Annotated in this window: 59 protein-coding genes (1 of these 59 cut by a window edge); 26 read left to right on the top strand and 33 right to left on the bottom strand. The window is 69.7% G+C overall.

The window, feature by feature from the left end:
* From UC35_RS05965 to UC35_RS05865, 21 genes are all read right to left on the bottom strand, one after another.
* Positions 1–108, bottom strand: partial view of an aerobic carbon-monoxide dehydrogenase large subunit gene (locus UC35_RS05965; protein ID WP_061497139.1) — the beginning only. It extends 2,307 nt beyond the left edge of the window; 108 of the gene's 2,415 nt are visible here — the first part of the coding sequence; its start codon is at positions 106–108; its stop codon lies off the left edge, out of view.
* A 40-nt stretch (positions 109–148) separates the two neighbouring features.
* Positions 149–640 (bottom strand): (2Fe-2S)-binding protein, encoded by a 492-nt coding sequence (locus UC35_RS05960; protein WP_061497138.1) that lies wholly within the window; start codon positions 638–640, stop codon positions 149–151.
* A 21-nt stretch (positions 641–661) separates the two neighbouring features.
* Entirely contained in the window at positions 662–1,528 is an 867-nt protein-coding gene (locus UC35_RS05955; protein WP_061497136.1) for an FAD binding domain-containing protein, read from the bottom strand.
* A 207-nt stretch (positions 1,529–1,735) separates the two neighbouring features.
* Entirely contained in the window at positions 1,736–2,464 is a 729-nt protein-coding gene (locus UC35_RS05950; protein WP_082792722.1) for a Crp/Fnr family transcriptional regulator, read from the bottom strand.
* A 117-nt stretch (positions 2,465–2,581) separates the two neighbouring features.
* Positions 2,582–3,064, bottom strand: coding sequence for a hemerythrin domain-containing protein (locus UC35_RS05945; protein WP_061497134.1), 483 nt, complete (start codon positions 3,062–3,064; stop codon positions 2,582–2,584).
* Between the two features lie 68 nt (positions 3,065–3,132).
* Positions 3,133–4,401, bottom strand: a complete 1,269-nt coding sequence (locus tag UC35_RS05940; RefSeq protein ID WP_145979345.1) for a hypothetical protein — start codon at positions 4,399–4,401, stop codon at positions 3,133–3,135.
* Positions 4,398–4,658, bottom strand: a complete 261-nt coding sequence (locus UC35_RS05935; RefSeq protein ID WP_061497130.1) for a DUF2249 domain-containing protein — start codon at positions 4,656–4,658, stop codon at positions 4,398–4,400. Before UC35_RS05935 ends, UC35_RS05940 begins: the two co-directional genes overlap by 4 nt.
* Positions 4,655–5,320, bottom strand: coding sequence for an AMP-binding protein (locus UC35_RS05930; RefSeq protein WP_061497128.1), 666 nt, complete (start codon positions 5,318–5,320; stop codon positions 4,655–4,657). Before UC35_RS05930 ends, UC35_RS05935 begins: the two co-directional genes overlap by 4 nt.
* Positions 5,317–6,270 (bottom strand): FAD binding domain-containing protein, encoded by a 954-nt coding sequence (locus tag UC35_RS05925; RefSeq protein ID WP_061497126.1) that lies wholly within the window; start codon positions 6,268–6,270, stop codon positions 5,317–5,319. The genes UC35_RS05930 and UC35_RS05925 overlap by 4 nt, the downstream gene beginning before the upstream one ends.
* Positions 6,270–8,621 (bottom strand): 4-hydroxybenzoyl-CoA reductase subunit alpha, encoded by a 2,352-nt coding sequence (hcrA, locus tag UC35_RS05920; RefSeq protein ID WP_061497124.1) that lies wholly within the window; start codon positions 8,619–8,621, stop codon positions 6,270–6,272. Before hcrA ends, UC35_RS05925 begins: the two co-directional genes overlap by 1 nt.
* Complete coding sequence (locus tag UC35_RS05915) at positions 8,618–9,088, bottom strand: (2Fe-2S)-binding protein (RefSeq protein WP_061497122.1); 471 nt, start codon at positions 9,086–9,088, stop codon at positions 8,618–8,620. Before UC35_RS05915 ends, hcrA begins: the two co-directional genes overlap by 4 nt.
* A 1-nt stretch (position 9,089) precedes the next feature.
* Positions 9,090–10,421, bottom strand: a complete 1,332-nt coding sequence (locus tag UC35_RS05910; protein ID WP_061497120.1) for a phenylacetate--CoA ligase family protein — start codon at positions 10,419–10,421, stop codon at positions 9,090–9,092.
* A 29-nt stretch (positions 10,422–10,450) separates the two neighbouring features.
* Positions 10,451–11,302 carry a DmsC/YnfH family molybdoenzyme membrane anchor subunit gene (locus tag UC35_RS05905; RefSeq protein ID WP_061497118.1) on the bottom strand — a complete coding sequence of 284 codons (852 nt, stop codon included), beginning with the start codon at positions 11,300–11,302 and terminating at the stop codon, positions 10,451–10,453.
* On the bottom strand, positions 11,299–11,949 hold the full coding sequence (locus UC35_RS05900; protein ID WP_061497116.1) for a 4Fe-4S dicluster domain-containing protein: 651 nt from the start codon (positions 11,947–11,949) through the stop codon (positions 11,299–11,301). Before UC35_RS05900 ends, UC35_RS05905 begins: the two co-directional genes overlap by 4 nt.
* Positions 11,946–14,678, bottom strand: a complete 2,733-nt coding sequence (locus UC35_RS05895; RefSeq protein ID WP_061497114.1) for a molybdopterin-dependent oxidoreductase — start codon at positions 14,676–14,678, stop codon at positions 11,946–11,948. The genes UC35_RS05900 and UC35_RS05895 overlap by 4 nt, the downstream gene beginning before the upstream one ends.
* Positions 14,675–15,091 carry a thioesterase family protein gene (locus UC35_RS05890; RefSeq protein WP_061497112.1) on the bottom strand — a complete coding sequence of 139 codons (417 nt, stop codon included), beginning with the start codon at positions 15,089–15,091 and terminating at the stop codon, positions 14,675–14,677. Before UC35_RS05890 ends, UC35_RS05895 begins: the two co-directional genes overlap by 4 nt.
* A 10-nt stretch (positions 15,092–15,101) precedes the next feature.
* Positions 15,102–15,797: an ABC transporter ATP-binding protein gene (locus tag UC35_RS05885; protein ID WP_061497110.1), complete on the bottom strand. Its 696-nt coding sequence runs from the start codon at positions 15,795–15,797 to the stop codon at positions 15,102–15,104.
* Complete coding sequence (locus tag UC35_RS05880) at positions 15,790–16,587, bottom strand: ABC transporter ATP-binding protein (protein WP_061497108.1); 798 nt, start codon at positions 16,585–16,587, stop codon at positions 15,790–15,792. Before UC35_RS05880 ends, UC35_RS05885 begins: the two co-directional genes overlap by 8 nt.
* Positions 16,584–17,570 (bottom strand): branched-chain amino acid ABC transporter permease, encoded by a 987-nt coding sequence (locus UC35_RS05875; RefSeq protein WP_227820459.1) that lies wholly within the window; start codon positions 17,568–17,570, stop codon positions 16,584–16,586. Before UC35_RS05875 ends, UC35_RS05880 begins: the two co-directional genes overlap by 4 nt.
* A complete protein-coding gene (locus UC35_RS05870; RefSeq protein ID WP_061497104.1) occupies positions 17,542–18,417 on the bottom strand; it encodes a branched-chain amino acid ABC transporter permease in 876 nt (291 codons plus the stop codon). The genes UC35_RS05875 and UC35_RS05870 overlap by 29 nt, the downstream gene beginning before the upstream one ends.
* 12 nt (positions 18,418–18,429) lie before the next feature.
* Positions 18,430–19,602 (bottom strand): ABC transporter substrate-binding protein, encoded by a 1,173-nt coding sequence (locus tag UC35_RS05865; RefSeq protein ID WP_061497102.1) that lies wholly within the window; start codon positions 19,600–19,602, stop codon positions 18,430–18,432.
* Positions 19,603–19,802: 200 nt separating this feature from the next.
* On the opposite strand from UC35_RS05865, the gene UC35_RS05860 reads away from it, so the two are divergent.
* Positions 19,803–20,249, top strand: a complete 447-nt coding sequence (locus UC35_RS05860) for a GNAT family N-acetyltransferase (protein WP_227820458.1) — start codon at positions 19,803–19,805, stop codon at positions 20,247–20,249.
* Complete coding sequence (locus UC35_RS05855; protein WP_061497098.1) at positions 20,246–20,653, top strand: Rrf2 family transcriptional regulator; 408 nt, start codon at positions 20,246–20,248, stop codon at positions 20,651–20,653. The genes UC35_RS05860 and UC35_RS05855 overlap by 4 nt, the downstream gene beginning before the upstream one ends.
* A gap of 95 nt (positions 20,654–20,748) precedes the next feature.
* On the opposite strand, the gene UC35_RS05850 is transcribed toward UC35_RS05855, so the two are convergent.
* The 10 genes from UC35_RS05850 to UC35_RS05805 all read right to left on the bottom strand — a co-directional run bounded on the left by UC35_RS05850 (position 20,749) and on the right by UC35_RS05805 (position 30,299).
* Entirely contained in the window at positions 20,749–21,639 is an 891-nt protein-coding gene (locus UC35_RS05850) for a thiamine pyrophosphate-dependent enzyme (RefSeq protein WP_061497096.1), read from the bottom strand.
* Between the two features lie 4 nt (positions 21,640–21,643).
* Positions 21,644–22,795 (bottom strand): transketolase C-terminal domain-containing protein, encoded by a 1,152-nt coding sequence (locus UC35_RS05845; RefSeq protein ID WP_061497095.1) that lies wholly within the window; start codon positions 22,793–22,795, stop codon positions 21,644–21,646.
* Positions 22,792–24,438: an NAD(P)-binding protein gene (locus UC35_RS05840; protein WP_061497093.1), complete on the bottom strand. Its 1,647-nt coding sequence runs from the start codon at positions 24,436–24,438 to the stop codon at positions 22,792–22,794. Before UC35_RS05840 ends, UC35_RS05845 begins: the two co-directional genes overlap by 4 nt.
* A complete protein-coding gene (locus UC35_RS05835) occupies positions 24,438–24,992 on the bottom strand; it encodes a 2-oxoacid:acceptor oxidoreductase family protein (protein WP_061497091.1) in 555 nt (184 codons plus the stop codon). Before UC35_RS05835 ends, UC35_RS05840 begins: the two co-directional genes overlap by 1 nt.
* A gap of 273 nt (positions 24,993–25,265) precedes the next feature.
* Complete coding sequence (badI, locus tag UC35_RS05830) at positions 25,266–26,051, bottom strand: 2-ketocyclohexanecarboxyl-CoA hydrolase (RefSeq protein ID WP_061497089.1); 786 nt, start codon at positions 26,049–26,051, stop codon at positions 25,266–25,268.
* 26 nt (positions 26,052–26,077) lie between these two features.
* The gene (locus tag UC35_RS05825) at positions 26,078–26,779 is read right to left on the bottom strand and encodes an ABC transporter ATP-binding protein (protein WP_061497087.1); all 702 of its coding nucleotides are present in this window, start codon (positions 26,777–26,779) and stop codon (positions 26,078–26,080) included.
* Positions 26,770–27,171 (bottom strand): RidA family protein, encoded by a 402-nt coding sequence (locus tag UC35_RS05820; protein ID WP_061497086.1) that lies wholly within the window; start codon positions 27,169–27,171, stop codon positions 26,770–26,772. The genes UC35_RS05825 and UC35_RS05820 overlap by 10 nt, the downstream gene beginning before the upstream one ends.
* A 13-nt stretch (positions 27,172–27,184) precedes the next feature.
* The gene (locus UC35_RS05815) at positions 27,185–27,691 is read right to left on the bottom strand and encodes a ferritin family protein (protein WP_061497084.1); all 507 of its coding nucleotides are present in this window, start codon (positions 27,689–27,691) and stop codon (positions 27,185–27,187) included.
* A complete protein-coding gene (locus tag UC35_RS05810; RefSeq protein WP_227820457.1) occupies positions 27,688–28,539 on the bottom strand; it encodes a 2-oxoacid:ferredoxin oxidoreductase subunit beta in 852 nt (283 codons plus the stop codon). Before UC35_RS05810 ends, UC35_RS05815 begins: the two co-directional genes overlap by 4 nt.
* Positions 28,536–30,299, bottom strand: a complete 1,764-nt coding sequence (locus tag UC35_RS05805; protein ID WP_227820456.1) for a 2-oxoacid:acceptor oxidoreductase subunit alpha — start codon at positions 30,297–30,299, stop codon at positions 28,536–28,538. The genes UC35_RS05810 and UC35_RS05805 overlap by 4 nt, the downstream gene beginning before the upstream one ends.
* A gap of 191 nt (positions 30,300–30,490) precedes the next feature.
* On the opposite strand from UC35_RS05805, the gene had reads away from it, so the two are divergent.
* The 8 genes from had to UC35_RS05765 are packed head-to-tail and all read left to right on the top strand — an operon-like array spanning position 30,491 to position 38,613.
* On the top strand, positions 30,491–31,555 hold the full coding sequence (gene had, locus UC35_RS05800; protein ID WP_061497081.1) for a 6-hydroxycyclohex-1-ene-1-carbonyl-CoA dehydrogenase: 1,065 nt from the start codon (positions 30,491–30,493) through the stop codon (positions 31,553–31,555).
* A 22-nt stretch (positions 31,556–31,577) separates the two neighbouring features.
* On the top strand, positions 31,578–32,699 hold the full coding sequence (gene oah / locus UC35_RS05795) for a 6-oxocyclohex-1-ene-1-carbonyl-CoA hydratase (RefSeq protein WP_061497079.1): 1,122 nt from the start codon (positions 31,578–31,580) through the stop codon (positions 32,697–32,699).
* Positions 32,700–32,757: 58 nt separating this feature from the next.
* Positions 32,758–33,537: a cyclohexa-1,5-dienecarbonyl-CoA hydratase gene (locus tag UC35_RS05790; RefSeq protein ID WP_061497077.1), complete on the top strand. Its 780-nt coding sequence runs from the start codon at positions 32,758–32,760 to the stop codon at positions 33,535–33,537.
* A 10-nt stretch (positions 33,538–33,547) separates the two neighbouring features.
* On the top strand, positions 33,548–34,789 hold the full coding sequence (gene bcrC / locus UC35_RS05785; protein WP_082792718.1) for a benzoyl-CoA reductase subunit C: 1,242 nt from the start codon (positions 33,548–33,550) through the stop codon (positions 34,787–34,789).
* Positions 34,786–36,135 carry a benzoyl-CoA reductase subunit B gene (bcrB, locus tag UC35_RS05780; protein WP_061497076.1) on the top strand — a complete coding sequence of 450 codons (1,350 nt, stop codon included), beginning with the start codon at positions 34,786–34,788 and terminating at the stop codon, positions 36,133–36,135. Before bcrC ends, bcrB begins: the two co-directional genes overlap by 4 nt.
* A 13-nt stretch (positions 36,136–36,148) precedes the next feature.
* Entirely contained in the window at positions 36,149–37,501 is a 1,353-nt protein-coding gene (gene bcrA, locus UC35_RS05775; RefSeq protein WP_061497074.1) for a benzoyl-CoA reductase subunit A, read from the top strand.
* Positions 37,498–38,343 (top strand): benzoyl-CoA reductase subunit D, encoded by an 846-nt coding sequence (bcrD, locus tag UC35_RS05770; protein ID WP_061497072.1) that lies wholly within the window; start codon positions 37,498–37,500, stop codon positions 38,341–38,343. The genes bcrA and bcrD overlap by 4 nt, the downstream gene beginning before the upstream one ends.
* A gap of 24 nt (positions 38,344–38,367) precedes the next feature.
* Positions 38,368–38,613, top strand: a complete 246-nt coding sequence (locus UC35_RS05765; RefSeq protein ID WP_061497070.1) for a YfhL family 4Fe-4S dicluster ferredoxin — start codon at positions 38,368–38,370, stop codon at positions 38,611–38,613.
* A gap of 132 nt (positions 38,614–38,745) precedes the next feature.
* On the opposite strand, the gene UC35_RS05760 is transcribed toward UC35_RS05765, so the two are convergent.
* Positions 38,746–39,591, bottom strand: a complete 846-nt coding sequence (locus tag UC35_RS05760; RefSeq protein WP_061497068.1) for a COX15/CtaA family protein — start codon at positions 39,589–39,591, stop codon at positions 38,746–38,748.
* A gap of 127 nt (positions 39,592–39,718) precedes the next feature.
* Here UC35_RS05760 and UC35_RS24060 point away from each other — a divergent pair, with 127 nt between their 5' ends.
* The 11 genes from UC35_RS24060 to UC35_RS05710 all read left to right on the top strand — a co-directional run bounded on the left by UC35_RS24060 (position 39,719) and on the right by UC35_RS05710 (position 50,546).
* Entirely contained in the window at positions 39,719–39,871 is a 153-nt protein-coding gene (locus tag UC35_RS24060; protein WP_173861250.1) for a hypothetical protein, read from the top strand.
* A gap of 12 nt (positions 39,872–39,883) precedes the next feature.
* Complete coding sequence (locus UC35_RS05755) at positions 39,884–40,423, top strand: cytochrome C oxidase subunit II (RefSeq protein ID WP_061497066.1); 540 nt, start codon at positions 39,884–39,886, stop codon at positions 40,421–40,423.
* A gap of 19 nt (positions 40,424–40,442) precedes the next feature.
* Positions 40,443–42,167, top strand: coding sequence for a cbb3-type cytochrome c oxidase subunit I (locus tag UC35_RS05750; protein WP_061497064.1), 1,725 nt, complete (start codon positions 40,443–40,445; stop codon positions 42,165–42,167).
* A gap of 18 nt (positions 42,168–42,185) precedes the next feature.
* Positions 42,186–43,082 carry a heme o synthase gene (gene cyoE / locus UC35_RS05745; RefSeq protein ID WP_061497062.1) on the top strand — a complete coding sequence of 299 codons (897 nt, stop codon included), beginning with the start codon at positions 42,186–42,188 and terminating at the stop codon, positions 43,080–43,082.
* Between the two features lie 10 nt (positions 43,083–43,092).
* Positions 43,093–43,908 carry an SCO family protein gene (locus tag UC35_RS05740; RefSeq protein WP_061497060.1) on the top strand — a complete coding sequence of 272 codons (816 nt, stop codon included), beginning with the start codon at positions 43,093–43,095 and terminating at the stop codon, positions 43,906–43,908.
* Positions 43,889–44,410: a hypothetical protein gene (locus UC35_RS05735; protein ID WP_061497058.1), complete on the top strand. Its 522-nt coding sequence runs from the start codon at positions 43,889–43,891 to the stop codon at positions 44,408–44,410. Before UC35_RS05740 ends, UC35_RS05735 begins: the two co-directional genes overlap by 20 nt.
* Entirely contained in the window at positions 44,407–45,849 is a 1,443-nt protein-coding gene (locus UC35_RS05730; protein WP_061497056.1) for a cbb3-type cytochrome c oxidase subunit I, read from the top strand. The genes UC35_RS05735 and UC35_RS05730 overlap by 4 nt, the downstream gene beginning before the upstream one ends.
* The gene (locus UC35_RS05725) at positions 45,849–47,780 is read left to right on the top strand and encodes a cytochrome b N-terminal domain-containing protein (RefSeq protein ID WP_227820455.1); all 1,932 of its coding nucleotides are present in this window, start codon (positions 45,849–45,851) and stop codon (positions 47,778–47,780) included. The genes UC35_RS05730 and UC35_RS05725 overlap by 1 nt, the downstream gene beginning before the upstream one ends.
* Before the next feature lie 315 nt (positions 47,781–48,095).
* Positions 48,096–48,800 (top strand): Crp/Fnr family transcriptional regulator, encoded by a 705-nt coding sequence (locus UC35_RS05720; protein ID WP_061497052.1) that lies wholly within the window; start codon positions 48,096–48,098, stop codon positions 48,798–48,800.
* A 63-nt stretch (positions 48,801–48,863) separates the two neighbouring features.
* Positions 48,864–49,844, top strand: a complete 981-nt coding sequence (gene cysK, locus UC35_RS05715) for a cysteine synthase A (RefSeq protein ID WP_061497050.1) — start codon at positions 48,864–48,866, stop codon at positions 49,842–49,844.
* 180 nt (positions 49,845–50,024) lie between these two features.
* The gene (locus UC35_RS05710; protein WP_061497048.1) at positions 50,025–50,546 is read left to right on the top strand and encodes a YidB family protein; all 522 of its coding nucleotides are present in this window, start codon (positions 50,025–50,027) and stop codon (positions 50,544–50,546) included.
* Positions 50,547–50,577: 31 nt separating this feature from the next.
* Here UC35_RS05710 and UC35_RS05705 read toward each other — a convergent pair whose 3' ends face one another.
* Positions 50,578–51,840, bottom strand: coding sequence for a phospholipase D-like domain-containing protein (locus UC35_RS05705; protein ID WP_082792716.1), 1,263 nt, complete (start codon positions 51,838–51,840; stop codon positions 50,578–50,580).
* Between the two features lie 180 nt (positions 51,841–52,020).
* Between UC35_RS05705 and UC35_RS05700 the strand changes: the two genes are divergently transcribed.
* From UC35_RS05700 to UC35_RS05680, 5 genes are all read left to right on the top strand, one after another.
* Entirely contained in the window at positions 52,021–52,215 is a 195-nt protein-coding gene (locus UC35_RS05700; RefSeq protein ID WP_061497044.1) for a 4-oxalocrotonate tautomerase, read from the top strand.
* A gap of 38 nt (positions 52,216–52,253) precedes the next feature.
* Positions 52,254–52,535 carry a hypothetical protein gene (locus UC35_RS05695; RefSeq protein WP_061497041.1) on the top strand — a complete coding sequence of 94 codons (282 nt, stop codon included), beginning with the start codon at positions 52,254–52,256 and terminating at the stop codon, positions 52,533–52,535.
* 45 nt (positions 52,536–52,580) lie between these two features.
* Positions 52,581–53,561, top strand: coding sequence for an NAD(P)H-dependent flavin oxidoreductase (locus UC35_RS05690; protein WP_061503692.1), 981 nt, complete (start codon positions 52,581–52,583; stop codon positions 53,559–53,561).
* A 16-nt stretch (positions 53,562–53,577) separates the two neighbouring features.
* A complete protein-coding gene (locus UC35_RS05685) occupies positions 53,578–54,021 on the top strand; it encodes a pyrimidine dimer DNA glycosylase/endonuclease V (protein ID WP_061497039.1) in 444 nt (147 codons plus the stop codon).
* Positions 54,022–54,135: 114 nt separating this feature from the next.
* Positions 54,136–54,429, top strand: coding sequence for a hypothetical protein (locus UC35_RS05680; protein WP_061497037.1), 294 nt, complete (start codon positions 54,136–54,138; stop codon positions 54,427–54,429).
* The last annotated feature ends 278 nt before the right edge of the window (positions 54,430–54,707 follow it).

Below are 54,707 nucleotides of genomic sequence, written 5' to 3'. Positions count from 1 at the left end.
GTAGCTGCCCTGGCCGCGAATGAAGCGCGCGTCCTCCTTGCGCAGCAGCGAGGCGCCCGTGCCCTGCAGTTTTTCCTCGCGCGCCTTGAGTTCCGACATGTCGCCCATTTGGACTCTCCGGATGGTTCGCTGAAGGTGGGGGCCTGTATCAGGCCGACGCCGGCGTCGATGCCAGCTTCCTGGCGGCGGACTGGACCGCCTTGACGATGTTCTGGTAGCCGGTGCAGCGGCACAGGTTGCCGGCGATGCCGTAGCGGATGTCCTGCTCGGTGGGATTCGGGTTCTCCTTGAGCAGGCGGTAGGCGCGCGTGATCATCCCCGGCGTGCAGTAGCCGCACTGCAATCCGTGCTCCTCGTGGAAGGCCTGCTGCAGCGCGTGCAGCACGCCGCCTTGCTCCAGGCCCTCGACGGTGAGCAGCTCGCTGCCCGCGCACTGCACGGTGAGCACGGTGCAGGACTTGACGGACATGCCGTCCATGTCCACCGTGCAGGCGCCGCAGTGCGAGGTCTCGCAGCCGATGTGCGGGCCGGTATGCGCCAGCTTCTCGCGCAGCGTGTGGATCAGCAGCTCGCGCGGCTCGACCGACACCTCGACGGCCTTGCCGTTCAGCTTGAATGACACCTGGTGCGTGTTCGCCATGTCCGACTCTCCTTCGCCGTCCTAGGACTTCGCGCGGGCATGCGCCGCCTGCAGCGCGCGCCGCGTCATCTCGCCCGTCATGGCCAGCTTGTATTCGGCATCGCCCCGCTGGTCCGGGGTCGGTTCGCAGATGCCCATGGCCAGGCGCGCCGCTTCGCCCAGGCTGGCCTCGTCGATCGGCTTGCCGAGCAGGCTGTCCTCGGCGGCCCGTGCCTTCAGCGCGGTGGGGCCGGCATTGGTCAGTGCGATGTTCACCTTGGCCACCTTGCCGCCGCTCATCTGCAGCAGCACCGCGGTGGCGGCGGTGGCGAAGTCGCCGGTCTTGCGCTTGAGCTTTTGGTAGGACCACCCGCTGCCGGCCGCTGGAATCGGAATTCGGATCTGCGCGAGGATCTCGCCATCCTCCAGTTGCGTCGAATACAGCCCGAGGAAATAGCCGTCGGCCTTGAGGACGCGCTCGCCCTTGGGACCGCGCAGCACGAAGGACGCATCCAGTGCAAGCATCAGTGCGGGATGGTCGTTGCCCGGGTCGCCATGCGAGATGTCGCCGCCGATCGTGCCCTTGTAGCGGACCTGCGGGTCGGCGATCCAGCCCGCGCCATCGACCAGCAGCGGCAGCTTCTCGGCCAGCAGCGCGGAGTGCAGCAGCTCGTGCTCGGTCGTCATCGCGCCGATGTGGATCGCGTCGCCCACCTGCGCAATACCGCGCAGTTCGGCGATCCTGCCCAGGTCGATCAGGTGCGCCGGCTGCGCGAAGCGCAGCTTCATCATCGGCAGCAGGCTGTGGCCACCCGCCAGCAGCCTGGCATCGGGACCGAGGTCGCCGAGCAGCTTGATCGCGTCGGCGACCGAGTTCGGTGCGTGGTAGTCGAATCCGGCTGGGATCATCGTTGTCTCCTACGAGGCCGCCGTCAACGGCACGACGATAGCGACATTGCGCCCTAGCAGGACGGTATCTGCACGAACAGTTACCTCTCACGCGACCTCACGCGCTCGCACCAGCTCAACCGAAAATGAAAGGGCCCGTCGCTGCGACCACCGATGAGTTCGGCGGTGCGTGGGGCAGGCCGGCGCGGCGCCGCCTGCAGCCTCTGACTACGTGCCGGCCAGCTTGCGCAGTTCGGGCACGTCGAGGATCTCGATATAGCGGTTGCTTACGTTGAGCACGTTCAGCCGCTTCAGGCGGGTGAGGGCGCGACTGACGGTTTCGAGCGTCAGGCCGAGCAGGCTGCCCAGTTCCTCCCGGGTCATTCGCAGCAGCAGCTCGTCGCCGGGCAAGCCCAGTCGCCGCAGCCGACCGGTCCAGTCCACGAGGAAGCGCGCCAGCCGGTGGTCGGCGCTCGGAATGGCGCGCAGGTGCAAGGCCGTGCGCTGGTGGCGCGCCACGGCCTGGGCGAGTTGCCGCTGGAATTCGCGCGCGACGCCGCCGGCGTTGCTGCACAGCTCCAGGGCGTCGTTGAATTCGACGACGCAGACCTCCGCATCGCCCAGGGCCACGGCTTCGCAGTGGTGGACGCCGTCGACCACGCCGTCCAGGCCCAGCAGGTCGCCCGCCATCTGGAAGTCGAGCACCTGCGCATGGCCGTGCTCGTCGGACAGGAAAGTCTTGAAGTAGCCCGTTCGCGGCGCGAAGAAGGCCCGGAACGACTGTCCGCGCCGGAACAGCACTTCGCCGCGGCGGACTTTGCGGCGCGTGAGCCGGACGGCGGGTGCGCTTTCACCGGATTGCTCCGGCATGCACAAGGGGCCCAGGGCACAGATGGCGCAGGGCATCCGGACAGCGGCATCGGAGGGTGTGGCGGTGCACATGTCGGCTGGACCCATGTCGTCACCTCGTGGAGGATGTCAAGATGATCCGATGCTAGGCGCGATGCGCGGACGGACCTTGAGGTGAGTCAAGCCTGGGTCGCCGCGCACATCGCGACGAGGCAGTAGTGGCCACTAGGCCGCGGCGGCGTAGTCCAGCGCCAGCTCGCCGTCGGTCGACGGATCCAGCACGTCTTCGAGCAGCGGCAGCAGGGCCATGGTTTCCTTCTGGATGTGCGCGACCTGGCGTTCCACGAGCTCCAGCGTCAGCAGGCGCAGCCGGTCCCAGGACTCTTCGTCCACGATGCCGTCGCAGACCGCCCGCGCGAGCGGCAGCAGTTCCGCGGCGACCTCGCGAATGGATTCGTGCTCTTCGGTCATCAGTGCCGCGATCGCCCCGTCGCCGAATTCGGCGATGCGGGGAAACAGGCAGTGCTCCTCGAAGTCGAAGTGGCGGCTGATGTCCACCTGCATGGCGTGCATGAACTCGGTGAGCAGCGCTTGCAGCGCGGGTGAGGAAGATGCTGCGCCGCCGACGGCGCGCTGGACGCGCTCGAGCAGGGCGAGATTAGCGCGATGCTCCTCGTCCAGCATGCGTCCGACTTGGGTGTTGATCACGAGGAACCTCCTTTGGCTGATGGCCACACCACGATAACGACAGGACGCGGTGAAATCCTTGTCTCACTTCAAGACTGCGGCACGCATGCAGCACGCATGCGGCGCAGCAGTTGCGCAAAGAACAGCGCGAAGGCCATGCTGCCGGCCAGGCCTGCCACGGCGGCGAGCGCCGCCAGCGCGCGGCTGTGCGTGGCGAGCGCTGCCGCCACGGCGCACCACGCGGCCACGTGGCACAGCGCATGCGCGCGCAGCAGCCCCGCATGGCTGAGGGAAGACGCGGTCGGGCCGCGGCGGCGGCCGGCGGCCGCGTGCATCGAGCCGAGGAAGGGCAGGATGCGCTGCAGGAAGCCGGCCAACACGCTGGACAACCAGCACAGCGCGGCGGCGACGAGCCAGCGCGCCTCCACTTCGGCACCGAAGCCGATCGCCAGCGCGATCGCCACGGCCACGCCGAGCGCGCCCCAGCCGAATCGCACCAGCAGGAACGAATGCCCCAGGTCCTTGCGCATCCCGCTGGCGATGGCTGCGCGCATGAGCCACAGGTGCCAGGCGGCGCCGGCCGCGCCGGCGACCGCGGCGGCGGCCAGCAGCGGGCCGCCCAGGTGCCCGGACGCGCAAGCGAGCAGCAGCGCCGCGGCGAAGAAGGCGAGCGCGCCCAACTGCCGGCGTTCCGCGGGTGCGGGCGAGAGCACGAACATGGGCACCAGGATGTACGACAGCCCGGCGGACAGCAGCCCCATGAAGCCGAAGGGCGCAACGACCTGGTGCGCGTGGGTCAGCAGCGGCCGGGGCGGCTGCGCCGCGCCGGACCACCATGCGGTCAGCGCAGTGCCGGTGACAAGCACCAGCGCCAGGCAGGCGAGCGAACCCCAGGCGTGCGCGCGCACGCCGGGCATGCCCCGCGCGCGCGCCAGGTGGCGGGCCATCAGCAGCGCCCAGGCCGCCAGCGGACCGGCCACGGCGGCGGAGCCCAGGAGCAGCGCCGTCGCGGATCCGGTCGCCATCCCCGCCGTGAGTACCGCGACGCCGGGCGTGTAGACCCACCAGATGAAGTCCAGCCAGCGGCCGCTGACGGGCGGCTGCCGCGTGGCCACCGGCATCAGCTGCGCGCCGGCGCCCAGCGCTGCCATGGCCAGCACGCCGAGTGTGAGCAGGTGCAGGGCCGCCAGCGGCAGGCCCAGTCCCCCGGCGAAGTCGATCCAGCCGCCCCAGGTCGCCACCAGCACGCCCCAGGCGGCCACCTGGTAGGCGGCGGCCGCGCCGAAGAAGCGGAAGGGCACGGCAGCGGGCAACAGCCGCCCGCTGGCCCCACCGAGGAATGTCGCGGCGAGCGTCATGGCGCGGCGCGCAGCAGCAGGCGCACCTCGCCCGCCGGTGCCGGGATCTGCTCCGCCTCCCAGCCGATTTCGGCCAGCTCGGGGAACAGCAGCACCGGGACCCGGTTGTGGTGCACGATGAGCGAGTCCCCGGTCCGAAGCTCACGGATCCGCCGGAGAATGGCGACCAGCGGTTCGGGCGGCGGCAGTGAACGCACGTCGATGTGCGCGATGCCATCCTCCAGCCAGGCCGGGGCCAGGGGCGCGGAACTGCTCATGCTGCCTCCAGGACGTTGCAGGGCGCAGCCGAAGCCCGCCGGGCGCCGCGCAGCACCGCCGTGCCGCCACGCCGCAGGACTTTCAGCATGCCCAGGATGGTGGCCGTGTGCGCCACGTCGCTCGAACTCCTGCGCGGTGGGCAGCCGGTCGCAAAGGCATGCGGCAGCGCGCGCGCCCCGGCGCCGTCGCGCGTGCGCGGCTCGGTCCAGCAGGCGCAGGCCTGGGGACGCTGGCGCGCGGGCGACATCGGCCCCGACTCTCCCAGGTAGGCGTGCCACTCGGCCAGCGTCATCACGCTGTCGCGCCAGCGCGTGGCATAGCCCTGGCGCGAGGCGGCCAGGATGAAGCGGCACGGTGCCTGCTGGTCCCAGGGCTGGCCCGTAGCGAAGACGCCTTCGCGCGCCAGCGGCACCGGCACCGCGCCCGCCCAGATCGCGCCGAGGAAAGCCACCGCATGCTCGATGTCCAGCGGCAGGTGAAGCTGCACCACTTCGCCGGGCAGGGCGCCGCAGTCGCGCCACGCCGCGCCCGCACGGGCGACCGCGATGCGCAACTCGGACCAGCTCATGCTCTGCTCCGCGTGCACGATGGCCGTGCGGCTGGGGGCGCCGCGGTCCATCAGCAGGGCGGCGGCGTTGATGGCCGGCGCAGGCGCATTCATGCAGAGCCTTCGGAGGCGCGCGCCTGCGCCAGCAGCTTCAGCGCCAGCGCGGCCGCCGCTTCGCGCCGGTAGGTCGCCGGCGTGCTGGTCGTGCGCATGCAGCTCGCATGCTTGAGCACCGCCGAGCGGACCGCGGCGTCATCGCAGCGGCCTTCGCCGAGTTCGAACACCTGCGGGCAGGACCCGGTCGCGGAGAGCGCGATGCGCACCCCGCCCGGCGCGCTCAGGACGGCCACGCTGGCCAGCGCGAAATCGATGCCGCCGCGCTGGCGCAGCTTGTCGAAGGCGACCGGGCCCGGCACCGGCGGCACCAGCACGCGCGCCACGATCTCCCCGGGTGCCAGCGTCAGGTGCGCGGCCCCGTCGTCGCGGTAGAGCTCGGCCAGCGCCATGGTGCGCGTGCCGCCCGCCCCGGCCACGCGCACCTGGGCGCGCGCGGCGAGCAGCACCGGCGCCAGGTCGGAGCAGAACGCCGCATGGCAGCGCTGTCCCTGCGGGGCGACGTGGCAGCGTTCACCGCGGAACTTCAGGCAGTGATCGTTGGCCGCGCGCCACCATTCGCCCTGGTTGTAGAAGATGCAGCGCGTGTCCTGGCAGAGGTTGCCGCCGAGCGTGCCGGCGGCGCGATGCGCGGGCCCGCCCACCGAGCGCGCGGCCTGGGCGAGCGCGGGCAGGCGCTCGGCCACCACGGGGCTGGCCGCGAGCTCGCCCAGCGTGAGGCCGGTGCCCAGCACCAGCGTGCCGTCTTCCACCACGGCGATGCCGCGCAGTTCCGCCAGCGTGCCGATGTCGATGAGCTGGCCGGTGGGCAGCAGCCCGCGACGCAGGTTGGGCAGCAGGTCGGTGCCGCCGGCCACGAAGCGGCTGCCGGGACCGCCCCGGGCGGCGAGCGCGACGGCGCCGGCCACGTCGGCGGCACGCAGGTAGTCGAGCAGGGGCAGCGATCGCATCAGGGGGTCTCCTTCGGGGCCCGCTGGCTGCGGCGCGCTTCGCGCTGGCGCTCGCGCAGCGCCTGCAGGATCCGGTCAGGCGAAAGCGGCAAGGCGTCCAGGCGCAGGCCGATGGCATCGGCGATGGCGTTGGCGATCGCCGGCGGGCAGCCGTGCAGCGCGCCCTCGCTGCCCTCCTTTGCGCCGAACGGACCCAGCGGATCCATGCTCTCGATCAAGGTCACGTCCACGGGCGGCGACTCGGCGGCCGTCGGGATGCGGTAGTCCAGCAGGTTGCAGGCGATCGGGAGTCCTTCGTGGTAGCGCGTCTCCTCGGACAGCGCCTGTCCCATGCCCATCCACACGGCGCCCTGGACCTGTCCTTCCAGCGCCAGCGGATTGAGTGCGCGGCCGCAGTCCTGCGCGGCCCAGATGTGCTGCACCTCGACTTCGCCGGTGGCGGCATCGACGCGCACCTGCGCCACCTGCGCCGCGTAGCTGAAGCCGGCGGTGGAACCGACCGCCGCGCCGCGGAACTTGCCGCCCTGCGTCTCCGGCGGGGTCGACCAGCTGCCCTTGACGGTGAGGGTGCCTTCCTGCGCGAGTGCGGCCTGCACGCACTGCGCGAAATCGAGCTGCCTGCTGCCGTCCGCCGTCATGCAGGATTCACCCAGCCACTCGAGCGCATCCGGGGAGGTGTCGAGCCGGCGCGCCGCCGCCTCGACCAGCACGCGCCGCAGCGCCTGCGCGGCCCGCAACGCGGCGTTGCCGACCATGAAGGAGACCCGCGAGGAATACGAGCCGTTGTCCTTGGGGGTGAGGGCGCTGTCGGTGCAGACCACGCGGATGCGCGACATCGGCAGCAGCAGCACTTCGGCGACCACCTGCGCCAGCAGCGTGGTCGAACCCTGGCCGATGTCGGCGGCGCCGCTCAGGATGGTGATGCTGCCGTCGAAGTCGAGCTTGAGGTTGACCACCGCATGCGGCTCGCCGGTCCAGTGCACCGGCTTGGCCGAACCGCTCACGTAGTGAGAGCAGGCCATTCCCAGGCCGACCCCGGGCGGCAGCTTGCGGCGCCGCTCGTGCCAGCCGGAGGCGCGCTCTACCGCGTCCAGGCACTCGGGCAGGCCGTAGGAGTTGACTTGAAGCTCGTTCAGGGTGCGGTAGGGCGCCGCGATGAAGTTCGCGCGCCGCAGGGCGAACGCATCCAGCCCGAGCTGGCCCGCGGCCTGGTCCAGCAGCGACTCGATGGCGAAGCGCACATTCACCGCGCCATGGCCGCGCATCGCGCCGCAGGGCGGCAGGTTGGTATAGACGCGGAAGCCGCGATAGCGCACCGCGTCGACCTTGTAGAGCGCATGCAGCAGCGCCCCGGCATACAGGATGGTGACCAGCCCGTAGCCGGCGTAGGCGCCGCCGCGCTGCGTGACTTCGGCGTCGATGGCGGCGATCTTGCCGTTCGCGCGCAAGCCGATGCGCATGCGGATCTCGGAGTGCGGCCGGCCGCGGTGCGTGAGAAACACCTCCTCGCGCGTGAGCTCGAGCTTGACGCGCCCGCCGGCTGCGCGCGCGAGCGCGGCGGTGACCATCTCGAAATTGAGCGACTCGACGCGGTGGCCGAAGCCGCCGCCGACGAAAGGCTTGACCACGCGCACCTGCGACTCGTCCAGCCCCAGCGTCTGCGCCAGCATCAGGTGCAGGTAGTAGGGCACCTGGGTGACCGAATGAACCGTCAATCGCTGGGCCTGCGCGTCCCATTCGGCGTTCGTCGCGTTCAGCTCGATCTGCCCGTGCGCGATCTCGGCGCATTCGAAGCTGCGCTCGACGACCAGGTCGCTGGCGGCGAAGGCCGCGTCCACATCGCCGAAGTCCTGCTCGACGGTCCGCTCGAGGTTGCCGGCCTTGTTGTCGTGCAGCAGCGCCGCGCCGGGGGCGCGCGCTTCGGCGGCGCTGAAGTACGCGGGCAGTTCTTCGAACTCCACCTGCACCGCGGCCAGCGCCGCGCGCGCGGTCTCCAGGTCGTCGGCGGCCACGGCGAACAGGGGCTCGCCGCGGTAGCGCACCTTGCCTTGTGCCAGCGGCCATTCGTTCTGCGCGATCGGGATGACGCCGTAGGGCGCGCTGAAGTCCTGGCCGGTGATGACGGCGCGCACGCCGGGCAGCGCCCGGGCGGCCGAAGTGTCGATCGACACGATGCGCGCGTGCGCGACCGGGCTGCGGGCGATCAGGCCGGTCAGCGCCGGGCCGAGGGGCAGGTCGGCGGTGTAGCGGGCCCGCCCGGTGACTTTCTCGACGCCGTCCACCAGCGGCGTGCGCACGCCCACCGAATGGGTCGGGGGCGCCGGCGGGCGAGCGGCGGAGGGCTGTGTCATGCCGGGTCTCCCGCCGCGGCGCGCACGGACTCGATGATCTTCACGTAGCCGGTGCAGCGGCACAGGTTGCCGGACAGGGCCTCGCGGATGCGTTCCTCGCTGGGGTGCGGGTCGCTGCGCAGCAGCGCCTGCGCGGCCATGATCATCCCCGGCGTGCAGTAGCCGCACTGCGCGCCCAGGTGCTCGTGGAAGGCGCGCTGCAGCGGCGACAGCGCGCCGCCCTGCGACTGCCCCTCGATGGTCTCGATGGCACGACCTTCCACCGACGCCGCCAGCGTGATGCAGGCCAGCCGCGGCTGGCCATCCACCAGCACGGTGCAGGCGCCGCACTCGCCGCCGTCGCAGCCCTGCTTGGTGCCGGTGAGGCCGAGCTGGTCGCGCAGCACCTCGAGCAGCTGCGCGCCGGCAGGCGCGGCGGTCTCGCGCTTGCGGCCGTTGACCTGGAGTGTGAGCAAGCGTGTGGACATGTCAGAGTTCCTTGGGGCGCAGGTCGCGGACGCGCACCGCCTTGCCTTGCGAGCGTGGCACGCCGCCGGGTTCGAGCACGCGGACGGCCGCGCTGATGCCGACGTGGACCTTCACGTGATGCGCCAGCTCGCGCGCCAGCTGCGCGAAGGACTCGCCCGGCACGCCGGGCTGCGCTTCGACCTCGATGGCGACCTCGTCGAGCACGCCTTCGCGCCGGACCACCAGCTGGTAGTGCGGCGCCAGCTGCGGGCGCCCGACCAGCGCCGCCTCGACCTGCGACGGATACACGTTGACCCCACGGATGATCAGCATGTCGTCGTTGCGGCCGGCGATGCGCAGGATGCGCGCATGGGTGCGTCCGCAGGCGCAGGGCGTGGTGTCCATCCGGGTGATGTCGCGCGTGCGGTAGCGCAGCATCGGCAGCGCCTCCTTGGTGAGGGTGGTGATCACCAGCTCGCCGGCATGGCCCGGCGCCACCGGTCTGGCGGTTTCCGGGTCGATGACTTCGAACAGGAAGTGGTCCTCCCAGGCGTGCAGGCCCGACTGGCATTCGCACTCGCAGGCCACGCCCGGGCCCATGATCTCGGAGAGCCCGTAGACGTCGATGGCCCGGAGCCCCAGCCGCGCTTCCAGCTCGAGGCGCATGGCCTGCGACCACGGCTCGGCGCCGAACATGCCCACGCGCAGGCGTCCCGCGCTCAGGTCGACGCCTTGCTGCTGCGCCGCTTCGGCGATGGCCAGCGCGTACGAGGGGGTGGCGCACAGCACGCTCGCGCCGAAGTCCCTGATCAGGTCGACCTGGCGCTCGGTGCCGCCACCCGACACCGGCACCACGGCGCAGCCCAGGCGCTCGGCGCCGTAGTGCGCGCCCAGGCCGCCGGTGAACAGGCCGTAGCCGTAGGCGTTGTGCACGATGTCGCCCGGCCGGGCGCCGGCGGCGAACATCGAACGCGCCATGAGGTCGGCCCAGCGCCCGAGGTCGGTTTCGGTGTAACCCACCACCGTGGGCTTGCCGGTGGTCCCGGAGGAGGCGTGGATGCGTGCCAGCTGCTCGGGCGGCCTGGCAAACAGCCCGAACGGGTAGTGGTCGCGCAGGTCCGACTTGGTGGTGAAGGGAAGCCGCGCCAGGTCGGAGGATGAGCGCACGTCCGCCGGCCGGACGCCGGCCGCCTCGAGGCGCTGGCGCATCGGCGGCACGCGAGCCCAGAGGTTCTCCAGCGTTGCACGCAGCCGCTGCCACTGCAAGGCGGCGAGTTCGTCGCGCGACAGCACCTCGGTGGTGTGCAGGAAGCGGTGGCCGGGGCCGATGTCGACGGCGCTGCCAAGATCCATGCGTTGGTCTCCTGTTTTGTCTTGTCGATTCAGCGGGCCGTCATCCGAGGCACGCCGCGGACGGGCATGCGCGGCAGCGCGTAGCCCTGGTGGTGCGACAGGCGGGTGATCAGCAGGTACTTGAACGCCGCGCCGCTGGCCAGCGCCATCACGCCGGCCAGCGCGAGCAGCGCCGGTCCGGCGGGCGCGCCGCCGAGGCTGGCCAGGGTCAGGGCCAGCGGCAGCGCGGTGGCCGCCCAGCGGGCGACGGGGGCCATGCGCCGGCAGATGCGGTTGGCGACGGGGCCGGCCGTGGCTTCGATGCGCACCCGCCAGGCTTCCCACAGGAGGAGCCGCGCCACCACAAGCGTGGTGAGCGCCAGCGCGGCAGTGGCTTGCGTCCCCGGATGCCAGGCCGCGGCGATCGAGGCCAGCCCGACGCCCTCGGTCAGCGCGGTCGTCGCCAGCAGCGCGGCGGTGGACGGACCGCGCCAGGCGGGAATGCCGCGCGCGGCCGCCAGGATGCGCAGCTGGCAGTAGAGGAAAGCGAGCGCGGCGGCCGCCGTCGGCCAGGCGCGCCAGCGCATGCCCGCGAGCAGCCCCAGGCCCAGCGCGAACAGCACGACCGCGGCGATCGCCTCGCGCGACATCCAGGAGTGGCGCCAGTGCACGAAGACGTTGAGCGCGCGCCAGGGGCGCCCGATCTCCAGCCACACCGAAAAGAGCCCGAGGCCGACCAGCGCCAGCCCCAGCGCGATCAGCGGCAGCGCCAGCGGGCTGTCCGTCGCGTGCAGGCAGGTGAAGGCGAGGAGTCCGGAGCCGGCGCCGCCGCAGATGAAGTTGCCTGCCGCGCGCCAGTCCCAGTGCGTCTGCAGCCGCTGCAGGTGGTTCGAATTGCTCATCGGCGCTTGTCCCACAGGTAGAAGAAGCCGGGGCCGGTGCCCAGCTCCTCGTTGATGCGGAAGTGCTCGTTGTCCGCCAGCAGCTGCGACACCTTGCTGTTGGGGTCCTCGATGTCGCCGAAGGCGAGGGCCTCGGCGATGCACGAGTTCACGCAGGCGGGCGTCGCCTCCGGGTCGACCCCGGGCTTGAGGCCCTGGGCCAGGCCCGAGTCGATGCGCTCGACGCAGAAGGTGCACTTGGTGGCCACCTGGCGCTTGGCCTCGTCGTCGCGCTGCGCCTCGTTCTCGGTCGGCTGCTTGCCGTAGGCGAACTCGCCGATCGGCGTCTTGAAGCGCGCCTGGTAAGGGCAGGCGACGGTGCAGTAGGCGCAGCCGATGCAGCGGTCGTAGTCGATGGTGACGATGCCGTCCTCGCGCTTGCGCGTGGCGGTGGTCGGACACACCGGCACGCAGGCGGGCTCGTCGCAGTGCTGGCAGCCCATCGGCACGAAGGCGCGCTGCACGTCCGGGTAGCTGCCCACCTCGATGTCGAGCACGCGCCGCCACTGCACGCCGGGCGGCGTGGCGTTGGCGTGCTTGCAGGCGGCCGTGCAGGTCTGGCAGCCGACGCAGCGGCGCAGGTCCGCGACCATGGCCCAGCGGGTCATCGCAGGGCCTCCTTCACGCGGTGCAGCGACACGCGCACCAGGTCGGCGCCCGAGCCGGTGGCATCGGTCAGGTCCAGCGACATGCTGGCGAGCGCATTCAGGCTGGGCACGCCGAAGTCGCGCGCCAGCGGCGTGGCCCAGTGGCCGAACTGGCCGATGGCCAGCAGCGTGTCGGGCCGGATGCCCTGCCGCAGCACGGCCTTGCCGCGCACGCGGCGCCCCGGGGTGGCGATCTCCACGTCGTCACCCTCCTCGATGCCCAGTTGCTGGGCGGTGTTGGCGTTGAGGATCACGCCCTTGTGCCCGGCGATGTTCTCGGCCACCTCGCGGATCATCTGCAGGCCGACGTTGCCGCCCCAGGCGTACTGCATGCTGCGCGCGGTGAGCAGCCAGAACGGGTATTCCTCGGGCAGGCCGCCGTCCTTGCGCACGGCGGCGACCCAGGGCTGGGCGAAGTCCTTGCACGCCGGCAGCGCCTGGTACTCCTCGAGCTGGCGGTCCCACCAGTGCATGTCGTTCTCGTGCAGCCGCCGGCCCAGCTCGACGCCGACGCGCATCAGCCGCTCCTGGTAGGGCAGCTCGAAGCGCAGGCCGCGCTCGACCATCGTGGGGTACAGGTACCACTCGCTGCGCGGGAACGGCCGCGTCGCCAGGCCGTTCTGCTTCCACCAGTCCAGGCCGTGCACCTCGCTGCCCTCGCTCAGCTCCGCACTCGCGGCGCGGCAGATCGCATCCCAGATCGTCTCGCGGTCGGGGCTGTGGCCGGTGTCGAGCGAAAAGTCGCCGTGCGGCCCCTTGAGCGGAACGCCGCCCGCGCCCTTGTTGATCGATTTGATGTAGCCGGCCGTCAGGCCGGTGCGCTGCGCCAGCTCGGTCGCGACTTCGGTGAAATCGCGGGCATCGCCTCGCGCGTCGACCACCGGTTGCCGCAGCGCGAAGCCCTGGTGGTCCCAGAACTGCTCGACGTACTTGGTGCCGCCCACGCGGATGAGCTGCAGGCTCTCGAGGTCGGTCGCGTCCGGCAGCAGCACGTCGGCGAAGTGGTTGGTCTCGTCGCGCGTGTAGGCGAAGGCGACCACGAAGGGGAAGCGCGCCATCTTGTCGGCGATGGACGCGGTGTCCCAGAAGGAGATCGCCGGATTGGTGCGGTAGACGAACCAGACCTCCGGCAGCGTCACCCGCGGCAGGCCGGTGGGCGTGGCGTCGAGGAACATCCAGGAGAAGTGGGTCGGTCCCAGCGCCTGGCTCCAGGGGCCGTCGCCGGCCAGCGGCACCATGGTGCGGTAGGCGTTGCGGATGTTCGGCCGCGCCGACCAATGCTCGCGGTCGGTGGGATTGAGCGGGAAGTCCATGAAGCCGTCCGGCCCCGGCTTGGCGCTCTCCAGCCGCTGCGACATCGGGCGCGCCAGCCGCACCGTGGTGCCGATCGTGCCGCCTGGCACCTCGAGCGCGCCCACCAGCGTGGCGAGCACGGTGCGGGCCCAGCAGCACTCGAAGCCGCCCCAGCCGTTGTTCACCGTCTTGCCCAGGCTCACCGCGACCGGGCGGTAGGGCAGGGTCTTGCCGTCGATCTCGATCGTTTCGCCCACGCAGGCGTGGGCCAGGTACTCCATGGCGACCTGGCGGATGGTGGCCGCCGGCACGTCGCAGGCTTTCGCGGCCCACTCCGGCGTGTAGGCGCGCATGTGTTCGGTCAGGCGCGTGAAGGCGGTCGCGCCCTCGAGCACGCCGTCGGCCAGCAGCTCGCCGTCGGCGCCGGTTTCGATCGCATCGACCAGGTAACGGCCTTCGAGCGCTTCCACGGTGTCGGCCGTGTCGTGCGGGACGGCGATGCTGCGCGCGGCGTCCCACACCAGCGGCTGGCGGGTGGCGCGATCACGCAGGAAGTAGCCGTTCGGCCCGACGAGGTAGGGCGAGCCGGTGCGCTGCCGCAGGAATTCCAGGTCCAGCTGGTGGCGCGGCGCCTCGAACAGCATGGCGTGGATCAGCCCGAACAGGAAGGCGGCGTCCGTCTTGGGCTTGAGCGGAACCCACTGCGCCGAGCAGGCGCCGGTCACCGACAGGTGCGGCTCCACCTGCACCCGCTTCATGCCGCGGGCGCGCGCCCGCGAGTGGCGCCAGATGCCGACCACGCCGCCCGAGGCTTCGACGTTCGAGCCGCAGGAGATCAGGTAGTTGCACAGCGGCGTGTCCGGCGCGACGATGAAGGCGCGGTGCCAGAACTCGCCGTACAGATGCTCGGAGTGGTAGCACTTGACGCCCTGGCCCGAGCCGAAGCCCATGTCCACCGGACCCCAGGCCGCGAGGAAAGCGGGAAAGGTGCCCATGTAGGACTGGGGCGTGCCGCCGCCGCCGAAGCTCGCCGCCACGCGCGGGTAGCCGGACTCGTCGGTGAGCCCCGAGGCGCGGACCCCGTTCAGCTTGTCGGCGATCAGCGTCATCGCCTCGTCCCAGCTGATCGGCACGAAGCCCGGGTCCTCGCTGCGCCCCTTCTTCGGGTTGGTGCGCTTCATCGGCGTGAGCACCCGGTTCGGGTTGTAGGTCTTCTGGATCAGGCCGAAGGCCTTCACGCAGACCTTGCCGCCGCCGGGGTGCACCGCGGCGGCGCAGAAATTCGGCTCGACCTCGGTGGCCACGCCGCCTTCCACCTTGACGGTGAGCAGGTCAGGGCCCGCCACGCACTGGTAGCAGTACGTGGGAACGCGACGCGTGGCGCTGGCAGCGGTCATGCAGCTTCCGTCTGCGTTGCCTTCGCCGCCTTGGCCGCCAGCCGCTGCGCGGTCTTGGCGACGTCGACGATGAAGCGGTGGTGGTTCGCCCGGCAGATCGGCTCGACGCTGTCGCTCGCCGTCACCTGGAACCTGGCGGCGCGCCCTTCGAGCGCGACCAGTTCGACCTCGATCGAGACGGCCATGCCCAGCAGCGTCGCGCCGGTGTGATCCAGTTCGATGCGGGTGCCCACCGAGTCCTCGCCGGCGTCGAGGTGGGGCATCAGCAGTTCGCGGCAGGCGACTTCCACGTCGCGCACCAGCATCGGGGTGGCGTAGACGCGCGCCTGCTCGCCCATGAAATCGATGGTGCGCTCGCGCGTCACTTCGAGGCGGGCCGTGTGGCGCAGGCCGGTTTTCAAGCTGTCTTTCATTGGTATGTCCTCATGCGGCCCCGAGGTAGGCCTTCTGTACGCTGCGGTCGAGCAGCAGGTCGGCCGCGCGCCCTTCGAGCACGATGCGGCCGGTTTCCATGACGTAGGCGCGGTCGGCGATGCCCAGCGCCGCGCGCGCGTTCTGGTCCACCAGCAGGATCGTGGTGCCCACCGCGCGCAAGGCTTCGATGCGCGCGAAGATTTCCGAGACGAGGCGCGGCGACAGGCCCATGCCGGGCTCGTCGAGCAGCAGCAGGCGCGGCCGCGCCATCAGCGCCCGGCCGATCGCCAGCATCTGCTGCTGGCCGCCCGAAAGGTTGCCCGCCGCCTCGCGCCGCTTATCGGCCAGCACCGGGAACAGCGCCAGCACGGCGTCGAGGTGGCTGGCGCTGCCGCGGGCGAAGGCGCCCAGCCGCAGGTTGTCCTCGACTGAGAGCGGCGTGAACACCTGGCGGCCCTCCGGCACCTGGATGATGCCGTCCTGCACGCGCTGGCGCGCATGGCGCCTGGCCAGGTCCTGGCCCTCGAAGCGGATGCAGCCGCCGACGGCCGGCTGCACGCCGGAGATCGCCCGCAGCAGCGTCGTCTTGCCGGCGCCGTTGGCGCCGACCAGCGCGACCAGCTCGCCTTCGTTCACCCGCAGGCTGACGCCGGCCAGCGCCGGGATCCGCCCGTAACGGCAGCGCAGCTCGTCGATTTCAAGCATGCTCGGCCTCCTGCTGCTGCGCCGCCGCACCGCCTTCCGCGCCGAGGTAGGCCTCGACCACCCGCGGGTCGCGCGCCACGTCACCGGGGGCGCCCTCTGCCAGCTTGCGCCCGTGATCGAGCACGAACACATGGTCGGACACCTCCATGACGAGCGCCATGTTGTGTTCGACCAGAACGATGGTCGTGCCCGCCGCGGCGACGCGCTGGATCAGCTCGTCGATCTCGCGCGCCTCGGTGGCATTGAGTCCCGCCGCGGGCTCGTCGAGCAGCAGCACGCGCGGTTCGGCCGCCAGTGCGCGGGCGATCTCCAGGCGCTTGAGCGCCCCGTAGGGCATGGCGTCGGCCGGGGTGTCCTCCCAGCCGGCGAGCCCGACGGCACGCAGCAGCTCGCGCGCGGCCTTGCGGCTGGCGGCTTCCGCGCGCGCCAGGGCGCGGGTGCGAAGCAGCGCGGCGGCCAGCGAGCAGCGCTCGTGCAGGTGGCGGCCCGTCATCACGTTCTCGAGCGCGGTCATGTTGAAGAACACCTGCAGGTTCTGGAAGGTGCGCGCGATGCCGGCGGCGGCGAAGCCGTGCGCCGGCTCGCCCGCCAGCTCGCGCCCGTCCAGCTTGATCGAGCCGGCATCGGGGCGGTACACGCCGCTCAGCATGTTGATCAGGCAGGTCTTGCCCGCGCCGTTCGGACCGATGATCGAATGCACGCTGCCGCGGCTGATCGCCAGGTCCACGCCGTCGACCGCGCGCAGGCCGCCGAAGGACTTGGCGAGGCCGGAAACGCTCAGCAGGGTCATCGCGCCCTCCCGCCGAAGCGGCGCGCCAGCGTGGGCACGATGCCCTGCGGAAACAGCACCATGGTCGCGACCAGCACCGCGCCGAAGACCATCATCTCGTAGTCCTTGAGGACGGTGAGCAACTGCGGCAGCACGGTGAGCACGGCCGCGCCGACGACGGCGCCGAAGACCGAGGCCATGCCGCCGAACACCACCATGATCACCAGCTCGACCGAGTGCAGGAACGAGGACTTCACCGGCGTGATGAAGCCGGCGTAGTGCGCGGTGAGGGCGCCGGCCAGCGCGGCGAACACCGCCGACAGCGTGAACACCTGCAGCTTGAAGCGCGCCGCATCGATGCCCAGCGTCTGCGCCGCCACCTCCGAGCCGTGCAGGGCGCGCAGCGCGCGGCCGTTCGGCGATTCGATGAGGTTGAGCGAGAGCCAGACCGCGGCGACCAGCAGCGCGCCGGCGATCCAGTACCACAGGCGCTCGCCCTGCACCGCCGCGCCGAACAGCACCAGCGGCGGCACCGCCATGCCGTCGGGCCCGCCGGTGAGGCGGTCTTCGGTGGTGATGGCGATGGAGATGATCACGCCCAGCCCCAGCGTGGCCATCGCCAGTGTGTGGCCCTTCAGGCGCAAGGTCGGACGGCCGACCAGCCAGGCGAGGGCGCCGACCATCGCGCAGGTGGCCGGCAGCGAGACCCACACCGGCACGCCGAAGCGCGTGGCGAGGATGGCGCTGCCGTAGCCTCCGAGCGCGAAGAAGCCGGCATGCCCGAGGCTGATCTGGCCGGCGTAGCCGATCAGCAGGTTCAAACCCACGCAGACGATGGCGTTGAGCGCGATCTGGACCGCGACGTCATACGCATAGTTGTTCGGCAGCACCAGCGGCGCGAACGCCACGATTGCAGCCAGCAGCAGCGTTCCGCCGCTGCGCGCGCTGGCCACCCAATGGCGTGCGGGCACGCGTTCAGACACGGTCGCGATGGCGGGTCCCAAGCAGGCCTCCAGGAAGGAAAAACAGGACGGCGAGGATCACCACGAAGGCGATCGCATCCTTGTAGGCGGATGACACGAAACCGGCGCCCAGGCCTTCGAGCAGCCCGAGCAGCAGGCCCCCGGCCACGGCGCCGGCGAAGCTGCCCAGCCCGCCGAGCATGGCCGCTGCGAAACCCTTGAGGCCGAGCATGATCCCGGCGTCGTAGGAGGTGAAGGCGATCGGCGCGATCAGCACGCCGCCGATGGCACCGAGCGCGGCGGCGAGGCCGAAGCTGGCGAACAGCACCACGCGGGTGTCGATGCCCACCAGTTGCGCGGCGAGCCGGTTGTAGGAGGTGGCGAGCATGGCCTTGCCCAGCAAGGTGCGCCGGTAGAAGGTGGCGAGCAGGACGACGGACACCGCGGCGCCGCCCAGCACCCACAGGCTCTGGGGCAGGATGGTGGCATTGCCGACCGCGATCGGCTCGTCGCCGGAGAAGCCCGGCAGGCGGAACACGCCCGTGCCCCACAGGAGTTGCGCCAGCCCGCGCAGGAACAGCGACACGCCGATCGTGATGATGATGAGCGTCACGGTCTCGGCGTGCCGGGCCGGCGCGATGGCGATGCGCTCGATGATGAGCGCGACCACTGCAGCCGCGGCGATCGCGAGGACGACGGCAACCGGCAGCGGCAGGCCGAGGCCGAGCAGGGTCACCGCGCTCATGGAACCCACCATCACGAACTCGCCCTGCGCGAAGTTGATCGCGCCGCTGGCGTTGAAGACGATGGCGAACCCCAGCGCGACGAGCGCGTAGATTGCGCCGCTCGTCAGGCCGCCGGCGACGAACTGGAGCCAGGAACTTCCCACTGCGCCTCCGGCTTACTTGACCAGCGACCAGTTGCCTTCCTTGACCTCGAGCATCCGGAAGGCGCTCAGGTCCAGGCCCATGTGGTCGCTGGCGGACATGTTCACCACGCCGCCGGTGCCGACGTAGCCGCGCGTGGCTTCCAGCGCGTCGCGCACCTTGGCCTTGTCGGTGCCGCCGGCCGCCTTCATGGCGTTGAGGGCCAGCATCAGGCCGTCGTAGGCGTGGCCGCCGAAGGTCGACACGTCGGTCTTGTACTTGTCCTCGAAGGCCTTGCGGTAGTTGGCGACGACGGGCTTCTGCGCGTCACCGGCGGGCAGCAGGTCGGACACCAGCAGGGCAGCCGCCGGCAGGCGCACACCCTCGGCCGCCGGTCCGGACAGCTTGATGTACTCGCGCGAGGCGACGCCGTGCGACTGGTACAGCGGCAGCGTCAGGCCGACCTGGCGGTAGTTGCGGGTGACGATCGCCGGGCCCTGGCCGAAGCCGGCGTTGAGCACCGCCTGCGCGCCGCTGCCCTTGATCTTGGTCAGCTGCGCGGTCATGTCGGTGTCGTTCGCGCCGTAGGTTTCGTCGGCCACGAACTCCACGCCGTACTTCGCGGCGGTCTTCAGGCACTCGCCGCGCATGGACTTGTCGAAGCCTCCGCTGCCGGAGATCAGCGCGATGCGGGTGAGCTTGCGCGCCTGCGCATCCACGAAGATCTTCTCGCACGCCATGCGGTCGGTGTGCGGCGTCTTGAACACCCATTTCTTCACCGGCTCGACGATCGGCACGGCGCCGGCCAGCGAGATGAAGGGCGTGCCGGCCTGCTCCGCCAGCGGCAGCGCCGCCATGGTGGTGCCGGTGGTGGAGCCGCCCACGATCAGGTCGACCTTGTCCTGCTCGATCAGCCGCTTGGCGAAGGTGCGCGCCTTCTCGGCGTCGCCGGCGTCGTCGTAGGACACCAGCTGCAGCTTGCGGCCGCCGAGCACACCGCCTTCGGCGTTGATGCGCTCGACGTACATCTCGAGCGTCTTGAGCTCCGGGTCGCCGAGGAAGGCGGCCGGACCGGTCACCGACAGGAAGGCGCCGATGCGCACCGGCTCGGGCGCTTGCGCATGCGCGGGCGGCGGCAGGAGGGCGAACAGCGAGAGGGCGGCGCCCGCGATGCGGGATGCGATGGCCGGGATGCGGCGCTGGACCATGGTTTGTCTCCTTCGTTATCAGCGGCTCATGGATAGAATCGGAAGCAGCTTCAGGAGCATTCTGGTAGGCTGATGCCGGAATTCCTTGATCTGGCATAAGCTTTCCCGGGACCCATCTCATCGCTACCACCCGCCCCTCTGCCGAGCGCCGCGCGCGCCCCCGCATCCCGGCCAGTTCCGGCGCCGTCACGGTGCGCGCCGTGCGCCGCCAGGACCTCGAACAAGTGGTCGCGCTGGACGCCCGCGTGACCGGACTCGAAAAGCGCGCCTACTGGGAACGCGTGTACCGCCGCTACGGCCACGCGCAGCGCGGCGAACAGCGCCTGTTCCTGGTGGCCGTGGCCGGTAGCGAGGTCGTGGGCTTCGTGATCGGCGAGGTGCGCGACTGGGAGTTCGGCTCGCCGCCTTGCGGTTGGGTCTTTGCGATCGACGTCGATCCGCGCGTGCGGCAGGCGGGCATCGGCACACGGCTGCTCACGGCGCTGTGCGACGCGATGCGGTCGGCGGGCGTGCGCCAGCTGCGCACCCTGCTGTCGGCGGACAACACGCTCATCCTCTCGTTCTTCCGCAGCCAGGGCATGATGGCCGCGCCGATGATCCCGCTGGGGATGGAAATGCCGCCGGCGACGGGGAGGTCGCGCTCATGAAGCTGCAGGTCAACACCCTCCTGGCGCTCTACAGCGTGCTCGACTTCGCAGCGGACCCTCAGCGGCATATCCCCGCGTCCGAGATCGCCGACCGCTATGGCGTGTCGGCGCATCACCTGGCCAAGGTCCTGGCCGAGCTGGCGCGTGCCGGTGTGGTCGAGTCGGTGCGCGGCGTCGGCGGCGGCTACCGCTTCTCGGCCAATGCGCGCCGCCTGACGCTGATGGACGTGATCCAGCTGTTCGAGGACATCTCGTCGCCGCGTCGCGAAGCCGAGGACACGGCCGCCGACCGCGCGATCGACACCGTGCTCGCCGAGGTCGACCAGATGGCGCGCGCCACCTTCAGCTCGATCACGGTCGCCACCATGCTGCGGCTGGTGGAGCGGGAAGCCGGTTCGCGCTAAGGCGGCTGCCGGGTGCGCCCCCCTCCCTGCCTCCCCCCGGAGGGGGGAGGAGCCTGGACTCCCTCCCCCACCGGGGGAGGGCAGGGGTGGGTCGCTCAGGGCGCGAACTGGCCCGCTTCGCGCCCTTCGAGGCGCATCAGCCAGTCCCATCCCGCGTCCACTTCGGCCTGCAGCCGCGCCGTCTCGTCGGCGGACATGCCGCGGTAGCGCTTCTGCACCGCCAGGTACTCGGCCACGGGGCGGGTGCGCTCGCGGTGGTTGACCGTGTAGCGCGTGCCGTGCTCCACCTCGTACAGCGGGAAGGCGCCGCACTCCACCGCGTAGCGCGCCGCGCGCAGCCCGCCGTCGTCCGGCAGGCCCCAGCCGTCGACGCACGGCACCAGCAGGGTCAGCAGGCGAAAGCCGCGCATGGCTTTCGCCTTGTCGATCTTGCGCAGCATGTCGGGCATGAAGCCCACGCTGGCCGTTGCCGTGTAGGGCACGCCGTGCGCGGCGATGATGGCCGTGAGGTTCTTCTTGCGCGACAGCTTGCCGGCCGGCGTGGAGCTGGTGCGCGCATACAGCGGCGTGGACGAGGACTTCTGCGCGCCGGTGTTCATGTAGCCCTCGTTGTCGAGGCACACGTAGAGCATGTCCTCGTTGCGCTCGGCCGCGGACGACAGCGCCTGCAGGCCGATGTCGTAGGTGCCGCCGTCGCCGGCCAGCACCAGCACCTGGGTCTGCCCGCGGCCGGTGGCGTTGAGCGCCCGCCGGATGCCCGAGGCCGCGGCGGCGCTCGCCTCCAGCGTGGGCTGGTACACCGGGATCTTCAGCGAGCTGTACGGCTGCGGGCCGGCGATGATGGCCATGCACGAGGGTGGGATCACCGCGATCGTGTCGGGCCCCATGCGGGCCAGCACATGCCGGGCCGACAGCGCTTCCATGCAGCCGGGACAGGCGGCGTGGCCGCTGCACAGCATGGCGGGGTGGTTGTCGAGGTCTTGCATGTGGTCAGGCCCAGGTCGATTGCGGGGAGGGTGCGCGGCACACGGCGTCCTGCACCAGCTTCACGATGTGCTGCGGCGGGACGTTGACGCCGCCCACGCCCGCCAGCAGGCCGTGCACGCGCGGCGGCGACTCGATCCCGTACAGCGCCGCCCGCACTTCCTGGTTCAGGATGCCGCCCAGTCCCGGCGAATGGTTGCGGTCGAGCACCACCACGTCGCGCACGCCGTGCAGCGCGGCGCGCAGCGCCTGCAGCGGGAAGGGCCGGAACAGGCGCAGCTTGACCAGGCCGACGGCACGGCCCGCCGCGCGCAGCTGGTCGACGGCTTCGCGCGCCGTGCCGCACATGCTGCCGAGCGCGACCACCACGGCCACGGCGCCGTCGCAGCGGTAGCGCTCCACCAGCCCCCAGGTGCGGCCGGTCAGCTCGCCCCAGGCCCGGTCCGCCTCCTGCGCCGCGAGCAGCGCATCGTCCATGGCCTGCTGCATCTCCTGGCGATGCCGGCAGAACATGTCCTGCGTCACCACGTTGCCCCAGGAGGCGCCGATGGTGGCGTCCAGGCGCTGCGCCGGCGCATAGGGCGGCAGGAAGCCATCGACCTCGTCCTGCGACGGCACCGCGACCGCTTCGAGCGAATGCGAGACGTAGAAGGCGTCGTGGTTGACCATGGCCGGCAAGCGCACGCGCTCGGCCACGCGGAAGGCCTGCAGCACGCTGTCGAGCGACTCCTGCGGGCTCTCGCTGTAGTACTGGATCCAGCCGGTGTCGCGCTGCGCGAGGCTGTCCGTCTGGTCCGGCCAGAACGCCCAGGGCGAAGCGACCGTGCGGTTGACGTTGGCCATCACGATGGGCGCGCGCGCGCCCGCCGCGTAGTGCAGCACCTCGTGCATCAGCAGCAGGCCTTGCGAGGCCGTCGCCGTGAACACACGCGCTCCCGCGAGCGACGCCGGCACGCAGGCCGCCAGCACCGAGTGCTCGGACTCGGGGGTGAGGATCTCGGCCTGCATCTCGCCGCGTGCGTGGAACTCGGTGATCTGCTCCAGGATCGGCGTCTGCGGCGTGATCGGGTAGACCGGCACCACCTGCGGGCGGGCCAGGCGGGCTGCCCACGACACCGCATGGTTGCCGTTGAGCAGCAGGGTGGCGGATGGGTTCATCGCAGCTCCTCCTGCAGCAGCATCGATCCGGTGGGACATTCGCGCACGCACACGCCGCAGCCCTTGCAGTAGTCGGCCAGCACGCGGTAGCCGCCGTCCACGTGCTCGATGGCCAGGTCCGGGCACAGCTGGAAGCAGTTGTCGCAGGAGGTGCAGCTGCCGCAAGAGAAGCAGCGCGTGGCCTCGGCGCGGACCTCGGCCGGGCTGAGGGCCAGCTGCACCTCGGCGTCGCCGGCCGCCAGGCGGTCGGCCGCGCCGCGCACGCGCTCGGCGGCGCGCGCGGCGGGGGCGTGGTACCAGGTGGCGATCTCGTCGGCCTGGACGCAGGGCGCGCGGTTCGCGCTCGGCGCGGCGGAGCCGCGCAGCTGGGCATCGATGTCGATGGCCGCCCGCTTGCCCATGCCGACCGCTTCGGTCACGAAGCGCATCATGCTGGCGACGTCGCCGCCGGCCCAGACCTTGTCGGCGTTGGTGCGCTGGGTGCCGTCCACCCGCAGCAGCCCCGAGGCCGCGTCGAGCTGGGCGAAGGCCCCGAGCTCGGCATCCTGTCCGATGGCGACGAGCACGGTGTCCGTCTCCAGCGTGAAGCCGCTGCCCTCGACCGGTATGAAGCGCGGCGGCTCGCCCGGCGCCCCGGCCTCGAAGCGCACGCGCATGCAGGGGGCCGAGACGCCGCCGGGCCCTTCGGCGACCGTGGCCAGCATCGCGCCATCGCGCAGCAACACACCTTCTTCCAGCGCCTCACGCAGCTCCGCCGGCTGGGCTGGCATCAGCTCGCGCGGCTCGAGCGCCAGCAGCGTCACCTCGCAGCCGGCGCGGCGTGCGCTGCGCGCGACGTCCATCGCTGCGCTGCCGCCGCCCACCACGAGAACGCGCGGGCCGATCGGTGGCCGCTCGCCCGCCGCGCAGCGCGCCAGGTAGTCGGTGCCCGCCATCCACCAGCCGGCGCCGGCCGCCAGCTGCGGCAGCGTCTTGGGGCGGCTGGCGCCGGTGGCGAGGTAGACCGCGTCGTGCGACGCCCGGGTGCGCTCCAGCGCCTGCGTGTCCGCCATGGGCGTGCCGCATCGCACCTGCACGCCCAGCGCGACGATGCGCTCGATCTCCGCATCGAGCACTTCGCGCGCCAGCCGGTAGGCGGGAATGCCGTAGCGCATCACGCCGCCGAGCTGGGGCCGGGCCTCGTACAGGGTCACGCGCCAGCCGCGCCGGCGCAGCTGGTAGGCCGCCGACAGGCCGGAAGGGCCGCCGCCGATGACCGCGATGTGGCCGTCGCGCTCCAGTGCGGGTGGTTCGTAGGCCCAGCCGCGCGCGATCGCTTCGTCGCCCACCGCCCGTTCCAGGCGGCACACCGAAACGGCGCTGTCGTAGGCGGCGCGGTTGCACGCGGTCTCGCAGGGGTGGTGGCACACCCGCCCGGCGATCGCCGGGAACGGGTTGTTGACGGTGAGGACTTCCCAGGCGCGCCGCAGGTCGCCGGCGCGCGCATGGCCGATCCATTGCGCGATGTCGCCGTTCACCGGGCAGGCCTGGTGGCAAGGCGAGGGCCGCGCGACGTGCAGGGGCAGCATGGCCCGCCAGGTGCCGGTCTTGAAGACTTCGGTGGTGCCGGTGGTCCACGCGGTCGGAATGGGCAAGCCGGACATCAGGCAGTCTCCCGCAGCAGGGCATCGGCGTGCTCGAAGCCGGTTTCGCAGGCGGCGGCGTTCTCCTGCGGCAGCTTCGCCGAGTGATCGAGCATCATTTGCCGCATGACCGGCAGCGCCGGGTTGCCGATGGCCCGCGCGAAGGCGCCGAGCAGCGCCGAATTGACGATGCGCCCCAGCCCTTGCGAGCGGGAGATCGCCAGGGCGTCCACCGGCACGACGCGGTGGCTGGGCAGCTTCGCCGCCCACTCGGCGGCCGGGCGCGAGGAATTGACGACGATCAGGGTGCGGCCGTCGGCCCGATCCAGCAGCGGCGGGGCGAGCAGGCTCGCGTCGAAGCAGAGGATGGCGTCGGCCCGCTCGATGTCGCAGCGCAGCCGGACCGGCCGCTCGTCGACGCGGATGAAGGAACTGACAGGCGTGCCGCGGCGCGCGCCGCCGTAGCTCGCGAAGGCCTGCACCTGGCGGCCTTCGGCGAAAAACGCGCGCGCCAGCAGGTTGCCGGCGGTCTGCGCGCCCTGGCCGCCGCGGCCCTGGACGATGATTTCCAGCATATGGCGGGTGCTCCTAGTCCAGTGAAACAGGGAAATCGGTGCCCCCGCCGGGGCGAGAAGGGGTGCAGGGGTAGGCGCGGTCCGCAGCCCAGGCTGGCCGCCTGGGCAAGGGCCGCAACGCCCCCCTGCGCCCCTTATCGCCCCGGCCCGTAGGGTGAGCGCCAGAAGGGGCGCACCCGTTGTTGCAAATCCTCGCCAGGTGTTCAACCTGGCTGCGGTTTGCGCCTAGATTGCGCCCCTTCTGGCGCTCACGGGGGCATCGATTTCCCTGTTTCACTGGACTCTCCCGCGGCGGAAGTCGGGCTTGCGCTTTTCCTGGAAGGCGCGCACGCCTTCACGCGACTCCTCGGTGTCGTAGTACAGCTTCAGCGCATACATGCCCATGCCGGCGATGCCGGCGATGTGTGCGGTGTCCATGTTGAAGGAGCGCTTGGCGATGGCCAGCGCGGTGGGGCTCTTCTCCAGGATCTCGTCGCACCACTTCTGGACCTCGGCATCGAGCTGCTCGGGCGCGACGACAGTGTTGACCAGGCCCATGGCCAGCGCTTCCGCAGCGCTGTAGCGCCGGCACAGGTACCACATCTCGCGCGCCTTCTTCTCGCCGACCACGCGGGCGAGCAGGGCGGTTCCGTAGCCCGGGTCGACCGAGCCGACCCGCGGGCCGACCTGGCCGAACACCGCGCGCTCCGAGGCGATGGTCAGGTCGCACAGGGTGCACAGCACGTTGCCGCCGCCGATCGCATAGCCCTGGACCCGCGCGATCACCGGCTTGGGCACGTCGCGGATGGCGGCGTGCAGCTCTTCGACCGGCAGGCCGATCGTGCCGCGGCCGTCGTACTGGCCCGCATGCGCCGACTGGTCGCCGCCGGTGCAGAAGGCCTTGTCGCCGGCGCCGGCCAGCACGATCGCGCCGATGCCCGGGTCGCTGCCGGCGCGCTGCAGTGCGTGGATCAGCTCCTCGCAGGTCTGGCCGCGGAATGCGTTCATGCGGTCCGGCCGGTTGATGACGATGCGGGCGGTGCCTTCGCGCGATTCGTAAAGAATGTCCTGATAGTCCATGGCTGTCCTCGGTTGTCTCCTCGTTGTCAAACGCCCAGCAGCGCGTGCAGCGCCGCCTCGTCCTGCGCGAGCTGGCGGGATTCGCCGGCGAGCGCGACGCGGCCCTTCTCCAGCACCACGGCGCGCTCCGTGTGGCGCAGCACCGACCGGTAGTTGCGGTCGACGATGATGGTGCTGATGCCGCCGGCGCGGATCTGCGCGATCACCTGCCAGATGTGTTCGACGATGCGCGGCGCCAGGCCCTCGGTCGCCTCGTCGAGAATCATCACGCGCGGGTTCGTCAGCAGGGCGCGGCCGATCGCCACCATCTGCTGTTCGCCGCCGGAGACCTGCTGGCCGCCGGTGTGCAGCCGCTCCTTCAGCCGCGGGAACACCTCGAGGACGCGCTCGTAGGTCCAGGCGCGGCTGCCGTCCGGTCCCGGGCGCTCGGCGATCTGCAGGTTCTCGCGCACGCTCAGGTTGCCAAAGATGCCGCGTCCTTCCGGCACGTAGCCGACGCCGAGGCGCGCGATCTCATAGGGCGGCAGCCCGGTCACCGCCTGCCCGCCGAAATGCACCGAACCCGAGCGCGGCTTGAGCAGGCCCAGCATCGACTTGAGCAGCGTGGTCTTGCCCATGCCGTTGCGGCCCAGCAGGCCGAGCGCGCAGCCGGACGGCAACTCGAGGTCCACGCCGTGCAGCACATGGCTGGCGCCGTAGTAGGTGTGCAGTCCCCGCGCTACGAGCATGGCAGTACGGCGGTGGCCTCCAGCTCGATCTTCGCGGGGTGGTCCAGCAGGTCGGCCACGAAGATCATGCTCATGGCCGGGTAGTGGCGTCCCATGCGCTCGCGCCAGATCCGGCCGAGCTCGCGGCGGGCCGCCATGTAGGCGGGCTTGTCGATGCAGAACGCGGTCACGCGGCAGATGTGCTCGGGACGCCCGCCGGCCTGCGCCAGCACCGCCAGGATGTTGTCCAGCGCCTGCTCGAACTGCGGCGCGAGCTCGGTGGAGTGGAAGCGCTGCTGCGCATCCCAGCCGACCTGGCCGGCGAGGAACACGATGCGGCCGGCGGCGACTTCGACGCCGTTGGAATAGCCTTGCGGCGCGGCCCAGCCTTCGGGAAGAAGCAGAACGTTCATGGGCGTTCGGTCCCTAATCGGTGTAGCGGGGTGGATCGGGGTCGTCGTCCCAGCCGGTCGCCGGAACCGGCACGCGCGCCAGCCATTGCTCCAGCATGGCGATGTGCTGCTGTTCTTCGGCCTGCAGCTGGGTCGCCGTCTTGCGCAATTCGTCGCAGCCACTGACCTGGGCGACGGAAGCGTAGAAGTCGTAGGCGCGGCGTTCCGCCTGGATCGCGATCTGCAGCACATGCCAGGGCTGCATCAGGTAGTGGGCCTGCTCCAGCTCGGCTACCGCCGGGGTGCGCCGCTCGCGCGGCGGCAGCGCCCCGCGCCCATGGATGCGAAGCCGGATGTGTTCGGCATGCTCGGCTTCCTGGGCGGCGATCGCGCGGAACATCTGCGCCACCTCGCCGTTGTTGTGGCTCTCCATGATCTCGGCGAACTCGAGGTAGCGCTGGGCCGCTTCGCTCTCCAGCGCGTGGGCCTGGACCAGCAGGTCCTCGACCGTCGGCAAGTTGGCGTGCAAGGCCCGCTTCATACCGCGAACTCCGCTTCGAGTGCGGCCATGTCCGCGCTTGCCGGCGACGGCCCGCCGGCGTACGGCGCGCGATGGCCGGCGTAGAGCACGCCGATGTTGAAGCCGTCGTCGGTCATGATGCGCTTGGCGGCGCGGGCGGGGTCGTCGGTGGGCTGTACCGACGCCGGGTGGACCAGGTTGCGCCAGTCGCGCTGTTCCGGCCGGAAGGTCACGCAGGGGCTGAGGATCTCGATGAAGGAGAAGCCGGGATGCCGGATGCCCTGGGCGATGATCTCGGCGGTCCCTTGCTGGTCGCCGGAGAAGGCGCGCGCGACGAAGTTGGCGCCGGAGGCGAGCGCGATCACCAGCGGGTGGAACGAGCGCACCCCGGTGCCGCCGGGCGAGAGCTTGCTGTCCCAGTCGGGTTCGGTCGTCGGCGAAGGCTGGCCCTTGGTCATGCCGTAGACGTGGTTGTCCATCACGATGTAGGTCAGGTCCACGTTGCGGCGGCAGGCATGCAGGAAGTGATTGCCGCCGATCGAATAGCCGTCGCCGTCACCGCTGGCCACCAGCACGGTGAGGTCCGGCCGGGCCACCTTGAGCCCGGTGCCGGCGGCCAGGGCGCGGCCATGCACGCCGTGGAAGCCGTAGCAGGAGGTGTAGGCCGGGATGCGCGAGGAGCAGCCGATGCCCGACACCACCGCGACCTCGTGCGGCGGCTTCTGCACGGTGGCGAGCGCCTTGGTGATCGCCGCCAGCACCGTGTAGTCGCCGCAGCCGGGACACCAGATCGGCTTGTAGTCGGACTTGTAGTGCTGGGCTCCGAAGGTTTCGGGCGCGAGGCCCGGCGGCTGGCACATGTCGTTCATGCAAGGGTCTCCTCTTCGCGCGCCCAGGCGACGAGCGCATTGCAGATCTCGGCCGGTCGCAGCGGCAGCGGCCCGGGGTGATGGAAGGAAGCAGGCTGGCCGGGCAGGTCGTAGGCGCCGCGCAGGTAGTGCAGCAGCTGGGCGCCGTGGTTCTGCTCGACCACGATGACGCGCTCCACGCCTGCGAGCGCGCGGTCCAGCGCGGCGGCCTGCAGCGGCATCAGCAGCCGCAGCGCGATCACGCGCACCTCGACCCCCTGCGCGGCGGCGCGGCGCGCCGCTTCGCGCACCGGCCCGGTGGCCGAGCCGAAGGTGATGACGGCCAGCGGCGCGTCGCCTTCGCAGTCCGCCCAGCGCGAGCCGTAGTCGTGTCCGGTCAGCTTGCGCAGGCGCTTGTCGAGCTGCTTGCGGTGGTCTGCCGCCTGGCTGCTCGGGATCGCCCCTTCGGTATGCTCCAGGCCGTCGGCGGTGTAGGTCACGCCCGGAGTGCCGGGGATGGCCATGGGCGAAACGCCATTTTCGGTATTGGCATACCGTTTATAGCCGGGCGCATGGGCGGGTGCGACCAGGCGCTGCGGGGCACCCTCGGGCAGCTCGGGCGCGCGCACGATGGCCTGCGACTGCCCGAGGAACTGGTCCGACAGCACGAGCGCGGGGCACTGCAGGGCTTCGGCCAGCTGCACCGCCCAGTGCGTCGTCGCGGCGCAGTCCGAAATCGAGGTGGGCGAGACGACCAGCCGCGGCGCATCCCCGTGCAGCCCGGCCACGGCGAACGAGAGGTCGCTCTGCTCGCTCTTGGCGGGGATGCCGGTGGAGGGGCCGCCGCGCATCACGTCGACGACGACGATCGGCACCTCGGCCGCGACCGCCAGGCCGATGCCTTCGGTCATGAGCGACAGCCCGGGCCCGGCGGTGGCCGTGAGCGAGGGCACGCCGCCGAAAGACGCGCCGATGATCATGTTGATCGAGGCGAGCTCGTCTTCGGCCTGCAGCAGGCAGCCGCCGGTGCGCGCCAGTGCCGGCGCCATCCACTCGAGCATCTCGGTAGCAGGCGTGATCGGGTAGGCCGCCACGAAGCGCACACCGCCGCGCAGCGCGCCATAGCCCGCGGCTTCATTTCCGCTCAGCAGCCAGCGCCGGGGACCAGCGCTGCCTGTGAGGGGGCTGCCGGCCAGGTGGGCCACGGCCAGGCAGCCCTCGTTGAGCGCGCGCAGGTTCGCCGCGAGGCCGTCCCCGTCGCGCTTCCAGCCGGAGCGGACGGCTTCTTCGAGCTGCGCTTGCGGCACGCCGGCCAGGGCGCCCGAAATGCCGAGCGCCAGCATGTTGATCCAGCTGCCCGCGGCCTTGGCCATCTTCTTCAGCGGCAGTGCCACGACCCGGGCGCCGCTGGCGAGGAAGACGGCGGGGACCTCGCCGGCGTCCGCATCGCAGACGAGCACGCTGGTGGCGCGCAGCGGGATCTCATCCGCAAAACGGTGCACGTTCTGCCAGTCCAGCGCGACCAGCACGTCGAACGCATCGTCGAGCGATTCGACCTGGGCGCCGGACAGACGTAGCAGAGCCGCCGCTTCGCCGCCGCGGATCTGCGGCCCGCTGGTGCGCACCATCAGCCCGTACAGCCCGGCGCGCGCCGCGGCGTCGAGCAGCCAGGTGCCCGCGGTCATCACGCCGCTGCCACCGCTGCCGGCGATGGCAATCGAAACATCACGTTGCACGACGTGCGCCGCCTGCTTCAGCTCGATCGATGTGGATCCATCCACGGCTTGTCTCCTCGTAGTGATCTGGGATTGAAGTAAACCGCCTCGCACCCCGTACGGACCTTGAACCAGATCAAGGTTCGGGCCCTTGCAGGTGCCCAGAATGCGTTAAATCAGCAATCCAGTACCGATTTACCGGATGGCTGCCCGGAAGCCGCGCCCGGCATGCGCCGCGGAGACAAAGGAGAGAGTGGATGAGCATCGATGCCTACCGCTGGGTCATGACCGCACCGCAACAGCCGATGGTGCGGCAGGGCTTTCTCGCCCGGCCCGGCGCCGGGGAGGTTGTCGTTTCGGTGGCAGGCTGCGGGGTCTGCCACACCGACCTGGGGTACTACTACGACGGCGTGAAGACCAACCAGCCGCTGCCCCTGGCCCTGGGCCATGAGGTCAGCGGCCACGTGGTCGCCGCCGGCGCCGGCGCCGAGTCCTGGATGGGCAAAGCGGTGATCGTGCCGGCGGTCCTGCCGTGCGGCGAGTGCGACCTGTGCCGGCGCGGCCTGGGCACCATCTGCCGCGCCCAGAAGATGCCCGGCAACGACATCGAGGGCGGCTTTGCCTCGCACATCGTCGTGCCCTCGCGCGGGCTGTGCCCGGTGGACGAGAACGCCCTGGGGCGCGCCGGCCTCGCGCTGTGGCAGGTGTCGGTGGTGGCGGATGCGCTCACCACGCCGTACCAGGCGGTGCGCCGCGCCGGCGTCACGCCCGGATCGCTGGCGGTCGTGATCGGCGCCGGCGGCGTGGGCGGCTACTGCGTCCAGGTGGCGAACGCCTTCGGCGCGAAGGTCGTGGCCGTGGACGTGGACGACGCCAAGCTCGAAGCGATCGCGCGGCACGGCGCCGCGCACACCATCAACAGCCGCGGCATGGACGCCAAGGCGCTCAAGGCGGCCGTCGGCGCGTTCGCCAAGCAAAACGGGCTGCGGCCGACCGAGTGGTTCATCTTCGAATGCTCGGGCACCACGCCGGGCCAGCAGTCGGCCTGGAGCCTGCTGGTGCACGGCGCCACGCTGTGCGTGGTCGGTTTCACGATGGACCGCGTCGAACTGCGCCTGTCCAACCTGATGGCCTTCGATGCGCGCGCGCTCGGCAACTGGGGCTGCCCGCCCGAGCAGTACCCGGGCGCGCTTGAGCTGGTGCAGAGCGGCAAGGTGCAGGTCGCGCCTTTCGTCGAAGAGCACCCGCTTGCCCGGATCAACGAAGTCTTTGCCGCCGTTCACCGGCATGAAATCCGCGCCCGCGCCGTGCTGCGGCCCTGACAGCCACCCGAGGAGACAAACCATGAATGCCCCTGACCGACTGAACCCCGCCCTGGAGTTCAAGGACCACGACCTGGCGCCGCAGCCCGGCACCCCCGGCGTGCGCTACGAGAAGCGCCCCGCCCGCAAGCCCGACGGCAGCGTCGTGCCCGGCCTGTACAACGCCTGGATCACGCTGGACAACCCGTCCCAGTACAACTCCTACACGACCGACATGGTCAAGGCGGTGATCCTCGCGTTCCGCGCCGCCTCGAACGCGCGCGACGTCAACTGCATCGTGTTCACCGGCGCCGGCGACAAGGCCTTCTGCACCGGCGGCAACACCAAGGAGTACGCCGAGTACTACGCCGGCCAGCCGCAGGAGTACCGCCAGTACATGCGGCTGTTCAACGACATGGTCACCACCATCCTGACGGCCGACAAGCCGGTGGTCTGCCGGGTCAACGGCATGCGCATCGGCGGCGGGCAGGAGATCGGGATGGCCTGCGACTTCACCATCGCGCAGGATCTGGCGCGCTTCGGCCAGGCCGGCCCCAAGCACGGCTCGGCCCCGATCGGCGGGGCGACCGACTTCCTGCCGGTGATCGTCGGGGCGGAGCGGGCCATGGCGGCCTGCGTGCTGTGCGAACCCTTCTCGGCCCACAAGGCCTATCACATGGGGATGATCACCGAGGTGGTCCCGGCGCTGAAGGTCGACGGGCGCTTCGTTGCCAATCCCATGGTCGAAGTCCAGCGCGTCGTCGACGACTACGGCCGGATCGTTTTCGGCGACTTCAAGAGCGGCGACGAGTCCAAGGCCGGCAAGGCGCTGATGGCCAAGGGCAGCGTCGACTTGTCCCGGCTCGACGAGGCGGTGGAGGCGCTGTGCGCCAAGATCCTGCTCACGTTCCCGGAGTGCACGCTCAAGACGATCGAGGAGTTGCGCAAGCCCAAGCTCGATGCCTGGAACCGCAACAAGGAGAACTCGCGCGCCTGGCTGGCCCTGAACATGATGACCGAGGCGCGCTCGGGCTTCACCGCCTTCAACGACGGCCCCAAGGACGACCGCGAAGTCGATTTCATCCAGCTGCGCCAGAAGCTGGCCGCCGGCCAGAGCTGGATCGGCACGCTGCACGACGAGATCCAGCCGGGGCAGGGGGCATGAGACGCACGGCCGCTCCGAAGGCTCATGGCACCGCAGCCCGCAGGGCGGAGGTTATCCAATGAGCATGGAAGCCACCTCGCCTGTGAAGGCCTGGCTGGAGCGCGAGGACTCGCTGCTGCGCGTGCGGCTGGCGCGGCCCAAGGCCAACCTGGTCGACGCCGCCATGATCGCCGCGCTGCGCGACACCCTGGCGCAGTACCGCCGCCACAGCATGCTGCGCGGCGTGGTGCTCGACGCCGAAGGCCCGCACTTCAGTTTCGGGGCCAGCGTGGAAGAACACCTGCCCGAGCGCTGCGCGGCGATGCTGACTTCGCTGCACGCGCTGATCATGGACCTGCTGATGTTTCCCGTGCCGGTGATCGCCGCGGTGCAGGGCCAGTGCCTGGGCGGCGGCCTGGAAGTGGCGCTGGCCTGCGGGCGCATCGTGGCCGCGCCGGGCGCGCAGTTCGGGCAGCCGGAGATCAAGCTCGGGGTGTTCGCGCCCGCGGCCTCGGCCCTGCTGCCCTACCGGTTGAACCAACCGACCGCCGAGGACCTGCTGCTCAGCGGCCGCAGCGTCGGTGCCGAGGAGGCGCTGGCGATCGGGCTGGTGCAGGCCGTTGCCGACGACCCCGTCGCCGCCGCCCTGGCCTGGTTCGACCAGCACCTGTTCGCCAAGAGCGCCGCGGCGCTGTCGTGCGCGCTGGTCGGCGCCCGGGGCGTCATGCAGCGCCAGGTGCCCGAGCGCCTGGCGGAACTCGAGCGGCTCTACCTCGACTGGCTGATGCGCACCCATGACGCGCACGAGGGACTCGCCGCTTTCCTGGCGAAGCGCACGCCAGCCTGGACCCATCAATGAAGGAACGCACATGACCACCGCGACCCCCGTGCAGCGCATCGTCGAGCGCTGCGAGCGCCTGTTCGAAGACCTCGATTTCACGGCCGTGAAGGAATGGAAGGCGGCCGTGCCCGGCCGCAAGGCCATCGGCTACATGCCCGTCTACGTGCCCCGCGAGATCGTCCACGCCGCCGGCTTCCTGCCGGTGGGCATCCTGGGCGGCGGCGACAACCTGGAGGTGATCCAGGGCGACGCCTACTACCAGAGCTACATCTGCCGCATCCCGCGCTCGACGCTGGAGCTGGGGCTGACCGGGCGCCTGGACTGCCTCGACGGCATGATGTTCCCCTCGATCTGCGACGTGATCCGCAACCTGTCGGGCATGTGGCAGATCATGTTCCCGGACAAGTACGTCAAGTACTTCGACGTGCCGCAGAACTATGTCGACAACGTCGGGGGTAACTTCTACGTCCACGAGATGCAGGCGCTGCGCGAGGACCTCGGGAAGATGCGCGGCAAGCCCATCACCGACGAGGAGCTCAACGCCTCCATCCGCGTCTACAACGACAACCGCGCCGCGGTGAGCGAGCTGTACGCGTATCGCGCCCAGAAGCCCTGGCAGGCACCGACCTCCGAGGTCTACCTGCTGCTGCGCGCCGGCATGGTGCTGCCGCCCGAGGAGCACACCAAGCTGATCCGCGAATACCTGGCGGCGACCGACAAGGAGCCGCGCGCACGCCGCGACAACGCCCGGGTCGTGATGACCGGCTCGTTCTGCGAGCAGCCGCCGCTGGCGCTGATCAAGTCGGTGGAGATGTCCGGCTGCTACGTCGTCGACGACGACTTCATGTTGGTCACGCGCTGGCTGCTGAAGGAAGTGCCGGCAGACGGCAACCCGCTGGAGGAACTGTCCAAGGCCTTCCTGCACCACTCGGCCGCGACGGCGGCCAAGTACGACGCCACGCGCGCGGAAAAGGGCGTGTTCCTGGTCAAGCAGGTCCATACCCGCGGCGCCGAGGGCGTGGTGTTCGCCGCCCCCTCGTTCTGCGACCCCGCGCTGCTCGAGCGCCCCATGCTGCAGGACGTGCTGGCCAAGCACAAGATTCCCTATACCGCCTTCAAGTACGCGGAGAACACCGGCCAGATGGCGCCGATCCGCGAGCAGGCCGGCACTTTCGCCGATTCGATCAAGCTTTGGAGTGATGTCGCGAGCGCCGCACGGCCGCCCGAAGGCGCTCCAACCGTAGCGCGCAGCGCGGAGGTTTCCCAATGAACGCCGTAGTTCCCATGCCCGAGAGCCGCAAGGCCAAGCCCGTCGCGATCAAGGATGACGCGATGAACCTGCAGAAGGAGCTGATCAACCGCAATTACCGCGAACTGGCGGAAGCGCGGCAGGCCGGACGCAAGGTGTCGGCGACCTTCGTGCCGGGCAACCTCAACGAACTGCTGATGTGCTTCGACTTCGCGCGCAGCCTGCCCGAGACCAACGCGCTGCAAAACGGTATGCGCAAGAAGTCCGGCAAGTTCATCATGGACGCCGAGCGTGACGGCCACAGCGAGGACGTGTGCACCTACGTCAAGGCCGACCTCGGGATGATGATGGGCGGCGAGATCGGACCGACCGGCGACCCGATGCCGCGGCCCGACGTGCTGCTGCTGTCCTACACCGGCTGCTTCACCTTCATGAAGTGGTTCGAGCTGATCCGGCACAAGTACGACATCCCCACGCTGATGCTGCATGTGCCCTACCAGAGCCAGGGCAAGATCGACCCGAACATGCGCCAGTATGTGGTCAAGCAGCTGAAGGAGACGATCATCCCGGGGCTGGAAAAGATCTCGGGCGTCAAGTTCGACATCGACCGGCTGCGCCAGTACATGAAGGAGTCGGCCAAGGCCGAAGAGGACCTGGTGAGCGTGCTGCAGTCGGCGAAGAAGCGGCCCTCGCCGATCGACGGCTACTTCGGCGCGGTGTACTACATCGGCCCGATCTTCACCGCCTTCCGCGGCACGCCCGAGGCGACCCACTACTACAGCACGCTGCGCGCCGAGATCGAGCAGCGCATCCGCGAAGGCAAGGGCCCGGTCACGCCCGAAGGCGACATGGGCGAGGAGAAGTACCGCCTGATCGTCGAAGGCCCGCCCAACTGGACCAGCTTCCGCGACTTCTGGAAGATGTTCTACGACGAGGGTGCGGTGGTCGTCTCCTCGACCTATTCGAAGGTCGGCGGCCTGTACGACTTCGGGTTCCGCCACGATCCCGACAATCCGCTGGAGTCGCTGGCCGACTACTGCCTGGGCTGCTACACCAACCTGAACCTGCCCTCGCGGATCGACATGATCTGCAAGTACATCGAGGAATACGAGGCCGACGGCCTGCTGATCAACTCGGTCAAGAGCTGCAACAGCTTCTCCGCCGGCCAGTTGCTGATCCTGCGCGAGGTGGAAAAACGCACCGGCAAGCCGGCCGCGTTCATCGAGACCGACCTGGTGGACCCGCGCTACTTCTCCGCGGCCAACGTGAAGAACCGGCTGGAGAGCTATTTCCAGATGGTCAAGCAGAAACGCACGACGGGGATCGGCGCCAACGTCAAGCCCGTCTTCCCGATCGCCCAGGTGTAACAGGAGCCCTCACATGCGTTGTTTCATCGGAATCGATCTCGGCTCGACGACGACCAAGGCGGTGGCCATCGACGAGAACCAGAACGTGATCGGGCGCGGCATCACGAACTCGCGCTCCAACTACGACACGGCGGCCACGGTCGCCAAGACCGAGGCGCTGCTGAATGGGCGCTTCTACCTGTTCCGGCAGGCGCTGTCCAACACGAACGCGCTGAACGGCTCGCTCAACGGCTTCCTGGAGCAGCTGGAGCGCGACTTCCGCTCGGAGCAGTACATCGAGCAGCTCGCCGACCTCGATGAGACCTGCCGGCGCAACCTGCAGACAGCCCATTTCGGCGCGGCCACCGGCCAGGTCGGCGAAGCGCTCGCTGAAGTGTTCCGCCAGTTGCAGCAGGAGGCCCCCTCGCTGTTCGCGCCGGGCGCCAAGCGCAAGAGCGACTTCTTCCGCGACATCGCCGGCAGCCAGTACCTGGCCATCGGCGAAACCGTGGCCAAGGAGAGCGGCACGCGCTACGACTTCTTGCTGAACCTGTTCGACCGCTCCATCATCGAAGTCGAGAACCGCGTGTACGCCGACTCGGTGCGGCGCCACCTGCTGGCGGCGCTGGAGCGCACATTCGCCGCGCTGCCCGAGACGGCGGCGCGCCGGGCCCAGGTGGAGGCGCCGATCAAGGGCGTGCTGGACACCGAGCTGGAGGAGACCTATGTGGTGGGCACCGGCTACGGCCGCGCGCGCCTGCCGTTCTCGAAGGAGCACATCCGCAGCGAGATCCTGTGCCACGGCCTGGGCGCGCACGTGATGTACCCGAAGACGGCCACGGTGCTGGACATCGGCGGCCAGGACACCAAGGCGATCCAGGTGGACCCCAACGGCATCGTCGAGAGCTTCCAGATGAACGACCGCTGCGCCGCCGGCTGCGGCCGCTACCTGGGCTACATCGCCGACGAGATGAACATGGGCCTGCACGAGCTCGGCCCGATGGCGATGAAGTCGACCAAGGCGATCCGCATCAACTCGACCTGCACCGTGTTCGCCGGCGCCGAGCTGCGCGACCGGCTGGCGCTGGGCGACAAGCGTGAGGACATCATGGCCGGCCTGCACCGGGCCATCATCCTGCGTGCGATGTCCATCCTGGCGCGCTCGGGCGGCATCCGCGACCAGTTCACCTTCACCGGCGGCGTGGCCAAGAACGAGGCGGCCGTCAAGGCGCTCACCGAGCTCGTGTTCGAGAACTACGGGCAGCTGCAGATCAACATCGACCCGGATTCCATCTACACCGGGGCGCTCGGGGCGGCGACGTTCGCGCAGCGCGCCGTGATGGACGAAGGCAAGACCGCGGAAGCGAAAGAGGAGGCAACAGCATGAGCACGTATACCATCGGCATCGACGTCGGCTCCGGCGCCGTCAAGAGCACGCTGTTCCGCGTCGAAGAAGACGGCTCGGCGACCTGGCTGGCCAAGTCCTGCGAGCGGATCCGCCGGCGCGACCCGCTCACGCTGGCGCGCGAGGGCATGGAGACCGTGCTGGCGCAGGCCGGCCTGGACCAGGACGACATCGACTACATCGCGACCACGGGCGAAGGCGAGAACGTGAAGTTCGCGACCGGCCACTTCTACTCGATGACGACGCACGCCCGCGGCGGCGTGTTCCTGCAGCCGGGCATCAGCGCCGTGGTGGACGTCGGCGCGCTCAACGGCCGGGCGATCTACGTCGACGAGCGCGGCAAGGTGCTGTCGTACAAGATGACCAGCCAGTGCGCGTCGGGTTCGGGCCAGTTCCTGGAGAACATCGCGCGCTACCTGGGCGTGGCGGTCGAGGAGATCGGCGCGCTGTCCAGGAGTTCGCAGGACCCGGAGAAGGTCAGCTCGATCTGCGCCGTGCTGGCCGAGACCGACGTGATCAACATGGTCAGCCGCGGCATTTCCACGCCCGACATCCTCAAGGGCATCCACCTGTCGATGGCGTCGCGCATCGTGAAGCTGCTGAAGGTGACGGGCATCAAGAGCGGCACCGCGCTGCTGACCGGTGGCCTGGCGCTCGACGCCGGCCTGCTGGCGGCCGTGCAGGAGGAGATGTCGAACGAGAAGGTGTCCGTGCAGGCGAACAGCCATCCGGACTCGATCTACGCCGGCGCCATCGGCGCGGCCCTGTGGGGCGCCTACCGCCACCAGAAGCTGCGCGAGCTGGAAGAGCGGGCGACCGCCTGAACGAGGAAGTGCAAGGAGACGACCATGGCATTGACCATCACCGAAAACTGCACCGCATGCGACGCGTGCCGCCCGGTGTGCCCGAACGAGGCGATCAGCGTCGGCGAGATCGTCTACGTGATCGATCCGCTGCGCTGCACTGAATGCGTCGGCGCCGAGGACGAGCCGCAGTGCAAGCTGGTGTGCCCGGCCGACTGCATCGTGCAGCACCCGGACTTCGTCGAGTCGCCCGAAGAGCTGCAGGCGAAGTACGAGTCGCTGCACGGCTGACCCCGGCGGCGCAGCACTCCCTCTCCCGCTTGCGGGAGAGGGTGGGGGTGAGGGCTTGAGGGCACGACGGCCGCAGCCCCACACCCCGGGCCCTCTCTCCGAGGGGAGAGGGAGCAACCACCGGGCGACTCCTTATCTGCGGGGAACGGAGACCAGACCGAAAAGCACGGCGGCCAGCACGGCGGCGATCACGTTGTGCGCGAGCACGAGGAGGAGCGTGACCTGGCTGCCGAGCAGGGCCAGCCCCAGCGCGGCCTGGACCGCCGCCAGCGGCAGCACCGCGCGGGCAGCGAAGCCACCGGGCCGCCATGCCGCCGCGCCGGCGAGCGCGCTCGCCACCACCGTCGCGACGCCCGAGAGCCGGTGCCCGCTGCACAGGAGGGATTCGCCGCAGCGGCCCGGCCCTTCGGACGCGCTCAATAGGCCGCCCAGTGCCACTTGCAATGCAAGGAGCATCAGCGCTGCGACCAGGAAGTGTCTGGCCTTGCGGGTGGGGGGCGCCCGCCCGTGGCCACCGTCACATGAGAGCGCCAGCCGCCAGGCCAGCGCCAAGGTCGAGAAGCCGCCGAGCAGATTGGCCGCCACGACCGCTGGGACTCGGGGATCGCCCGCCGTGCGACCGAGGATTGCGAGGAACAGACCCAGCAGCAGCATCGCCGCGGCGAGCTGTCCTTGTTCCTTGTACACCGGTGTTCGCGACCACGCCTGCACCAGCAGCACGATCATGAGCAGCACGGCTGCTCCGCCCAGGATTCGATGGGCGATGCGCGCGTGCGCCACCTCCGGCGTGTCCGCTGCCGCAAGCTGCGTTGCGGGAATGAGCTGGCGCTGCGCATGGCATTGCGGCCAGGGCTCGCAGCCGACGCCGGCCCGCGACAGGCGGATGAAGGCGCTCAGGGTGGTGATCGCCAGCAACAGGGCGACGCAGGTCCAGGCGAGCCGGCGCATGAGGGTGAGCCGCGGGTCAGGCGTTTGCATGCGCGCATCCTAGTCGCGGGCGTGACGAAAGGCATCTGCTGCCGAACCAAAACTTGTTTTAGTTCAATGTCCGAGTGCGGCACTCGGGCAAACATGACGGTACGCACAACATCCCGAGGAGCAACCCATGAGCCATGAAGACGACGACGGCCCCGTGCCACTGATGCAGCAGCTGCTGGACAACCCCTTTCTCCTGTTGTTCCTCGGCGTGCTGATCCCGATGCTGGTCTACACGCTGTGGGGCGTGATCGACATCCTGACCATTCCCGTGGGCAAGTAAAGGAGCCGTCTCATGAGCGCCATTCATCCGCCCGCAGAGCGCCTCTGGTGGAAGCATCCGCTGGACCGCGTCGAAGGAACCTGGATCGTCATCGCCTTTGTCTGGTGCATGGTGATGTTCTTCATGATGGTCTACTGGCACGTCTACGGTAAGCAGAACCTGTCGACCGAGACGTACAAGACCACGCCGGACAAGTTCACGGCGAAGGCACAGGCCGTCGTCGACAAGTACACCGTGCGCACCGAGACCGAGCAGAAGGTGCCGGTCGTGGCGCCGCCCGAAGGCAGCGACGTCTACCTGGTCGCGCGCCTGTGGTCCTGGTGGCCCATCCTCGAGCTGGAGAAGGGCAAGACCTACAAGCTGCACCTGACGGCCCTGGACTACAACCACGGCTTCTCGCTGCAGCCGAGCAACCTCAACATCCAGGTGGTGCCTGGCTACGAGCATGTGGTCAAGGTCACGCCGAACCAGTCGGGAACCTTCTCGATCGTGTGCAACGAATACTGCGGCATCAACCACCACACGATGGTGGGCCGCATCTACGTCAAGTAATCCGAGGAGGAACGAGAACATGACTGCCGTCCTTCCCGTCCAGACCGCGTCGCAGACCAGCTACCGCACCTGCCCGCGCACCGGCCTGCAATTCGAAGCGCGCGCCGAGCGCCTGATGATCGTCAACGCCTTCACCGCGGTGGTCGCCCTGCTGGTCGGCGGCCTGCTGGCGATCGGCGTGGTGCTGACCCGCTGGCCCGCCATCCACTGGCTGCCCGCCGACACCTTCTACATGGTGCTCACCGCCCACGGCATCGACATGCTGATCTTCTGGATCATCTTTTTCGAGATCGCGGTGCTGTACTTCGCGTCATCGACGCTATTGCGATGCCGGCTTGCCGCGCCCAACTGGGCCTGGCTGGCGTTCGCGCTGATGCTCATCGGCGCCGTGACCAACAACGTCGCGGTGTTCCAGGGCGGCTCGAGCGTCATGATGACCTCCTACGTGCCGATGATGGCGTCGCCGGCGTTCTACCTGGGCCTGATCCTGTTCGCCGTCGGCGCGCTGATCGCCTGCTTCGTGTTCTTCGGCACGCTGGTCGTGGCCAAGCGCGAGAAGACCTACCAGGGCTCGGTCCCGCTGGTGACCTTCGGCGCCGTCACGGCCGCCATCATCGCGGTCTTCACCATCGCCTCGGGCGCGATCATCCTCATCCCGACCTTCCTGATGTCGGTGGGGCTGGTCAAGGAAGTGGATCCGCTGGTCTACCGCACGATCTGGTGGGCCTTCGGCCACTCGTCGCAGCAGATCAACGTCTCGGCGCACATCGCGCTGTGGTACGCCGCCGCCGCCATCGCCTTCGGCGCCAAGCCGATGAGCGAGCGCGTGAGCCGCGGCGCCTTCCTGCTGTACATCCTGTTCCTGCAGCTGGCGAGCGCGCACCACCTGCTGGCCGACCCCGGCATGTCCACCAGCTGGAAGGTGGTCAACACCAGCTACTTCATGTACTTCGCGGTGCTGGCCTCCATGATCCACGGCCTGACGATCCCCGGCGCGATCGAAGTCGCGCAGCGGCAGAAGGGCTACACGCGCGGCCTGTTCGAGTGGCTGCGCAAGGCGCCCTGGGGCGACCCGACCTTCGCCGGCGTCTTCATCGCGATCATCGGCTTCGGCTTCCTGGGCGGCATCTCGGGCGTGATGATGGGCACGGAACAGCTCAACATGCTGATCCACAACACCATCTACGTGCCGGGCCACTTCCACGCGACCGTCGTCGTCGGCACCACGCTGACCTTCATGGCGATCACCTACTTCCTGATCCCGGCGCTGTTCAAGCGGGAGGTGATGTTCCCGAAGCTCGCCCAGCTGCAGCCCTACCTGTTCGGCTTCTCGATGTACTTCTTCTGCCTGGTGATGATGGGCGCGGGCACGCTGGGCGTTTCGCGCCGCCACTGGGACATGGCCTTCCAGGGCCACGCGCTGGCCTACGAGTGGCCCGGCGCCGCCTACCTGATGATGGGCCTGGTGGGCGTGGCCGGCGTGGTGGCGATCGCGGGCGGCGGCATCTACATCCTGGTGACGGTGGCCTCGCTGCTGTTCGGCAAGAAGCTCGAAGGCGGCAAGGCGACGGCGATCGGCACCCCGGTGCCGAGGACCGCGCCCAGCGTGGCCGCGCAGACCTACGGCTCCGCGGGCTTCGCCGCGCCGGGCACCTTCGTGCTGGCGATGGTGTTCCTGGTGTCCTTCGTGCTGTACTACTTCATCAACTGGAAGTACCTCGGCCAGCTCTGGGGCCTGTCCTGATCGTTGCCGGTCTGCCGCATGGACACCGTAGTCATCCCCTCTAGGTCCCGGGGCGCGGCGCTGGCCCGCGACGTGGTCTCGCTGTTCAAGCTGCGCATCGGCATGCTGATCATGATCACGGCGCTGGTCGGGCTGGCGGTGACGCCGGGCGCGGCCCTCGGCAAGGTGCAGGTGGCAGCGCTGGCACTGTCGGTGCTGATCGCATCGGCGGCCGCGGGCGCCTTCAACCAGTTCGTCGAGTACGAGGCCGACCGGCTGATGCGGCGCACGCGCGGCCGCGCCTTCGCGACCGGCGCGCTGCCGCACCACCCGGCCTGGCTGCTCGTGATGGCGCTGCTGCTGGTGGCCGGCGTGGCGCTCGCCTGGGCCGCGCTCAATGCCGCCGCGGCCGTGTACGTGTTCCTCGGTGCCTTCTTCTACGGCGTGGTCTACACGCTGTGGCTGAAGCGCCGCACGCCCTGGAACATCGTGATCGGCGGGCTGGCCGGCAGCTTCGCGGTGCTCGCCGGCGCCGCCGCCGCCGACCCGTCTCCGCCCGCGGTCGCGTGGGCCTTCGCGCTGATCCTGTTCCTCTGGACGCCGCCGCACTTCTGGAGCCTCGCGATCGCCAATCGCGCGGACTACGAAGCAGCCGGCGTGCCCATGCTGCCCGTCGTCGCCGGCGACGCGAAGGCGGCGCGTACTGTCTTCGGTTGCACCATCAGCTTGGTGCTTGCGTCGGCCGCGCCGCTCATCTTTGGTCAGGGATGGGTGTATGCAGTGGGAGCGGCCGCGGCTGGCGCCTTTTTTATCGGCAAGTCGTGGCGGCTCGCACGTTCACCTTCGCGCGACACGGCCATGGCCGCGTTCTTCGGCTCGCTCGTCCACCTCAGCACCTTGCTCGTCGCCGCCTCGATCGACGCCTGGTTGAGATAGGAGTTTTCGCGTGCGCCGGCTGTTGGCACTGCTTGCCCTGGCCCCCTTGCTCGCCTGTGCGCAGGAGGTCGCCGTGCTGGACGCGGGCGACGCCATGCGCGCGAGCCAGGCGGTACTGGGCCGCACGGTGGCCGACCAGGTGCTGCTGGACCGGGAGGGCCGCGCCGTGCGGCTCGCGTCCTACCGCGGCAAGCCGCTGCTGGTGAGCTTCATCTACACGGGCTGCTTCCAGGTCTGCCCGACCAACACCCGCCAGCTGGACGAGGCGGTCGCGGCGCTGCACGCGCGCTTTGGCGAGGGCGCCTTTCGGGTGGTGAGCATCGGCTTCAACCAGCCGGCCGATTCGCCGCAGGCGATGAAGGCCTTCGCGCTGCAGCACCGGATCGACCGCCCCGACTGGGAGTTCCTCAGCGCCCCCGCGGCGGTCGTGCCCAGGGTCACGGCCGACTTCGGCTTTCGCTACGCCGCCACCACGGGCGGCTTCAGCCATGTACTGCAGGTCTCGCTGCTCGACGGCGACGGGCGCATCGTCCGGCAGGTCTACGGCGACAAGCCCGAGGCGCAGGCGCTGGCGCAGGCGCTCGAGCCCCTGCTGGCCGGCCAGAGCCTGGAGCCTGCCACGCTGGGACCGATCGAGGCCATCGTGGAGCGCATCCGGATCCTGTGCACCGTGTACGACCCCGCCACCGGCACCTACCGCGTCGACTATGCGCTGGCGCTGGAGATCGCGGGCGGCATCACCTTCATTTTCTTCATGGCGCTGTACATGCTCAACGAGTGGTGGACGCGGCGCCGGGAGCGACGTCATGCCACGCGCACTCGCTGAAAAGAAACACTGGAAAGCCTGGGCCGGCCAGGCGGCCGGCTATGGCTTGTTCGCGGCGGTGCTGGGCGTGTTCTCGCACTGGCCACGTTACGAGGCGCTGGCGCCCGATGTCGCGGTCGTCAAGGTGAGCTTCATCCACCACGGCGCGCGCGCGCAGCCCTGCCGCGCCTATACGGCCGAGGAGCTCGCGAAGATGCCGCCCAACATGCGGGCGCCGATGAAGTGCGGGCGCGAGCGGCTGCCGGTGGCGATCGAGGTCGCCATCGACGGCCGGCCCGTCCTGAGCCGGGTGGCGCCGCCTTCGGGCCTGTCGCGCGACGGCGCTTCCTCGGTGTACCACCGCCTCGAGCTGCCGGCGGGCGAGCACCGCATCAGCGTGCGCCTGCGCGACGCGCCGGGCGAAGCCTTCAACCACGTGCGCGAGGCGACGGTGCGCCTGAGCCCCGCGCAGGTCCTGGTCATCGATTTCGATGCCGCCACGGGCGGCATCAAGCTGACATGAGCCTCTCCACCGTTCTCGCCCCGGCGCCGCGTCGCGCCGCACCCGCGCCGGCGCAGCCGCGCGCCCACTATGCCTTTGCCGTGCCGCAGGACGCGCGCCTGGCGCTGGCGCGCGGCTGGCTGTGGCTGGGCATGGCCGCGCTCGTCGGCTCGGGCCTGTTCTCCATCCTGCTGGTGATCTCGCGCACGCCCGGCGTCAACCGCTGGCTGCCGGCGGCCGACTTCTTCCATGTGGCGCTGGTGGCGCACGTCGACCTCTCCGTGCTGGTCTGGTTCGTCGCGATCGCGGGCATGTTGTGGAGCCTCAACTCCGGACCGGCGCGGATGCGCTGCGGCTGGGCGGCGCTGGCGCTCGCCGGGGCCGGCACCGCGGCGATGGCGCTGGCGCCGTTCGCGGGGGCGGGCGAGCCGGTGATGGCCAACTACATCCCGATGCTGACGGCGCCGCTCTTCATCGGCGGGCTGGTGGCCTTCGCGCTGGGCGTGGCGCTGCTGGTGCTGCACACCCTGCTGCATGCGCCGCGCCTGGGCTTCGCCTTCGACGGCAGCGGCGCCCTGCGCTTCGGGCTGAATGCCGCGGCGGTGGCGACGGCGGTCGCCCTGTTCGCCTTCGCCTGGTCGTACGCCGTCGTGCCTTCGTCGCTGGAGGGCAAGGCCTACTACGAGATCCTGTTCTGGGGCGGCGGCCATGTGCTGCAGTTCACCTGGACGCTGTTGATGCTGGCCGGCTGGCTCTGGCTGGCGAGTGCCTGCGGCGCGCAGCTGCCGCTCAGCCCGCGCCTGGCGATCCTGATGTTCGCGCTGGCGCTGGCCAGCGTGTTCGTGACGCCGGTCGCCTACCTCGCCCACGACGTGGGCTCGGTCGAGCATCGCGCGCTGCTCACCTGGGCCATGCGCCTGGGCGGCGGCGTATCCATCCTGCCGGTGGGCCTGGCCGCCATCGTCGGCGTGCTGGGGCTGCGCCGCATCGCCCCGCAGGCCAGGCCGTGGCGTGCCGCGCTGCTGTCTTCGGTGCTGCTGTTCGCCGCCGGCGGCCTGATCGGCATCTTCATCTCGGGCAGCAACGTGCGCATTCCCGCGCATTACCACGGCTGCATCGTCGGCGTCACCCTGGCCTTCATGGGGCTGGTCTACAAGCTGCTGCCGGTGCTCGGCCATGCGGCGCCGCAGGGCAGGCTCGCCACCTGCCAGCCCTGGATCTACGCGGTGGGGCAGCTGATGCACATCGTGGGGCTGGTATGGTCGGGCGGCTACGGCGTGCAGCGCAAGGTGGCGGGCGCCGAACAGGTGCTGCGCAGCACGGCGGAGGTCGCCGGCATGGGGCTGATGGGCGCCGGCGGCGCCGTCGCCATCGTCGGCGGGCTGCTGTTCATCGTGGTGGTGCTGCGCGCGATGCGGGGCAGCCACGCCGCCACGGGCGCGCTGCAGGGGGTGCGTTGATGCGCTGGCTGCAAGGCCTGCTGCAGCGGATGTTCCTGGGCGTCGAGGGGGCGTTCAACACCGCCTTCGGCAATCGGCTCAATCCCTTCTACCACCTGGGGGCGCTCGCCTTCTTCCTGTTCTGGCTGGTCGCCGGCAGCGGGCTTTACCTGTACGTGTTCTTCGAGACGGGCGTCGCCGAGGCGCATGCGTCGGTGGAGTCGCTGACCCACGGCCAGTGGTTCGCCGGGGGCATCCTGCGCAGCCTGCATCGCTATGCCTCGGACGCGATGGTGGTCGCCATGACAGTCCACCTGGTGCGCCACTTCGCCTTCGACCGCTTCCACGGCTACCGCTGGTTCGCCTGGGTCACCGGCGTGGGGCTGATCTGGCTGGTCTTCGCCTCCGGGATCAACGGCTACATGCTGCCCTGGGACCAGCTCGCGCAGTTCGTGGTCACCGCGAGCTTCGAGTGGTTCGACTGGCTGCCCAGTTTTGGCGGCACGCTGATGCGCAACTTCATGTACGCCAGCAGTGTGAGCGACCGCTTCTTCTCGCTGCTGTCCTTCCTGCACATCGGGCTGCCGCTGGCGCTGCTGCTGCTGATGTGGGTGCATGTGCAGCGGGTCCCCAAGGCCAGGACCTCACCGCCCCGGCCGATCGCGCTCGGCACCACAGCGGCGCTGCTGCTGCTCTCGCTGGCGCAGCCGGTGGTCAGCCAGGGCGGACCGGCGGACTTCTCGCGCGCGGTCACGGCCGTGGCGCTGGACTGGTACTACCTCGCGCTGCTGCCCTTGATGGCCTCCTGGCCCCTCGGCGAGGTCTGGGCATTCGCCGCCATCGCGACCCTGGTCCTGGGCTGCATCCCCTGGTGGCCGATGCGCCGCGGCCGGCGCGGGGGAGGACACGAGCTGGTGGTCCATGGCGCGGACGGCGCGGAGGCACGGCTGCAGGTGCGCGCCGACGAGACCGTGCTCGACGCCGGCCTGCGCGAAGGGCTGGCGCTGCCGTACGAATGCCGCAACGGCGCCTGCGGGCTGTGCCTGTGCACCGTCGAGCACGGGCCGGTCGAGCACCGCGCCTACCAGCCCTCGGCGCTGCCGGGCGAGTTGCGCGCGCTGGGCAAGGCGCTGATGTGCTGCGCGGTGCCGGCGGGCGACGTGGTGATCGACGTCGATGCACCGCTGGCGACGGCTGCGGCCGAACAGCCGCAGCACCTCGCGCGCGTGGAGGCGATGGAGCGGCTCGCGCCCGAGGTCATGCGGATCCGGCTGGCCCCGGAAGGCGGCGAGCGCATCCGCTTCGCGGCCGGGCAGTACATCAACATCGTGCTCGAGGACGGGCAGCGGCGGGCGTTCTCGTTCGCCAATGCGCCGCACGAGAACGCGTCCATCGAACTGCACGTGCGCCGCATCCCCGGGGGCCGGTTCACGACGCAGGTGTTCACCCAGATGAGCCAGGGCGACACGGTGCGCTTCGAAGGCCCGTTCGGCCGGTTCACGCTGCGGGAGGGCGAGCGTCCCATTCTGCTGGTCGCCGCCGCGACGGGTTTTGCCCCGGTGAAGAGCATCGTGGAGGACGCGTTCCACCGCGGTATCCAGCGCAGCATCCATGTGTACTGGGGCGTGCGGCGTCCGCAGGACTTCTACATGCTGGACCTGCTGCGGCGCTGGGAGGCCGAGCACCCCAACTTCCATTTTGCTGCCGTCGCTTCGGAGCCCCAGCCCGGGGACGGCTGGCAGGGCCGGACCGGCCTGGTGCACGAGGCGATGCTGGCCGATTTTCCGCAACTGGAGGGCCATGAGGTGTACGTTTGCGGCTCGGTGCGCATGGTCGATGCCGCCGTCGGCGCCTTCCTGGCACGCGGGCTGGACGAGCAATCCTGCTTTTCGGACGCCTTCAGCCCCGCAATGAAGCTAGGGCCTGTTAACGCTATGGGAGGGCTCGCGTGACCCAGGAAACGGGCGCCATCAAGGCGCAAAGCACAGCCGGGGTGGGACCCCGGCGAGCATTTGCAACGCCGAGGGCGCCCGTTTCATGGGTCACCCTTCGGGCCGGTGGCTGGCAGGCCGCAGGGCGTCGTTGCGGCCTCGTTGTGTGCGCGAGCACACGGCCTCGGCCGCGCCTAGCCCTGCAGCCTGCCAGCCACCGGCGCGCGCCCTCTCATAGTGTTAATAGGCCCTAGTTGACCTGTCGCAAATCGACTTCTGCCGTTTGGGCCAAAACTTCAGGCTATCGGCGCCTGTGGGCGCCCAACGGAAGACGCCATGGACAACCAGGTCCGACCCAGCTTCGACCTGCCGCGCTACCTGTCGGCGCTGCCGCTGTTTCATGACGTGGCGCCGGCCGAGCTCATGCGCATCGCCGAGGGCTGCACGATCCGGCGGCTCGCGCGCGGGCAGCACGTGTTCCGCGTCGGCGAGCCTTGCGAGGAGTTTCACGTCACCGTGATCGGCCAGGTGAAGCTGTACGCGCTGTCGGCGGTCGGCCAGGAAAAGGTCATCGAGATCATCGGCCCGCGGGGCAGTTTCGCCGAAGCGCTGATGTTCACCGGCCGCCCCTACATCGTGAATGCCCAGGCCGTGACCGACGCGCTGGTGGTGAGCGTGTCCAAGAAGGCGGTGCTTGGCGAGATCGAGCGCGACCCGCGCTTCTGCCTGCGCATGCTGGCCGGCATGGCGCGCCGGCTGCACGGGCTGGTGCGCGACGTGGAGGACTACACCCTGTGCACCGGCGCGCAGCGCATCATCGGCTATCTGCTGCGCGACGTCGTGGAAGGCGCCGAGCCCCACGGACCGGTCGATGTCTCGCTGCCGGTCAGCAAGGCCACGATCGCCTCCCGCCTGTCGCTCACCCCCGAATATTTCTCGCGCGTGCTGCACGAACTGGAGTCGCAAGGCCTGATCCAGATCGAGCGGCGTGACATCCGGATCCTGGACCCGAAGGCGCTGGCCGCGTACCAGATGCAATAGGAGTCGGAGGAGTCGGGCGAGGCGGCCGAGCCCTGCCATGAGCCAGAAATGAGAGGAGTCCCCGTGAGCCAAATCTATGCCGACAACTCGCAAGCCATTGGGCGCACGCCGCTCGTCAGGCTGTCGAGAGTGACGGACGGCGCCCGCGCCACCGTGCTCGCCAAGATCGAGGGCCGCAATCCCGCGTACTCGGTGAAGTGCCGCATCGGCGCGGCGATGGTCTGGGATGCCGAAAACCGCGGCCTGCTCGGCCCCGGCAAGGAGATCGTGGAGCCCACCAGCGGCAACACGGGCATCGCGCTCGCGTTCGTCGCCGCCGCCCGCGGCATTCCGATCACGCTGACCATGCCCGACACCATGAGCATCGAGCGGCGCAAGCTGCTGCTCGCCTACGGCGCCAGGCTGGTGCTGACCGAGGGCGTCAAGGGCATGAGAGCGGCGATCGCGAAAGCCGAGGAGATCGCCGCGTCGCACCCGAAGTACGTGCTGCTCCAACAATTCAAGAACCCGGCGAATCCGGCGATTCATGAGGCCACCACCGGGCCGGAGATCTGGGCCGACACCGGCGGCGACGTGGACATCTTCGTCTCGGGCGTAGGCACGGGCGGGACCATCACGGGCGTGTCGCGCTATTTCAAGCGCACCCGCCGCAAGCCCATCGTCTCGGTCGCGGTTGAGCCTTCGGCCAGCCCGGTGCTGACCCAGACCCGCAATGGCGAGGAACTCAAGCCGGCGCCGCACAAGCTCCAGGGTCTCGGCGCGGGCTTCGTGCCCGAAGTGCTGGACCTGACCCTGGTCGATGCGATCGAGCAGGTGAGCAACGAGGAGGCCCTGGTCTACGCGCGCCGTCTCGCGCAGGAAGAGGGGATCCTTTCGGGAATCTCCTGCGGCGCCGCGGTGGCCGCGGCGGTGCGCTGGGCGAAGAAGCCGGAGCACGCCGGGAAGACCATCGTCGTGATCCTTCCGGATTCAGGTGAACGCTACCTGAGTTCGGCGCTGTTCGATGGCATGTTCGACGCATCGGGGCAGCCCGTCGGCGGCTGACTGCACCGGGCGCTGAGCGCCGCAGGCTCTTGGCCCACCTCGGGCACCAGTTCGGCGCAATGCTCAGCTCATGGCTGGGAGGCTGGGGCTACGGGCTGGGGCTACGAACACTACGGCCTTGCGTCGGAGGGCGCTTCGGGTACAGGATGTCGACCCTCAATCCAGGCATTGGAGTGCAACATGGGCTTGCTCGATCAAATTCTCGGTGGACTCGCGGGGAACAGCCAAGGGCGTCAACCGATGGGCCAGGCCGCCGGTGGCGGCATGAGCAGTGTGTTGATCGCCCTGCTGCCCGTCGTGCTCGGGATGCTGGCCAATCGGCAGGGCGGCGGGATGGGAGGTGCTGCGTCTTCGCCCTTCGGCGGATCGGGTGAGGCTGGGCCGGGTGGGCTAGGTGGGCTAGGTGGACTGGGCGGGCTGCTTGAGCAGCTGACGCGAACCGGCTATGGTCAACAAGCCAACTCCTGGGTGAGTACCGGCCCCAACGAGCCGCTTCAGCCGCAGGCGTGGTCGGACATCCTGGGGCCGGAAAAGCTGGCGGCGATCGCCAGCCAGGCAGGAGTCAGCGAGGACCAGGCGCGGGCAGGTCTTTCCGAACTGCTTCCCGACATGGTGGATCGCTTGACCCCCGAAGGGCACATGCCGGCCCAGGACCAGTTGCTCGCCAGCATCGACGCATTTGCGCGCCAGGCGTCCAGGTGAGCGTTCGCATCCGGGTTGTCGACTACAGCAACTACAACAACTCCTTGAACCCGTAGCACACCCGGTCCAGCAGCCGGTGGCCGAGCGGTCGGTGTTGCCAGCGCGTCAGCTTGATCTCGCGGGCGCGCGCCGCGTAGTGTTCGAACACGGCGTCCAGCCGCGCCGCCACGGCCGCGTCGAGGATGCCCAGGGTGATCTCGTCGTTGGTTTCGAACGAACGGTCGTCGAAGTTGCTCGAGCCGACGGCGCTCCAGATGCCGTCGATCGTCATGACCTTCTGGTGCAGCAAGGTGTGCTGGTACTCGAACAGGCGCACGCCCGCCTCCAGCAAGCGCTCGAAGTTGTGGTGACCCGCATGCTGCACCATGGGATTGTCCGACCCGCCGGTGGAGGGCATGAGCACGCGCACGTCGACTCCGCGCTGCACCGCCTCGGCCAGCGCCTTGACCGCTTCGCGCTCCGGGATGAAGTAGGGGTTCTGGATCCACAGGCGCCGCTTGGCCAGGCACAGCGCCGCGTGGTGCAGGATCTTCACGGTCGGCGCCGAGCCATCCGGTTTCAGGAAGGCGGCGTGGATTCGCACGTCGCCGGCGGGCGCTTGCGCGGGGAAATAGTCGTTGCCGATGAACATCTCGCCCGTCACCTCACCCCAGTTCTCGCTGAAGGCCGACTGCAGGCTGTGTACGATGGGCCCGCGCACCTGCACGCTCACATCTGCATAGTGCCTGCCGTCCTCGGCATTGCCCAGCCACTCGTCGACGATGCAGTGACCTCCGACGAAGGCTTCGCGGCCGTCGATGACCACCAGCTTGCGGTGGGTGCGGTCATTCATCACGCCCAAGGTCTTGAGGCTTAGGGGATGGAAGATCGCGATGCGGCAACCGGCGGATTCGAGCCGCCGGCGCGCCTCGCGCCCCATCCCTCGGCAGCCGTTGAAATCCAGCGTCAGGCGCACGTTGACGCCGGCCCGGGCGCGATGGCACAGGGCGTCTGCAAGCCGGCCCCCGAGCTTCCCTTCCTTCCACAGGAAAGTCTCGAAGTGCACCGAGTGACGGGCGCTCCCGATGCGATCCAGCAGCACGTCGAAGAATTCGCCGTTCTCCAGCACGGTCACCGAATTGCCCTCGGCGCAGTGGCCCATGGTGAGACCGGCCAGAGACGGCATCAGCTCCTCGATGGGGGAATCGGAGCGCAGGTTGAGCAGCGGGCGCTGGTGCCGGCGCACCGACCAAAGGATCAACAGCATCACGGCGGCGACTCCCGCGCTGATGCCTGCCCACCAGGATGCACTCATGCGCCTAGGCTAATGTCCGGCCCGGCGGTGCCTTGTAGGCGCTGAGCGTTTTCCTTGCCCGGTTTCGTCCCTGGCGCTTGTGGCTCAACCACCTGCATGCGCGCGCGGTCGCCGGCAGCTGCTTCCAGCACGTGCGGGTAAAGTCGGCGCTTCATTCAACAACTTGTCCCAGGAGGTTCAATGCCAACGATCCGCGTCGAATTGATGGAGGGCCGCACGGTCGAGCAGAAGCGGGCGCTCGTTCACGCGCTCACCCAGGCGGTCGTGGAGACGCTCAAGTCGAAGCCCGAGGCGGTCGATGTCCTGCTCTACGACATCAAGCGCCACGACTGGGCGACGGGCGGGGTGCTGTGGTCGGAAAAAGAGTCGGGCTGAGTCAGGCTCCTGCAAAGGCTACGCTATACAAGGTCCGAATGTCTCCCACGCCAATCACTGCAGCGCTCGCCGGGATCTTCTCAGGGCTCGTCGTTCCGCCTCTCTGGTCACGGCTCGGCGAATCGGGCGCGGGCAATATCGGTTGGATCGTGGCCTTCCTGGCTCTGGTTGTGCTGCCGGCCCACGCCTTCGTCGTGGGCTTCGCCCATAGCCGGGAGCCCACTGCCAGAACAGTGGACACGGCGCTGCTCAAGCGCGTTGGCGCATGGTTGGTGGCGACAGCCGCAGCCATCGCAATTGCGGGCTTCTTTCATGCATGAGGCGTTGGGCCGCCTTCACAACCAGCATGGAGGTTTTTGAACGCCATGCGACTCAAGACCAGGCTGACCGAGAAGCTCCGGATCAAGCATCCTGTGCTTCTTGCCCCCATGGGCGTCATGGCGGGCGGCAAGTTGGCTGCAGCCGTGTCGGATGCAGGCGGGCTCGGCATCATCGGCGGCGGCTATGGCGACGCCGATTGGCTCGAGCGCCAGTTCGCCGCGGCGGGAAACGCCCGGGTCGGCTGTGGGTTCATCACCTGGTCAATGGCACGAGACCCCACGCTGCTCGATCAGGTTCTGGCGAAGCGGCCAGCGGCCCTGATGCTGTCCTTCGGTGAGGTCGAACCGCACGCGTCGCGCATCAAGGCTCAAGGCGTGCCGCTGATATGCCAGGTGCAGGGGATGAAGTACCTGCGCGAAGCCGTCGAAGCGGGCGCCGACATCATCGTCGCCGAAGGATGCGAGGCCGGGGGTCACAGCGGCTTGCGAGGCCTGTTCACGCTCGTACCGGAAGCCGCCGACTATCTGTCCAAGCATTCGCCCGACACCGTCCTGGTCGCTGCAGGCGGCGTGGGAGACGGGCGCGGACTTGCTGCGGCGCTGATGCTTGGCGCTGACGGCGTTCTGGTCGGAACGCGTTTGCTGGCGAGCAGGGAGTCGGAGGCGCCGGAAGGATTTCGCCAGGCGATCATCAGCGCCGATGGCGACGCCACGGTGAAGTCGAACTCGGTTGATGTGGTCCGAAAGCGGTACTGGCCCAATCCGGAGTTCGTCGTTCGCGTTCTGAACAACAGCTTTGTCTCCAAATGGCATGGGTGCGAGCGCGACCTGGAAGCAGCGATCGATGTCGAGCATGAACGCTTTTGGACTGCGTTCGCGGCCGGTGACGCCGACCACTCCGGCGTCCTGATGGGAGAAGTCTCCGGAATCATTCACGACGCGCCGCCCGCGGCGCAGATCGTCGAGGATATGGTCGCGCAGGCCTGCCGGCTCTTGGGTTCGCACTCGGGCTGCGTTGTCCGCTGACCGTCAGGCGCCTCAGATGCGGCTGTGGTCCCTGCACCCACGGTATCTCGATCCCCAAGGCCTTGTCGCATTGTGGCGCGAGGCGCTGTTGGCTCGCGCCGTTCTCGGGGGGAGCACTCGCGGCTATCGGAACCATCCACAGCTCGAGCGTTTTCTCGCTCACTCAACGCCGCGCTCCGCGATCAGTTGCTATCTGCAAGGCATTCATGCCGAAGCGATAAGCCGTGGCTACGCATTCGACCGGAGCAAGATCGGACGCGGGCGACTGCAGGAACCGCTTGTCGTCACCGAGGGCCAGGTCCGGTACGAGTGGGAACACCTGTTGGGCAAGTTGGCGGTCCGCAATCCAGCAATGCTGGCGCAGTGGCGCGCCATCAGCGTTCCCGAGTGCCATCCAATGTTCCGAGTGTTGCCGGGTCCGATCGAATCGTGGGAGCGTGTCATCTACGCTGGCGGATGAGTCGGCGCGAGCCGGTACAAATTCAGGAGGAATTTCCCGGCTCTGGTGGGAAAGGATTGCTGGCGCAGAAATTCATTGGCGGGCGATAGTTCAGACAATTTAACCGCGCGCCCCATGGATCAACCGCAGGTGACCAGACAGCAATTCGAGCTCGACGAACTGGGTCCGGCCGCCTGTCTGCTGGTCACTCTGGCCGGGGCGGCGGCGGTCGTCGTTTGCGTTACAACAGTCCTGAAGGACGTCCTGGGTCTGCACGGCTTCTGGAGTCCGCTTGCGTCAGCCATCGCGCTGGGATTTTGGTGGCAAAGTGACTTTGTGTTGAAACTCGGGCGGGTGCGGCGCGTTCGGGATGAAGCCCCGCAGGCCCGAATCGTCAACGACCAACGAGCGGCGGCGAAACCGACGTGAGTATGAAGCCTTAGCGGAGATGAGCGGCCCGGTGAGTCCGCCGACTCTCCCGCAACCGCGCCGGTCTTCACGCGCCACCGACCCAAGCCGATCTTCCTGCCGCGACGTGGGCGGTCGTTCAACCTGCCCGAGCGCTGTGACAACGCGGCTCATCTCAGGATCTCGTCCGCAGATACTCCCATTCGAGGCTAGTCGACTCTCCCCCCAATCTCGGGACAAGGTTCCTACAACGCTTCGAGGCTGGCGCGCTAACTTGGGAGCCTTCACCTCCATCGGCG

This window comes from Ramlibacter tataouinensis (assembly GCF_001580455.1).
GTDB classification, from domain to species: Bacteria; Pseudomonadota; Gammaproteobacteria; order Burkholderiales; family Burkholderiaceae_C; genus Ramlibacter; species Ramlibacter tataouinensis_B.
This window is presented reverse-complemented; position numbering and strand designations above follow the sequence as displayed.

Excerpts from the sequence above, each read along its gene's own strand:
- UC35_RS05960 (WP_061497138.1), bottom strand. The coding sequence starts at position 640 with ATGGCGAACACGCACCAGGTGTCATTCAAGCTGAACGGCAAGGCCGTC.
- UC35_RS05955 (WP_061497136.1), bottom strand. The coding sequence starts at position 1,528 with ATGATCCCAGCCGGATTCGACTACCACGCACCGAACTCGGTCGCCGAC.
- UC35_RS05950 (WP_082792722.1), bottom strand. The coding sequence starts at position 2,464 with ATGGGTCCAGCCGACATGTGCACCGCCACACCCTCCGATGCCGCTGTC.
- UC35_RS05940 (WP_145979345.1), bottom strand. The coding sequence starts at position 4,401 with ATGACGCTCGCCGCGACATTCCTCGGTGGGGCCAGCGGGCGGCTGTTG.
- UC35_RS05935 (WP_061497130.1), bottom strand. The coding sequence starts at position 4,658 with ATGAGCAGTTCCGCGCCCCTGGCCCCGGCCTGGCTGGAGGATGGCATC.
- UC35_RS05930 (WP_061497128.1), bottom strand. The coding sequence starts at position 5,320 with ATGAATGCGCCTGCGCCGGCCATCAACGCCGCCGCCCTGCTGATGGAC.
- UC35_RS05925 (WP_061497126.1), bottom strand. The coding sequence starts at position 6,270 with ATGCGATCGCTGCCCCTGCTCGACTACCTGCGTGCCGCCGACGTGGCC.
- hcrA (WP_061497124.1), bottom strand. The coding sequence starts at position 8,621 with ATGACACAGCCCTCCGCCGCTCGCCCGCCGGCGCCCCCGACCCATTCG.
- UC35_RS05915 (WP_061497122.1), bottom strand. The coding sequence starts at position 9,088 with ATGTCCACACGCTTGCTCACACTCCAGGTCAACGGCCGCAAGCGCGAG.
- UC35_RS05910 (WP_061497120.1), bottom strand. The coding sequence starts at position 10,421 with ATGGATCTTGGCAGCGCCGTCGACATCGGCCCCGGCCACCGCTTCCTG.
- UC35_RS05905 (WP_061497118.1), bottom strand. The coding sequence starts at position 11,302 with ATGAGCAATTCGAACCACCTGCAGCGGCTGCAGACGCACTGGGACTGG.
- UC35_RS05900 (WP_061497116.1), bottom strand. The coding sequence starts at position 11,949 with ATGACCCGCTGGGCCATGGTCGCGGACCTGCGCCGCTGCGTCGGCTGC.
- UC35_RS05895 (WP_061497114.1), bottom strand. The coding sequence starts at position 14,678 with ATGACCGCTGCCAGCGCCACGCGTCGCGTTCCCACGTACTGCTACCAG.
- UC35_RS05890 (WP_061497112.1), bottom strand. The coding sequence starts at position 15,091 with ATGAAAGACAGCTTGAAAACCGGCCTGCGCCACACGGCCCGCCTCGAA.
- UC35_RS05885 (WP_061497110.1), bottom strand. The coding sequence starts at position 15,797 with ATGCTTGAAATCGACGAGCTGCGCTGCCGTTACGGGCGGATCCCGGCG.
- UC35_RS05880 (WP_061497108.1), bottom strand. The coding sequence starts at position 16,587 with ATGACCCTGCTGAGCGTTTCCGGCCTCGCCAAGTCCTTCGGCGGCCTG.
- UC35_RS05865 (WP_061497102.1), bottom strand. The coding sequence starts at position 19,602 with ATGGTCCAGCGCCGCATCCCGGCCATCGCATCCCGCATCGCGGGCGCC.
- UC35_RS05855 (WP_061497098.1), top strand. The coding sequence starts at position 20,246 with ATGAAGCTGCAGGTCAACACCCTCCTGGCGCTCTACAGCGTGCTCGAC.
- UC35_RS05850 (WP_061497096.1), bottom strand. The coding sequence starts at position 21,639 with ATGCAAGACCTCGACAACCACCCCGCCATGCTGTGCAGCGGCCACGCC.
- UC35_RS05845 (WP_061497095.1), bottom strand. The coding sequence starts at position 22,795 with ATGAACCCATCCGCCACCCTGCTGCTCAACGGCAACCATGCGGTGTCG.
- UC35_RS05840 (WP_061497093.1), bottom strand. The coding sequence starts at position 24,438 with ATGTCCGGCTTGCCCATTCCGACCGCGTGGACCACCGGCACCACCGAA.
- UC35_RS05835 (WP_061497091.1), bottom strand. The coding sequence starts at position 24,992 with ATGCTGGAAATCATCGTCCAGGGCCGCGGCGGCCAGGGCGCGCAGACC.
- badI (WP_061497089.1), bottom strand. The coding sequence starts at position 26,051 with ATGGACTATCAGGACATTCTTTACGAATCGCGCGAAGGCACCGCCCGC.
- UC35_RS05825 (WP_061497087.1), bottom strand. The coding sequence starts at position 26,779 with ATGCTCGTAGCGCGGGGACTGCACACCTACTACGGCGCCAGCCATGTG.
- UC35_RS05820 (WP_061497086.1), bottom strand. The coding sequence starts at position 27,171 with ATGAACGTTCTGCTTCTTCCCGAAGGCTGGGCCGCGCCGCAAGGCTAT.
- UC35_RS05815 (WP_061497084.1), bottom strand. The coding sequence starts at position 27,691 with ATGAAGCGGGCCTTGCACGCCAACTTGCCGACGGTCGAGGACCTGCTG.
- UC35_RS05810 (WP_227820457.1), bottom strand. The coding sequence starts at position 28,539 with ATGAACGACATGTGCCAGCCGCCGGGCCTCGCGCCCGAAACCTTCGGA.
- had (WP_061497081.1), top strand. The coding sequence starts at position 30,491 with ATGAGCATCGATGCCTACCGCTGGGTCATGACCGCACCGCAACAGCCG.
- oah (WP_061497079.1), top strand. The coding sequence starts at position 31,578 with ATGAATGCCCCTGACCGACTGAACCCCGCCCTGGAGTTCAAGGACCAC.
- UC35_RS05790 (WP_061497077.1), top strand. The coding sequence starts at position 32,758 with ATGAGCATGGAAGCCACCTCGCCTGTGAAGGCCTGGCTGGAGCGCGAG.
- bcrC (WP_082792718.1), top strand. The coding sequence starts at position 33,548 with ATGACCACCGCGACCCCCGTGCAGCGCATCGTCGAGCGCTGCGAGCGC.
- bcrB (WP_061497076.1), top strand. The coding sequence starts at position 34,786 with ATGAACGCCGTAGTTCCCATGCCCGAGAGCCGCAAGGCCAAGCCCGTC.
- bcrA (WP_061497074.1), top strand. The coding sequence starts at position 36,149 with ATGCGTTGTTTCATCGGAATCGATCTCGGCTCGACGACGACCAAGGCG.
- bcrD (WP_061497072.1), top strand. The coding sequence starts at position 37,498 with ATGAGCACGTATACCATCGGCATCGACGTCGGCTCCGGCGCCGTCAAG.
- UC35_RS05765 (WP_061497070.1), top strand. The coding sequence starts at position 38,368 with ATGGCATTGACCATCACCGAAAACTGCACCGCATGCGACGCGTGCCGC.
- UC35_RS05760 (WP_061497068.1), bottom strand. The coding sequence starts at position 39,591 with ATGCAAACGCCTGACCCGCGGCTCACCCTCATGCGCCGGCTCGCCTGG.
- UC35_RS24060 (WP_173861250.1), top strand. The coding sequence starts at position 39,719 with ATGAGCCATGAAGACGACGACGGCCCCGTGCCACTGATGCAGCAGCTG.
- UC35_RS05755 (WP_061497066.1), top strand. The coding sequence starts at position 39,884 with ATGAGCGCCATTCATCCGCCCGCAGAGCGCCTCTGGTGGAAGCATCCG.
- UC35_RS05750 (WP_061497064.1), top strand. The coding sequence starts at position 40,443 with ATGACTGCCGTCCTTCCCGTCCAGACCGCGTCGCAGACCAGCTACCGC.
- cyoE (WP_061497062.1), top strand. The coding sequence starts at position 42,186 with ATGGACACCGTAGTCATCCCCTCTAGGTCCCGGGGCGCGGCGCTGGCC.
- UC35_RS05735 (WP_061497058.1), top strand. The coding sequence starts at position 43,889 with ATGCCACGCGCACTCGCTGAAAAGAAACACTGGAAAGCCTGGGCCGGC.
- UC35_RS05730 (WP_061497056.1), top strand. The coding sequence starts at position 44,407 with ATGAGCCTCTCCACCGTTCTCGCCCCGGCGCCGCGTCGCGCCGCACCC.
- UC35_RS05725 (WP_227820455.1), top strand. The coding sequence starts at position 45,849 with ATGCGCTGGCTGCAAGGCCTGCTGCAGCGGATGTTCCTGGGCGTCGAG.
- UC35_RS05720 (WP_061497052.1), top strand. The coding sequence starts at position 48,096 with ATGGACAACCAGGTCCGACCCAGCTTCGACCTGCCGCGCTACCTGTCG.
- UC35_RS05710 (WP_061497048.1), top strand. The coding sequence starts at position 50,025 with ATGGGCTTGCTCGATCAAATTCTCGGTGGACTCGCGGGGAACAGCCAA.
- UC35_RS05705 (WP_082792716.1), bottom strand. The coding sequence starts at position 51,840 with ATGAGTGCATCCTGGTGGGCAGGCATCAGCGCGGGAGTCGCCGCCGTG.
- UC35_RS05700 (WP_061497044.1), top strand. The coding sequence starts at position 52,021 with ATGCCAACGATCCGCGTCGAATTGATGGAGGGCCGCACGGTCGAGCAG.
- UC35_RS05695 (WP_061497041.1), top strand. The coding sequence starts at position 52,254 with ATGTCTCCCACGCCAATCACTGCAGCGCTCGCCGGGATCTTCTCAGGG.
- UC35_RS05690 (WP_061503692.1), top strand. The coding sequence starts at position 52,581 with ATGCGACTCAAGACCAGGCTGACCGAGAAGCTCCGGATCAAGCATCCT.
- UC35_RS05685 (WP_061497039.1), top strand. The coding sequence starts at position 53,578 with ATGCGGCTGTGGTCCCTGCACCCACGGTATCTCGATCCCCAAGGCCTT.
- UC35_RS05680 (WP_061497037.1), top strand. The coding sequence starts at position 54,136 with ATGGATCAACCGCAGGTGACCAGACAGCAATTCGAGCTCGACGAACTG.